Origin of the sequence: Nocardioides luteus, assembly GCF_014648595.1 — a bacterium.
Classification (GTDB): Bacteria; Actinomycetota; Actinomycetes; order Propionibacteriales; family Nocardioidaceae; genus Nocardioides; species Nocardioides luteus.
Window position 1 is genome coordinate 57116 of sequence record NZ_BMRK01000002.1, and the last position, 57311, is coordinate 114426.

49 protein-coding genes (2 of these 49 running past the window's edge) are annotated in these 57311 nt (G+C 69.8%); 17 read left to right on the forward strand and 32 right to left on the reverse strand.

The window, feature by feature from the left end; all coding sequences use genetic code 11:
* The 3 genes from IEY81_RS02745 to IEY81_RS02755 form a co-directional block, all read right to left on the reverse strand.
* On the reverse strand, positions 1-237 hold the 5' portion of the coding sequence (locus IEY81_RS02745) for an acyclic terpene utilization AtuA family protein (protein WP_189116923.1). Its footprint begins 1452 nt before the window's first position; 237 of the gene's 1689 nt are visible here — the first part of the coding sequence; its start codon is at positions 235-237; the stop codon falls past the left edge of the window.
* Complete coding sequence (locus tag IEY81_RS02750; protein ID WP_189116924.1) at positions 234-1040, reverse strand: TIGR03084 family metal-binding protein; 807 nt, start codon at positions 1038-1040, stop codon at positions 234-236. The genes IEY81_RS02745 and IEY81_RS02750 overlap by 4 nt, the downstream gene beginning before the upstream one ends.
* An 82-nt stretch (positions 1041-1122) precedes the next feature.
* On the reverse strand, positions 1123-1722 hold the full coding sequence (locus tag IEY81_RS02755) for a TetR/AcrR family transcriptional regulator (RefSeq protein WP_189116925.1): 600 nt from the start codon (positions 1720-1722) through the stop codon (positions 1123-1125).
* 114 nt (positions 1723-1836) lie between these two features.
* Between IEY81_RS02755 and IEY81_RS02760 the strand changes: the two genes are divergently transcribed.
* Entirely contained in the window at positions 1837-2196 is a 360-nt protein-coding gene (locus IEY81_RS02760; RefSeq protein ID WP_189116926.1) for a VOC family protein, read from the forward strand.
* A gap of 117 nt (positions 2197-2313) precedes the next feature.
* Here the strand turns inward: IEY81_RS02760 and IEY81_RS02765 are convergent, their stop codons facing one another.
* From IEY81_RS02765 to IEY81_RS02780, 4 genes are read right to left on the reverse strand one after another with little or no spacing between them, the layout of a single operon-like run.
* Positions 2314-4983 (reverse strand): FtsX-like permease family protein, encoded by a 2670-nt coding sequence (locus IEY81_RS02765; protein WP_189116927.1) that lies wholly within the window; start codon positions 4981-4983, stop codon positions 2314-2316.
* Positions 4980-5702 (reverse strand): ABC transporter ATP-binding protein, encoded by a 723-nt coding sequence (locus IEY81_RS02770; RefSeq protein ID WP_189116928.1) that lies wholly within the window; start codon positions 5700-5702, stop codon positions 4980-4982. Before IEY81_RS02770 ends, IEY81_RS02765 begins: the two co-directional genes overlap by 4 nt.
* Positions 5695-5844: a hypothetical protein gene (locus IEY81_RS02775; RefSeq protein WP_189116929.1), complete on the reverse strand. Its 150-nt coding sequence runs from the start codon at positions 5842-5844 to the stop codon at positions 5695-5697. The genes IEY81_RS02770 and IEY81_RS02775 overlap by 8 nt, the downstream gene beginning before the upstream one ends.
* Complete coding sequence (locus IEY81_RS02780; protein ID WP_189116930.1) at positions 5841-6398, reverse strand: PadR family transcriptional regulator; 558 nt, start codon at positions 6396-6398, stop codon at positions 5841-5843. The genes IEY81_RS02775 and IEY81_RS02780 overlap by 4 nt, the downstream gene beginning before the upstream one ends.
* 162 nt (positions 6399-6560) lie before the next feature.
* Between IEY81_RS02780 and IEY81_RS02785 the strand changes: the two genes are divergently transcribed.
* Positions 6561-9365, forward strand: a complete 2805-nt coding sequence (locus IEY81_RS02785; protein WP_189116931.1) for a M4 family metallopeptidase — start codon at positions 6561-6563, stop codon at positions 9363-9365.
* A gap of 34 nt (positions 9366-9399) precedes the next feature.
* Here IEY81_RS02785 and IEY81_RS02790 read toward each other — a convergent pair whose 3' ends face one another.
* The 5 genes from IEY81_RS02790 to IEY81_RS02810 all read right to left on the reverse strand — a co-directional run bounded on the left by IEY81_RS02790 (position 9400) and on the right by IEY81_RS02810 (position 15604).
* Positions 9400-9912 carry a hypothetical protein gene (locus tag IEY81_RS02790; protein ID WP_189116932.1) on the reverse strand — a complete coding sequence of 171 codons (513 nt, stop codon included), beginning with the start codon at positions 9910-9912 and terminating at the stop codon, positions 9400-9402.
* 88 nt (positions 9913-10000) lie between these two features.
* Entirely contained in the window at positions 10001-11398 is a 1398-nt protein-coding gene (locus IEY81_RS02795) for a DUF4232 domain-containing protein (protein ID WP_189116933.1), read from the reverse strand.
* Positions 11399-11537: 139 nt separating this feature from the next.
* A complete protein-coding gene (locus IEY81_RS02800) occupies positions 11538-13712 on the reverse strand; it encodes a 3-hydroxyacyl-CoA dehydrogenase NAD-binding domain-containing protein (protein WP_189116934.1) in 2175 nt (724 codons plus the stop codon).
* Between the two features lie 18 nt (positions 13713-13730).
* Positions 13731-14942, reverse strand: coding sequence for an acetyl-CoA C-acetyltransferase (locus IEY81_RS02805; RefSeq protein ID WP_189116935.1), 1212 nt, complete (start codon positions 14940-14942; stop codon positions 13731-13733).
* Between the two features lie 68 nt (positions 14943-15010).
* Positions 15011-15604, reverse strand: a complete 594-nt coding sequence (locus IEY81_RS02810) for a MerR family transcriptional regulator (protein WP_189116936.1) — start codon at positions 15602-15604, stop codon at positions 15011-15013.
* A 121-nt stretch (positions 15605-15725) separates the two neighbouring features.
* Between IEY81_RS02810 and IEY81_RS02815 the strand changes: the two genes are divergently transcribed.
* Positions 15726-16874 (forward strand): acyl-CoA dehydrogenase family protein, encoded by a 1149-nt coding sequence (locus IEY81_RS02815; RefSeq protein ID WP_189116937.1) that lies wholly within the window; start codon positions 15726-15728, stop codon positions 16872-16874.
* A gap of 141 nt (positions 16875-17015) precedes the next feature.
* Here the strand turns inward: IEY81_RS02815 and proC are convergent, their stop codons facing one another.
* Positions 17016-17804, reverse strand: coding sequence for a pyrroline-5-carboxylate reductase (proC, locus tag IEY81_RS02820; protein ID WP_189116938.1), 789 nt, complete (start codon positions 17802-17804; stop codon positions 17016-17018).
* Between the two features lie 116 nt (positions 17805-17920).
* On the opposite strand from proC, the gene IEY81_RS02825 reads away from it, so the two are divergent.
* Entirely contained in the window at positions 17921-19537 is a 1617-nt protein-coding gene (locus IEY81_RS02825; RefSeq protein WP_189116939.1) for an amidohydrolase family protein, read from the forward strand.
* 106 nt (positions 19538-19643) lie between these two features.
* Here the strand turns inward: IEY81_RS02825 and IEY81_RS02830 are convergent, their stop codons facing one another.
* Together IEY81_RS02830 and IEY81_RS02835 are read right to left on the reverse strand one after the other, a co-directional pair.
* Positions 19644-20048 carry a DoxX family protein gene (locus IEY81_RS02830; protein WP_189116940.1) on the reverse strand — a complete coding sequence of 135 codons (405 nt, stop codon included), beginning with the start codon at positions 20046-20048 and terminating at the stop codon, positions 19644-19646.
* Between the two features lie 165 nt (positions 20049-20213).
* Positions 20214-23630 (reverse strand): bifunctional proline dehydrogenase/L-glutamate gamma-semialdehyde dehydrogenase, encoded by a 3417-nt coding sequence (locus IEY81_RS02835; protein ID WP_189116941.1) that lies wholly within the window; start codon positions 23628-23630, stop codon positions 20214-20216.
* Between the two features lie 81 nt (positions 23631-23711).
* Between IEY81_RS02835 and IEY81_RS02840 the strand changes: the two genes are divergently transcribed.
* On the forward strand, positions 23712-24626 hold the full coding sequence (locus IEY81_RS02840) for a LysR family transcriptional regulator (RefSeq protein WP_189116942.1): 915 nt from the start codon (positions 23712-23714) through the stop codon (positions 24624-24626).
* On the opposite strand, the gene IEY81_RS02845 is transcribed toward IEY81_RS02840, so the two are convergent.
* Complete coding sequence (locus tag IEY81_RS02845) at positions 24623-25303, reverse strand: TetR/AcrR family transcriptional regulator (protein ID WP_189116943.1); 681 nt, start codon at positions 25301-25303, stop codon at positions 24623-24625. The two genes, IEY81_RS02840 and IEY81_RS02845, sit on opposite strands and share 4 nt — an antisense overlap.
* A gap of 72 nt (positions 25304-25375) precedes the next feature.
* The gene (locus IEY81_RS02850; protein ID WP_229787262.1) at positions 25376-26890 is read right to left on the reverse strand and encodes a flavin-containing monooxygenase; all 1515 of its coding nucleotides are present in this window, start codon (positions 26888-26890) and stop codon (positions 25376-25378) included.
* 273 nt (positions 26891-27163) lie between these two features.
* Here IEY81_RS02850 and IEY81_RS02855 point away from each other — a divergent pair, with 273 nt between their 5' ends.
* Complete coding sequence (locus tag IEY81_RS02855; protein WP_189116944.1) at positions 27164-27979, forward strand: hypothetical protein; 816 nt, start codon at positions 27164-27166, stop codon at positions 27977-27979.
* Positions 27980-28048: 69 nt separating this feature from the next.
* On the opposite strand, the gene IEY81_RS02860 is transcribed toward IEY81_RS02855, so the two are convergent.
* Complete coding sequence (locus IEY81_RS02860) at positions 28049-29227, reverse strand: CaiB/BaiF CoA transferase family protein (RefSeq protein WP_189116945.1); 1179 nt, start codon at positions 29225-29227, stop codon at positions 28049-28051.
* 181 nt (positions 29228-29408) lie between these two features.
* On the opposite strand from IEY81_RS02860, the gene IEY81_RS02865 reads away from it, so the two are divergent.
* Together IEY81_RS02865 and IEY81_RS02870 are read left to right on the forward strand one after the other, a co-directional pair.
* Positions 29409-31193: a serine/threonine-protein kinase gene (locus IEY81_RS02865; protein ID WP_189116946.1), complete on the forward strand. Its 1785-nt coding sequence runs from the start codon at positions 29409-29411 to the stop codon at positions 31191-31193.
* Positions 31190-32638 carry a glyceraldehyde-3-phosphate dehydrogenase gene (locus IEY81_RS02870; RefSeq protein WP_189116947.1) on the forward strand — a complete coding sequence of 483 codons (1449 nt, stop codon included), beginning with the start codon at positions 31190-31192 and terminating at the stop codon, positions 32636-32638. The genes IEY81_RS02865 and IEY81_RS02870 overlap by 4 nt, the downstream gene beginning before the upstream one ends.
* Before the next feature lie 29 nt (positions 32639-32667).
* Here IEY81_RS02870 and IEY81_RS02875 read toward each other — a convergent pair whose 3' ends face one another.
* From IEY81_RS02875 to IEY81_RS02890, 4 genes are all read right to left on the reverse strand, one after another.
* On the reverse strand, positions 32668-33444 hold the full coding sequence (locus IEY81_RS02875) for a hypothetical protein (RefSeq protein WP_189116948.1): 777 nt from the start codon (positions 33442-33444) through the stop codon (positions 32668-32670).
* Between the two features lie 197 nt (positions 33445-33641).
* A complete protein-coding gene (locus tag IEY81_RS02880) occupies positions 33642-34382 on the reverse strand; it encodes an amino acid ABC transporter ATP-binding protein (RefSeq protein ID WP_189116949.1) in 741 nt (246 codons plus the stop codon).
* Complete coding sequence (locus tag IEY81_RS02885) at positions 34379-35125, reverse strand: amino acid ABC transporter permease (protein ID WP_229787264.1); 747 nt, start codon at positions 35123-35125, stop codon at positions 34379-34381. The genes IEY81_RS02880 and IEY81_RS02885 overlap by 4 nt, the downstream gene beginning before the upstream one ends.
* A gap of 134 nt (positions 35126-35259) precedes the next feature.
* On the reverse strand, positions 35260-36114 hold the full coding sequence (locus IEY81_RS02890; protein ID WP_189116951.1) for an ABC transporter substrate-binding protein: 855 nt from the start codon (positions 36112-36114) through the stop codon (positions 35260-35262).
* A 62-nt stretch (positions 36115-36176) separates the two neighbouring features.
* On the opposite strand from IEY81_RS02890, the gene IEY81_RS02895 reads away from it, so the two are divergent.
* Positions 36177-38177, forward strand: a complete 2001-nt coding sequence (locus tag IEY81_RS02895; RefSeq protein WP_189116952.1) for an NADPH-dependent 2,4-dienoyl-CoA reductase — start codon at positions 36177-36179, stop codon at positions 38175-38177.
* A gap of 10 nt (positions 38178-38187) precedes the next feature.
* Positions 38188-38607 (forward strand): HIT family protein, encoded by a 420-nt coding sequence (locus IEY81_RS02900; protein ID WP_189116953.1) that lies wholly within the window; start codon positions 38188-38190, stop codon positions 38605-38607.
* A gap of 31 nt (positions 38608-38638) precedes the next feature.
* Here IEY81_RS02900 and IEY81_RS02905 read toward each other — a convergent pair whose 3' ends face one another.
* The gene (locus IEY81_RS02905; protein WP_229787266.1) at positions 38639-39889 is read right to left on the reverse strand and encodes a glycoside hydrolase family 1 protein; all 1251 of its coding nucleotides are present in this window, start codon (positions 39887-39889) and stop codon (positions 38639-38641) included.
* A 15-nt stretch (positions 39890-39904) separates the two neighbouring features.
* On the opposite strand from IEY81_RS02905, the gene IEY81_RS02910 reads away from it, so the two are divergent.
* The 4 genes from IEY81_RS02910 to IEY81_RS02925 all read left to right on the forward strand — a co-directional run bounded on the left by IEY81_RS02910 (position 39905) and on the right by IEY81_RS02925 (position 43731).
* Positions 39905-40588, forward strand: a complete 684-nt coding sequence (locus IEY81_RS02910) for a pirin family protein (protein ID WP_189116955.1) — start codon at positions 39905-39907, stop codon at positions 40586-40588.
* A 158-nt stretch (positions 40589-40746) separates the two neighbouring features.
* On the forward strand, positions 40747-41532 hold the full coding sequence (locus IEY81_RS02915) for a hypothetical protein (RefSeq protein ID WP_189116956.1): 786 nt from the start codon (positions 40747-40749) through the stop codon (positions 41530-41532).
* Positions 41533-41663: 131 nt separating this feature from the next.
* Complete coding sequence (locus IEY81_RS02920) at positions 41664-42194, forward strand: NfeD family protein (RefSeq protein WP_189116957.1); 531 nt, start codon at positions 41664-41666, stop codon at positions 42192-42194.
* Positions 42195-42210: 16 nt separating this feature from the next.
* The gene (locus IEY81_RS02925) at positions 42211-43731 is read left to right on the forward strand and encodes a flotillin family protein (RefSeq protein ID WP_189116958.1); all 1521 of its coding nucleotides are present in this window, start codon (positions 42211-42213) and stop codon (positions 43729-43731) included.
* 272 nt (positions 43732-44003) lie between these two features.
* Here the strand turns inward: IEY81_RS02925 and IEY81_RS02930 are convergent, their stop codons facing one another.
* The 3 genes from IEY81_RS02930 to IEY81_RS02940 form a co-directional block, all read right to left on the reverse strand.
* Positions 44004-45803 (reverse strand): penicillin-binding transpeptidase domain-containing protein, encoded by a 1800-nt coding sequence (locus IEY81_RS02930; protein ID WP_189116959.1) that lies wholly within the window; start codon positions 45801-45803, stop codon positions 44004-44006.
* A gap of 197 nt (positions 45804-46000) precedes the next feature.
* Positions 46001-47080: an SGNH/GDSL hydrolase family protein gene (locus IEY81_RS02935; RefSeq protein WP_189116960.1), complete on the reverse strand. Its 1080-nt coding sequence runs from the start codon at positions 47078-47080 to the stop codon at positions 46001-46003.
* Positions 47081-47205: 125 nt separating this feature from the next.
* Positions 47206-49296 (reverse strand): MMPL family transporter, encoded by a 2091-nt coding sequence (locus IEY81_RS02940; RefSeq protein WP_189116961.1) that lies wholly within the window; start codon positions 49294-49296, stop codon positions 47206-47208.
* 87 nt (positions 49297-49383) lie between these two features.
* Between IEY81_RS02940 and IEY81_RS02945 the strand changes: the two genes are divergently transcribed.
* Together IEY81_RS02945 and IEY81_RS02950 are read left to right on the forward strand one after the other, a co-directional pair.
* Positions 49384-49704, forward strand: coding sequence for a PadR family transcriptional regulator (locus tag IEY81_RS02945; RefSeq protein WP_189116962.1), 321 nt, complete (start codon positions 49384-49386; stop codon positions 49702-49704).
* An 85-nt stretch (positions 49705-49789) separates the two neighbouring features.
* On the forward strand, positions 49790-50428 hold the full coding sequence (locus IEY81_RS02950) for a permease prefix domain 1-containing protein (protein ID WP_189116963.1): 639 nt from the start codon (positions 49790-49792) through the stop codon (positions 50426-50428).
* Positions 50429-50679: 251 nt separating this feature from the next.
* Here IEY81_RS02950 and IEY81_RS02955 read toward each other — a convergent pair whose 3' ends face one another.
* The 6 genes from IEY81_RS02955 to IEY81_RS02980 form a co-directional block, all read right to left on the reverse strand.
* The gene (locus IEY81_RS02955; protein ID WP_189116964.1) at positions 50680-52455 is read right to left on the reverse strand and encodes a DEAD/DEAH box helicase; all 1776 of its coding nucleotides are present in this window, start codon (positions 52453-52455) and stop codon (positions 50680-50682) included.
* Positions 52456-52570: 115 nt separating this feature from the next.
* Positions 52571-53047, reverse strand: coding sequence for a GNAT family N-acetyltransferase (locus IEY81_RS02960; RefSeq protein ID WP_229787268.1), 477 nt, complete (start codon positions 53045-53047; stop codon positions 52571-52573).
* Positions 53041-53721, reverse strand: coding sequence for an SDR family NAD(P)-dependent oxidoreductase (locus IEY81_RS02965; protein WP_189116966.1), 681 nt, complete (start codon positions 53719-53721; stop codon positions 53041-53043). Before IEY81_RS02965 ends, IEY81_RS02960 begins: the two co-directional genes overlap by 7 nt.
* A 278-nt stretch (positions 53722-53999) precedes the next feature.
* Positions 54000-54812 (reverse strand): MOSC domain-containing protein, encoded by an 813-nt coding sequence (locus IEY81_RS02970; protein ID WP_189116967.1) that lies wholly within the window; start codon positions 54810-54812, stop codon positions 54000-54002.
* 23 nt (positions 54813-54835) lie between these two features.
* The gene (gene glmS / locus IEY81_RS02975; protein WP_189116968.1) at positions 54836-56659 is read right to left on the reverse strand and encodes a glutamine--fructose-6-phosphate transaminase (isomerizing); all 1824 of its coding nucleotides are present in this window, start codon (positions 56657-56659) and stop codon (positions 54836-54838) included.
* A gap of 15 nt (positions 56660-56674) precedes the next feature.
* Positions 56675-56938, reverse strand: a complete 264-nt coding sequence (locus IEY81_RS02980; RefSeq protein WP_189116969.1) for a hypothetical protein — start codon at positions 56936-56938, stop codon at positions 56675-56677.
* 240 nt (positions 56939-57178) lie between these two features.
* Here IEY81_RS02980 and IEY81_RS02985 point away from each other — a divergent pair, with 240 nt between their 5' ends.
* Positions 57179-57311 carry the start of a YceI family protein gene (locus IEY81_RS02985; protein ID WP_189116970.1) on the forward strand. The gene runs 473 nt beyond the window's last position, so the window shows 133 of its 606 coding nt (coding positions 1-133); its start codon is at positions 57179-57181; its stop codon lies off the right edge, out of view.

Consider the following 57311-nt stretch of genomic DNA (forward strand, 5'->3'; position numbering starts at 1 on the left):
GGAGACGATCTTGACGTCGCGCTGCAGCGCGAGGTCGAGGCAGTCGGTGAGCTGGCGCAGGAAGGTCTTGGCGTATCCGGTCGTCGGGTCCTTGAGGCTGTCCTTGCCGAGGATGAGCATGGTGAGCTCGGCGAGGTAGTCGCCGGTGAGCACGTCGAGCCGGCCGCCCTCGAGCATGTCGCGCATCGCCGAGAAGCGGTCACCGTAGAAGCCGGAGCAGTTGCCGATCGTGATCATCGCTCGGCCCCCTCGGCAGCGCGGCCGGAGCCGGCCGGTCCGGCGAACGCCTGGGCGATCGTCAGCCACTTCTCGGCGTCGGCACCGGTGGTCTCCAGCGCGGTGTCGTCGCGGTGGATGCGCTGGGTGACGAGCCGGGCGAAGTCGTACGCCGGGCCGCGGACGCTCTGCGCGGCGTCCTCCGGACCCCACGTCCACTGCTCGCCGGAGGGGGCGGTGAGCTCGACCCGGAACGGCTCGGCCGGCGGGGTCAGCTCGTGGACCCCGAAGGAGTAGTCGCGGGTGCGGTTGCCGAGGTGACAGACGTGCTTGATGCGGTCGGTCGGCTCGTAGGCGAGACCGAGACCCTCACGCACGTCCAGGCCGTGGGCCCAGGTCTCCATGAAGCGCGCGGTCGCCATCGACGCCGGCGACATCGGCGGCCCGAACCAGGGCAGCTTCTGGCCGTGGGGGACGTTGGCGAGCGCCTCGGCGAGCTGGCCGCGTACGCCGTCCCAGTGCTGCAGCAGCTCCGTGGCCGGCATCATGGCCATCGCCAGCGCGGACTCGTCGACGTAGCCCTCGGGGTTCTTGATCGCCTCGGTGACCAGCTCGTCCCAGGCGGTCGCGTCACCCGCGACCCACTCGGTCGCGGCGAGCGCGGCCTCGTCGGTCCACGCCAGGTGGGCGATCTGGGCGGCGACGTCCCACCCCTCGGCCGGCGTCGACTGACGCCAGCCCGCCTCGTCCAGGCCCGCCACCACCTGGCGCAGCTCGAACCCCTCTCCGGAGAGGTCCTCGAGAAGTTCATCCAACAGGCTCATCGTCGGACCACCTCCGTAGCGCGGGCGCCAGGATACGGACGCGGCCCGACGGAAGATTCGACGTTCGCTCGCTTGCGCTCTCTCATTGCAGCTCTCTTTCCATGACCTCGGCCCAGTGATCGAGGATCCGTTCGCGACGGGCGGCGTCGTCGGTGATCGTGTCCGCCAGAGCCAGTCCACGGACGAGGTCGAGGGTGGCCTGCACGAGCTCGCGCACGCCCGGCCTGCTCTCGTCCACACCCAGCAGGTCGACCGTGGCTCGGTGGAGCTCGCGTCCGACCCGCTGCTCGAGCGGCCCCACCGCTGCGGCCAGCTGCTCGTCGGTGCGTGCAGCGACCCACAGCTCCAGGGCCGCGGCGAAGACCGGCGAGGTGACCTGCTCGGCGAGCATGCCGAGCACCGCCCGGGTCCGACGGTCACCCTCCGGCAGCGCCTGCGCGGCCTCCTTCAGGGCGGCACCGCGCGCCTCGGTGATGTGCTCGACCGCCGCCACGACCAGGTCGTTCTTGGCCGGGAAGTGGTGCAGCTGCGCACCGCGGGAGACCCCGGCGCGCTGGGAGACGAGCGTGGTCGAGGTGCCCGCGAAGCCACGCTCGGCCAGCAGCTCGACGGTGGCATCCAGGAGGCGGGCCCGCATGGCGCGGGTGCGCTCCTCCTGGGGTACGCGGGTGGCCTGGCTCATGACGCGAACTCTGCCGCCCCAGAAACAAACAGTCAACCCTGACTTTATTTTCCTGAGACGAAGTTTCCCCCAGCCGGAAGCCGAACGTCCGGAACCGCTCCTACCGTCGGAGACATGGCTATCGCACGCACACCGCACTGGGTCATCGACTGCCCTGACCCGGCAGCCCTGGCCGACTTCTACGCCCAGCTCCTCGGCTGGGAGACCAAGGTCGACGACGACGGCACCTGGGCCGAGGCCTGGGGCGAGGGCGGCGCCCTCAACTTCCAGGGGGTGGAGGACTACCGCGCCCCCAAGTGGCCGTCGCAGGAGATCCCCCAGCAGACCCACATCGACGTCGACGTCGACGACCTCGACGCCGCCGAGAAGGCCACCCTCGCCATCGGCGCGACCAAGCACGAGGTCCAGCCCGGCAAGACCTTCCGGGTCTTCCTCGACCCGGCCGGCCACCCCTTCTGTCTCTGCCAGGCCTGACCCGAGGCGTCACCGGCGCAGGCCGAGACGTCACGTACGCGAATCGAGTGGGCAGCAAACTGCCCACTCGATTCGCGGGGGTGACGTCTCGGCCGACGGTGTCGACGCCTCGGCGGGCTACTCGACGCGGGCGACCATGGGGAGCCGGCTGCGGGTGGTGACCGCCACGATCAGCGCGATCAGCAGCGGCAGCCCGACGACCACGATGCCGATGATGCCCCACGGGATCTCGAGGTAGTGGGGGTCGACGTCCGTACGCTGCGGCCAGCCCTCCGTGGTGATCGGGTAGCTGATCGCGATGCCCGGCACGAAGCCGACCAGCGCGCCCGGGACCGCCCCGAGCACTGCCACCACCAGGGCGTACGCAGCAGCGACCGCCCGCCGCGTACGCGTCCTGGCGCCGACCGCCGACAGGGTCGCCAGGTCGGGGCGGGCGTCGTTGAGCGCGAGATGCGTCGCGGTCAGCGCCCCACCGATCATCAGCACCGCCCCCAGGGTGACCAGGAGCAGCCAGGCGATCAGAGTCGCGTCGGGCTGCTCGTAGCCGCGCTCCACCTGCATCGTCGTGGAGAACTGCCCGGCCGCCAGCGCCTCGTCGAGGTCGGTCTGCGCCTCGGCACTGATGTCGGCGTCCTCCACGTAGAGGCCCCGGATCTGCGGCTCGACACCGAGCTTCTCGACCACGGCCGGCGTCACCACTGCGTGCGCAGGCGCCACCCGGTCGCTGATCTCGATGTAGCTCGCGGGCACGTCGACGGTGACGACGTCGCGGTCCTCTTCGGACTCCTCGGAGAACTCCCGGACGATCAGGTGCACGGACTTCGTCGAGACCAGGTCGGCGTCGGAGGTGAACACCACCGCACCCGAAGAGCGCAGGGTCTCCTCGGCGACCGCCACCTCACGCTCGGACAGGGCTCGGGACGCCGACGGCGGCAGGCTGCCGTCGGGGTCGGCGACGATCAGGTCGCCGAACTCGCCGAGCGCCGTGTCGAGGGGGACCTCCTCGCCGTCATCGGTCTCGACGCCGAGATAGCGGTTCTCCTCCACGATGGACGCGCCGGTCGTGGGTGTGGCCGTCGATCCGGGGATCGCCTTCTCGACCTGGGCCGCGACGTTCTGCCACCTGGTGGCGAGCTGATCGGGATCGGTGTCGCCCCAGTCGCTGTGACGCTGGTGGACGACGCCGTCGCCGATCCGGAAGGACTGCAGATAGCTGGCCTGGTTCTGCGCCTCGTCGCTGGTGAACGCGATCCCGAGCGTGACCACGCCGACGACCGTCACCGCGATCGCACCGGCCGCAGGAACGGTCCGGGTGCGGTGCCGGTCGGCGTCGCGGGTAGCGAACCGGATCGCCAGCGGCAGCCCGGCGCTCAGCCGGGCGGCCAGCGACACCAGGGCCGGGAGGATGAACAGCAGCCCGGCGACACAGAGCAGGACGCCGAGAGCGATCGGGATCCCGTTGAACGCGTTCTGCGAGCCGAAGGCCGCCGACGCGATCCCGGTGACGATCAGCAGGAGGCCGATGACCGGCGAGCGGCGCGAGGGCAGGCTCTCCGAGCGTCGCCCGGCCAGCACGCCCACGACGTTCTGGCGGGACGCGATCCAGGCCGGCACGACCGCCGCACAGATCGCTGCCGCGAAGCCGATGACGGCGACCAGCAGGACCTGCAGCCACGGCACCTCGAACGGGCCGAACCAGTCCGATACCTGCCGCTGGGCGAGCGGCTGGAGCAGCTTCGCCAGCACGACGCCGAGGACGGCGCCGATGACGGCGGCCACGGCACCGATCACGATCGCCATGCCGAGCAGCACCCGCCGCGATTGCCGAGCCGTCCCTCCCGAGGCCGCGATCAGCGCGAGGTCGCGAGCCTGTCGCCTAGCCGCGACCGCGAAGGCCGGGCCGGCCAGCAGGACCACCTCGAGGACCACCATGACCACGATGAGGACGACGATCACCAGCTCGGAGGCCTGCGGGGCGCTCGAGGGCGGACGGATGTCCTTGTCGTTCGCGAGTGCCTCCGCGGACGGGTGCTGGACCACCGAGCGCGAGAGCACGAAGGCACCCTCGGCGTTGAGGTCCACGATGTCGGGCCAGGTCACCGGCCCTCCACCGACGAGCCACGTCGAGCCCTCGTCGGGGTAGTCGGTCGGCAGCGCCGGGCCGGCCACGAACGGGTCGTCGCGGACGGTCGTCGACTCGACGATCCCGACGACCTCGAGGACCTCGTCGGTCTCACCCCGGGGGATCAGCAGCTCCTCGCCGATCCCCGGCCCGCGCAGGGCGAGCGCGGAGTTCACCACGACCTCGTCGTCGCCCTTCGGGAGACGCCCGTCGGTCAGCCGGGCCAGCCCGGCGGCCAGCGGGTCGCTCAGGTCGGTCTGCAGGCCGCGGACCCAGGAGACGCCCTTGTCGGTGCGTACGTCGAAGGTGCGGTCGGTCATGGAGAGCATCGGCCGGTCGCCGATGATCGAGCGCACCCCGGCCGCGTCGAGCAGGTCGCCCTCGGGGTCGTCGATCCACTCGGAGGCGTTGTCCGGGTCGATCCCCTGCCGCACCGCCCCGCCGCTCTGGACGTCGACGATGGCCGCGGCCTCGGTGCCGATCCGGCGGTCGAGTCCCTCGGCGGTGTCGAGATCGTAGGTCTGGTAGGTCACCGCGACCGTGGTCACTCCCGCGACCGGCAGCGCGATCATCAAGATGACCAGGAGGCTGCGCCACTTCGCCCGCCGGGCCTCGCGCTGCCCGAGACGGAGCGCGAGCCGCCAGCCGGCGAGACGGCCACTCATGCCTCGACCTCTTCCGCGAGAGCGGCGTCAGGCGTCTCGCCGGCCTCGTCGACGACGAGTCCGTCGCGCACGTAGATCACCCGGTCGGCCCAGCTGGCGTAGCGCGGCTCGTGGGTGACGAGCACCCCGGCCGCGCCGGCGTCGCAGCGCGCGCGGATCAGCCTGAGGATGTCCTCCCCGGTCTCGGTGTCGAGGGCGCCGGTCGGCTCGTCGGCCAGGATCAGGCGGCGGTCGCCGACGATCGCGCGGGCGATCGCGATCCGCTGCCGCTGGCCGCCGGACATCTCGTCGGGGAACCGGTCGGCGAAGCCGTCCAGACCGACCTCGTCCAGGGCGGCCCGCGCGGCCTTCTGCGCGGCGCGACGGCCGGCTCCGTCGAGCTCCAGCGGGAGCGCGACGTTCTCCGCCGCGGTCAGCGCGGGGATCAGGTTGAAGTCCTGGAAGACATAGCCGACCGAGGTGCGCCGCAGCTTGGCGCGCCCGCTGATCCCGGCCTCGTCGAGATCCTGACCGGCGACCTCGACGGACCCCGAGGTCGGCGAGTCGAGGCCGCCGGCGATGGTCAGCAGCGACGACTTGCCGGAGCCGCTCGGCCCCATGATGGCGACCAGCTCACCGGCGTACGCAGCGAGGCTGACGCCACGCAGGGCGTGCACCTCGGCGGCGCCGGTGCCGTGGACGCGGCTCACGTCGGTGAGCCGGAGGACGGGTTCACTCATCAGAGGACTCCTTGGTCGTGGTGGTGCCCGGCTTGGCGGGCGTGGCGTGGGTGCGGCGGCTGAGCCGCTCGCGGGCGTCGGCGAGCCACCGGTTCTGGTCGTGGCTCAGACGCCTCAGGTCGTGGGCGAGGGCGGCGTTCATCGCGACTCCCCCTCGGGCTGCACGGGCTCCGGCGCGGTGCTCGACGCGGCCGCGCGGCGGAGCCGCGACTCACAGTGGTCGAGCCAACGGATCTCCGCCTCGGCCGCGAAGACGAGCCGATCGAGAACCAGCCCTCCGGGCAGATCGTCGCCGGCGCCGGAGCGCGCCTGACGGCGATATCCCTGGAGAGCCTGCATCGTCGCGTTGCGCTGCTGCTGGACGACCTTGCCGACGTCCACGCTCGGCACCGCGACCGCCACCGCGAGCTTGATGGCGAGCTCGTCGCGCTGCGGCTGCGTACGCTCCACGGGGGTGTCGAACCACCCCTTGACCTCGGCCTGCCCGGCCTCGGTCAGCTGATAGAGGGACCGTCCCTCCGCGTCGGTCCCTCCGGCCTCGACGAGTCCGTCGCGCTCGAGTCGCGACAGGGTCGTGTAGACCTGCCCGACGTTCAGCGGCCAGCTCGCTCCGGTGCGCTGCTCGAACTCGGCGCGCAGCTCGTAGCCGTAGCGCGGCTTCTCCAGCAGCGCCAGCAGTGCGTGTTTCACGGACACTCGATCACCTCCCTTGATTACTTACTGAGTATGTATATACCGAGTATGTACACCCTCGCAAGCCGCCACTCACACCGAACTTGCGACTCATCCCGCTCTGACGTGGGAGAATCCATCCGCCGGGCCGGGTCGGCACCCATCAGCCTGAACAAGGGACAAGCAGTGACACGTCACGCTCGTGTCGTCGCGATCGCCGCGGCGTCACTGATCCTCGGCGCGCTGAGCGTCGTCCCGGCGACCTCTCACGCCGCCGAGCCCGACCCCGTCGCCACCTACGAGGACCGCGTCGGCGTGCCGCTGACCATCCACCGCACCCCCGACGGTGATGCCGACTTCATCGCCGCCGAGGACGACGCCGCCCAACCGTTGGGTGCCTCCGTCGCGACGGACAGGGCCGCTCACACCCATCTCGACCGGGCCGGCGAAGCCCTCGGCACCGACGACCTCGACCTCCGCGAGCAGGAGACGTCCTCGGCGGTGGGTGGCGGGTCGGTGACCCGCTTCGAGCAGTACGTCGACGGCCTGCCGGTCCTCGGCGGCGAGGTCGTGGTCGGGCTCGACGAGGAGCGCGGACTGACCTCCGCGGCCACCAGCCTCTCCGACGCCACCTCGGCGGAGGACGCGAGCATCAGCCGGACCCGGGCCGCAGCCGCGGCGAAGGCGGTCGTCGTCAAGGCCCATCAGGACGCCTCGGTCGACGCCGCCGATCTCGACGTCGAGGACCAGGGCGTCTGGCTCTACGACGACCAGCTCGTCCGCGGCCCGCAGGTCGGCACCGCCAGCGTCCGGCGGCTCTCGGTCACCGACGGCGCCGCGATCCGCGAGACCGTCCTGGTCGACGCGACCACCGGCCGCGTACTCCTCCGGGTCGACGAGATCGCCCACGCCGACCGCCGGATCTGCGACTGGAACAACACCAAGGCATCGGGAACCCAGGAGTGTGGCGCCACGAGCGGCAAGGTCGTCCGCCGCGAGGGTGATCCGCCCAGCGGCCTCGATGAGGCCGACGCCGCGTACGACATCATCGGCGCAACCTCGGAGATGTACGACGAGCTCGGCGTCGACCTCACCGAGCTGCTCGGCTGGACCTCGGGCGGCGAGAAGGCGATCACGGCCAACATGCGCTACTGCGACCCGGACGTCACCTGCAGCGCGGCCTCCCCCTACGCCAACGCCTACTGGAACGGCCAGGAGTTCTTCGCCGGCGGCCGGATGGGCAGCGACGACGTGATCGCCCACGAGCTCACCCACGGGGTCGTGGAGCGCAGCTCCGACCTCTTCTACTGGTTCGAGTCCGGCGCGATCAACGAGTCGATGGCCGACGTCATGGGCGAGATCCTCGACCACCGCTACGCGACCGCCGGCGACCGGCCGAACGACTGGCGCATCGGCGAGGACACCCGCCTCGGCGCGCTGCGAGACCTGGCCGACCCCACCCGCCACGGCCAGCCCGACCGGATGACGAGCCCGCTGTGGGAGGCCGATGAGAACAGCCTCTACGCCGACAACGGCGGCGTCCACACCAACAGCGGGGTCGGCAACAAGGCTGCGTACCTGATCTCCCAGGGCGGCTCCTTCAACGGTCGCACCCTCACCGGCATCGACGGTGACGACCCGACGCTGCAGAAGACCGCGACGCTCTACCTCCACGCGATCCAGCACCTCGTCTCCGGCAGCCAGTACGCCGACCTCAGCCGCACGCTCGCCAGCAGCTGCACCACGCTCGCGATTACCGGCACCGCCGGGTTCACGACCGCGGACTGCGCTCAGGTCCGGCTCGCCACCGAGGCGGCCGAGATGGCCACGTCGCCCACCAAGGCCGGCGCCTCCCGCCCCGCCGACGCGCCGAGCACCTGCCCGGCGGGAAGCGTGGACAAGGCAGCGATGACCACGCCGGCGCTCAGCGGCGGGAGCCTGTGGACCAAGGCACCGTCGGCCAACATCCCGGCCAACGACCGCGATGGCAACGGCTCCGACTTCGGCTGGAACCCCGATCCCAGCCTCGGCGAGCCGTCCTCCAGCGGCCTGACGACCCGCGCGTTCACGGTCCCGCCCGGGAAGAGGACCTACGTCCGCTTCTCCCACTGGTATCTGTTCGAGTGGGAACCGGCGGGTGCCGGCGTCCCGGCGCGGTACTACGACGGTGGCGAGGTGCGGCTGGTCATCGACGGGAAGGCGACCGCGATCCCGGCCTCGGCCTGGGTCAACGGCCCCAAGCAGAAGCTCCGGCTCGACGATCCGGCAAAACCGCTGACCGGCTTCGGTGGTGACTCCAACGGCTGGACCGCGTCCCGGGTGGACCTCTCCGCCTTCGCCGGGAAGACCGTCCAGTTCCAGTGGGTGGTGCGCGGCGACGCGTACGGGTCGTTCTACGGCTGGTTCGTCGACGAGCTGGAGCTCTACAGCTGCACCCCGAGAACCATCGCCGGCACGGCGGCACCGAAGATCACCGGCACCAAGCGCGTGGGCCACACCCTGACCGCGTCGAAGGGCTCGTGGAGCCCGGCCGCAACCTCGGTGCGCTACCAGTGGCTGCGCAACGGCACGGCGATCACGGGCGCCACCGGCTCGACCTACAAGCTGACCGGTGCCGACCACGCCCGGAGGATCCAGGTGCGGGTCACCGCCACCGTCTCCTCCTGGCCGGCCGCCACCCCCGGAGTCAGGACGAGCGCCGCGACCGGTGCGGTCAGCGCCGGCACCCTGACCTCGGCGGCACCGAAGATCACCGGCACCCGCAAGGTCGGCCGGCTGCTCACCGCGACCAGGGGCACCTGGAAACCGTCCGGCATCGCCTTCTCCTACCAGTGGCTGCGCAACGGCAAGGTCATCAAGGGGGCCACCGGCAAGACGTACCGACTCGTGAAGGCGGACCGTGGCGACCGGATCCGGGTGCGGGTGACCGGCCGCAAGGCCGGCTACCAGACCAAGGTGCGCACCTCGGTCGCGACCGGCGCGATCCGCTGACTCCTGCCGGTCGCCCGGTCAGGAGGCAGTCCGGTCAGAAGCTCTCGTGGTCCGGGCGGCCGGGGTGGAGCAGCAGGTCGACCTCGTCGATCACGACGTCGGCCACGACACCCCGGACGAGGCCGTCGACCCGGACCCCCACGAGGGCCGACCGCAGACCGGCCTGGTCGTCGGTGAGCCACTCCGCCGGGCGGGCGCGGACCGCTTCGGCGATCCGGCGCTCCAGCGCCGAGTAGAGGACGGCGTGCGGGTCGACGTACGCGTCACCGATCCGCGGCGGGTCGATCTCGACCGCGGCGGTGGCCAGGACGCGTACGTCCTGCTCGTCGAGGGTCCGGGAACGGACGACGACGGCGACCTCGAGCTGTCCCGTCGGCCACTCCAGGACCTCGTGGAAGCCCGGGACCGCCACGGTCGTCGAGCCGGACGCGGTGCGCAGGATCCGCCGGTGCCTGGTCACCACCAGGCACTCTTCCCGGCCGGCCCGTCGGATCAGCGAGGCCACCACGAGGGCGGCCGCGATCGCCGCGATCATCAGAATGGTCATCGTCTCCCCCATGCTTCGAGTCTTCTCGATCCGGGTCCGGATCCCCATGGGGTCTGCCACCCATCCTCGCCCGTGAGCGGCGGGTACGTCAGCGCACAGCGCTCTGGGCCCAGGGACTGATCCGCACCTCGGCGCCGTCGAGGACGTCGAGATCGGTCGGCTGGCTGGGACCGCCCACCGGGATCGTGACCGGCTCGGCGCCCGGCACGGCGATCACCCGGAGATCGGTCGTGACACCGGGATCGTCGGCCGTCGACATCGCCCGCCAGTCGATCAGCGCCGTCACCGACTCACCGACCGGGACGACGAGGCGCTCGGGGACCATCGAGGGCTGGTAGGGGTCGACCGTCACATCGGCCTGCGGAACGCCCTCGGCGTCGAGGAACTCGACCGTCGGCACCGCCTCGACCACGCACGGCCGGTCGCCGAGGTTCACGGCGTGGAGCGAGGCCTGCCGTGATCCCAGCGCTGCGTCCTGGCTGCCGAAGGTGACCTCGAGGAAGCGCGGGCCGCAGGGCAGGGCAGCGGGGTCGTCGGGCCAGGGCCTGGCGTCGCCGAACGGCGGCATCGTCGTCCGGGGCGGCATCTTCCCGCCGACCCAGCCCGCCACCTCGCCGCCGCGGGTCCCCTCGACGGTGAACTCCAGCGGCTGCGCTTCTCCTCCGGGGTAGCGGTCATAGGCGGCGACCCACTGCCTGACCTCCTCGATCGCGTCGTCCCCTTCGGCGGCGTCGACCAGGACGACCAGCGGCGAGTCGGACGCGAGCTGAGCGGAGGTCACCTGCGGTCGCTGGGACACGTCGAGGGTCAGCCTCGCCGCAGCGGGATCGGGGATCCCGTGCGTGCGATACCAGGCATCACCGGCCTTGACGTCCACCGGACGCTCCTGGTCGCGGGCTGCGGTGATGACGGCGATCAGCCGGCCCTCCGGGGCCCGCGCGTGCGCCTGGTCCGAGATGCCGACCGGCGGTGACGACAGGGGCAGCGTCACCTCGCTCGCCCCCGCATCACGCAGCGCGACGGCGTCGCCGAGCCCATCGCCCACCGCTTCGGCCGTGCCCAGCCCGCTCCCGCTGGCCCGGATGTCGACCGAGTCCGTCGTGAACAACGCGCTCGTCCGCTCGCCGGCCTCCGGCGCCAGGCGAGCGATCTCCGGGGCCAGCACGTCGACCACCTTCCCGGCCCCGGCCGCCTCGGCCATGGTCAGGTCGTCCTCGAGCGTCACCTCGACCTCGACCGCGTGCTCCCAGCGGTCCGCCTCGCCGAAGTCCTCCCCCGGGATGCGTCGCGACCGCTCGATGGCCACCACGTCGCGTACGCCGGGGACGGAGCGCCACTCGTCGGAGAGCTCGAGCGTCGTCCGGTCGTCCTTCGGCTCGCGCCGGTCCTTCAGCAGCACGACCCCTGCCGCGACCACCAGCACGGCCACCGCGACCGCGATCCCCACCAGCAGCCTGCGCCTGGACGTGTTGCCCGACCCTGCCACGTACGTCCTCCTCGACCGCTGCGGAAGGCAAAGAGTCGCACAGGCCTACGGGCTCGGCCCCCGGAATGGAGAACCGGCACGGTTCCTTCACAGGATCCGTGCCGGTTCACCACATGTGCAGCGGGTCAGGCGTGACTCATCAGGCCGGGAAACCCTCGCCCTTCGCGGCGAGGTCGCGGAGGTACTGCGTCGGGCGGAACCGCTCGCCGTAGGTGTCGGCGAGCTCGTCGGCACGCGTCAGGAACGCGTCGATGCCGATCGAGCCGTCAGCGGCCTCGTAGCCCGTGATGAACTGGGCCGCGCCACCGGTCTGCGGCGGGAAGCCGATGCCGAAGATCGAGCCGATGTTGGCGTGGGCCGCCGAGGTGACGACGCCCTCCTCGAAGCACTTGGCCGTCTCGAGAGCCTCCGCGAAGAGCATGCGGTCGCGGATGTCCTCGATCGCCGGCTGCTTCTCGGCCACCGGGAAGAGGTCGGCGAGACCGGCCCAGATCGAGCCGCGCTTGCCGTCGGTGTAGTCGTAGAAACCGGCGCCGCGGAGCTTGCCCGGACGCCCGGCCTCGAGCATCTTCGTCACCACGGCCTCACCCGGGTGCGGCGTGTAGGTGCCGCCCTCGGCCTCGGTCGCCTCGCGGGTGGCGAGGGCGATCTTGCCCATGAGCTCCATGTTGAGCTCGTCGGAGAGCTGCAGCACCGGGGACGGGTAGCCGGCCTGGGTGGTGGCCCGCTCGACGGAGTAGGGCGCCACACCCTCGGCGACCATCGCCAGACCCTCGTTGACCATGGTGCCGATGACGCGCGAGGTGTAGAAGCCACGCGAGTCGTTGGCGATCATCGGGGTCTTCCGGATGGCGAGGGTGACGTCGTACGCCTCGGCCAGCGTCTTGTCGGACGTCTCCGCACCCTTGATGATCTCGACCAGCGGCATCTTGTCGACGGGCGAGAAGAAGTGCAGGCCGATGAAGCGCGAGGCGTCACCGTCGATGCCCTTGGCCAGCTCGGTGATCGGCAGCGTCGAGGTGTTGGAGCAGAGCAGCGCACCCTCGGCGAGGTGCGGGATGACCTCGTTGAAGACCTTCTGCTTGAGCTCGACGTTCTCGAAGACCGCCTCGATGACCATGTCGGCGCCGGCCGCGTCGGCGGCGTCGATCGTCGGCTTGATGCGGGCGAGGAGCTCGTCCGACTTCTCGGTGGTGAGCTTGCCGCGCGAGATGGCCTTCTCGTTGATGGTCGCCGAGTAGGCCTTGCCCTTCTCGGCGGCCTCGATCGTGACGTCCTTGAGGACGACCTCGACGCCGGCGCGCGCCAGGACGTAGGCGATGCCCGCGCCCATCATGCCCGCGCCCAGGACGACGGCCTTCTTGGACTGGAACTTCTCGATCCCGGCCGGACGCTCCTTGCCGGCGTTGATCGAGCCCAGGTCGAAGAAGAACGCCTGGATCATGTTCTTCGACTGCTGGCCGGTGACCAGCGAGACGAAGTAGCGCGACTCGATCCGGGTGGCGGTGTCGAAGTCGACCATCGCACCCTCGACCGCGGCCGAGAGGATCGCCTTCGGCGCGCGCATGTCCGACTGCTTCAGCTGCTTGCGCAGGATGGGCGGGAACGCGGGCAGGAAGCCCGCCAGCGCCGGCGAGGTCGGCTCGCCGCCGGGCATCTTGTAGCCGGGCTTGTCCCACGGCTGCGCGATCTCGTCGGGGTTGGCCTTGATCCACGCCTTCGCGGCGGGCACGAGCTCGTCGGGGGAGGAGACGAGCTCGTCGATCAGACCCTTCTCCAGGGCCGCGGCCGGCTTGAACTTGGTGCCCTGGCCGAGGACGTCCATCAGCCCGGTCATGACACCCAGGAGGCGTACGACGCGGGTGACGCCGCCACCGCCGGGCAGCAGGCCGAGGGAGACCTCGGGAAGGCCGATGTCGTAGCGGGCGTCCAGCGCGATGCGGTGCTGGGTCGCCAGCGCGATCTCCAGGCCCCCACCGAGGGCGGCACCGTTGATCGCTGCGACGACCGGCTTCGGGAAGGTCTCCAGCTTGCGGAGGGTCGCCTTGATCGACTCGACCTCCTCGAAGACCTGGGCGCCGTTCTCCGGGCGCACCTGGATCATGTTCTTGAGGTCACCGCCGGCGAAGAAGGTCTTCTTCGCGGAGGCGATCACGACGCCGGTGATGTCGTCCTGCTCGGCGTAGAGCCGCTCCACGGCCTCCGCCATCGAGCTCTTGTAGAGCTCGTTCATGGTGTTGGCCGACTGGTTCGGGTCGTCCAGGGTCAGCGTGACGATGCCGTCGGCATCCTTGTCGTACTTGACTGCGCTCATTGCTCTTCAGATTCCCTTTCAGACCAGCTCGACGATCGTCGCGATACCCATGCCGCCACCGACGCACAGCGTGGCGAGGCCGCGCTGCTTGCCCTGACGCTCGAGCTCGTCGACCAGGGTGCCGAGGATGATGGCACCGGTCGCGCCCAGCGGGTGGCCCATGGCGATCGCGCCACCGTTGACGTTGGTGATCGACTCGTCGATGCCCATGTCCTTCATGAAGCGCATGGCGACCGCGGCGAAGGCCTCGTTGATCTCGAACAGGTCGATGTCGTCGACGGTGAGACCGGCCTTGGCCAGCGCCTTGCGCGAGGCCGGCGCCGGGCCGGTGAGCATGATCGTCGGATCGGCGCCGGAGACGGCGGCCGAGACGATGCGGGCGCGCGGGGTGAGGCCGTTGGCCTTGCCGGCCTCCTCGGAGCCGATCAGCATCAGCGCGGAGCCGTCCACGATGCCGGAGGAGTTGCCGGCGTGGTGGACGTGGTCGATCTTCTCGACCCAGTGGTACTTGGCCAGCGCGACGTCGTCGAAGCCGGCCTCCTCGCCCTGCTGGGCGAAGGACGGCTTGAGGCCGGCCAGCGTCTCGGCGGTGGTGCCGGGGCGGATCAGCTCGTCGTGGTCGAGCACGGTCAGGCCGGTCTGGTCGACGACCGGGATGACGGCGTCCTTGAAGTAGCCGTTCTCCCACGCGGCGGCCGCCCGGGCGTGGGACTGCGCGGCGTAACGGTCGACGTCCGCGCGGCTGAAGCCCTCGATGGTCGCGATCAGGTCGGCGCCGATGCCCTGCGGGACGAAGCCGGTCTTGAGCGCGGTGTCGGGGTCCTGCGCCCAGGCGCCGCCGTCGCTGCCCATCGGAGCCTTGCTCATCGACTCCACGCCGCCGGCGAGGATGAGGTCCTCGAAGCCGCCGCGTACGCGGGAGGCGGCCTGGTTGACGGCCTCGAGGCCGGAGGCGCAGAAGCGGTTGAGCTGCACACCGGCGGTGGTCTCGGGGAGACCGGCCTTGATGGCGGCGGTCTTGGCGATGTCACCGCCCTGCTCACCGACAGGGGTGACGACGCCGAGGACGACGTCGTCGATCAGCGCGGGGTCGAGGTTGGGGTTGCGCTTGCGCGCCTCGTCGATCAGGCCGACCACCAGGTCGATCGGCTTGACCTCGTGGAGCGCTCCGGTCTTCTTACCCTTCCCGCGCGGCGTGCGCAGGTGGTCATAGATGAATGCTTCAGCCATGCGCCGATTGTGACACTAAAACTGTCACAGTCAACCCCCTTCGCCGTCTCGGTCGTCCGAGAACCGGCTCAGGAGAGGTTGTTGGAGATGGTGCGGTTCACCGCGTCCTGGAAGCTCACCACGATCGCCTCGGTGGTCAGCTGACGCAGCCGCGGGAGCACCTCCTCGAGGTGCTCGGCCTCCTCGGCGCTGTGATGGGTGCGCCGGAACGGGTCGACCACCTGGTCGCGGAGGATGACGTTGAGCTCGGCGGCGAGGTCGGCCATGTGGCGTGAGGTCGCTGCGTACGCCGCGGCCAGGGCGTCGCGCGGCAGCCCGAGCGCGATCAGCTCGCGCCCGATCCTGGCCTGGATGTCCTCGGTCGGCTCGGTGGCCCAGGAGGTGATCATCGCCCGCTGCATCGCGAGGTCCTCGCGGGTGATGTCGTCGGGGAGCCGGCCGAGGTAGCGCTCGATGGCCTGCAGGGTGAAGCCGTGCTCCTGCAGCGCGGTGACCAGGTCCAGCCGCGCGCGATGCTCCGGGCCGTAGTAGGCGACCCGGCCACGACGGATCGGCGCCGGGATCAGCCCCAGGCTCGCGTAGTAGCGCGTCGTCCGCACCGACAACCCCGTGGCGGTCGACAGCTCATCGATCGTCATCAGTTCCTCGGTCGTCTCGGTCATGTCACGGACCGTAGACCAAACTGTTGCGACTTCGCCAGTGTTACTGTCACAGTTGCGTCGTCGGTGGCCCGCGTCACAGCCGTGAGGCACCATGACCATCGACTGTCTACGAAGGAGTGTCATGCCCGAGAAGCCCACCATCTACGAAGCTGAGCACGAGGACTTCCGTGCCACGGCCAAGGCCTTCTTCGAGAAGGAGGTCGTGCCCTTCCACGATCAGTGGGAGAAGGACGGCATCGTCCCCCGCGAGCTGTGGAAGAAGGCCGGCGACACCGGGCTGCTCTGCTTCGACGTCGAGGAGGAGTACGGCGGCCCCGGCATCAAGGACTTCCGGTTCAACTCGGTGCTCCACGAGGAGATGGCGAAGATCGGCGCCAGCGGCCCCGGCTTCTTCGTCCACACCGACATCATCGTCCCCTACATCTCCCACCTCGGCACCCCCGAGCAGAAGGCGCGCTGGCTGCCGGGCTGCGTCTCGGGCGACATCATCACCGCCGTCGCGATGACCGAGCCGGGCGCGGGCTCCGACCTCCAGGGCGTACGCACCACCGCGGTCGACAAGGGCGACCACTACCTCCTCAACGGCTCGAAGACGTTCATCTCCAACGGCATCAACGCCGACCTGGTGATCGTCGTCGCCAAGACCAACCCCGAGGCGGGCGCCCACGGCATCTCGCTGCTCGTCGTCGAGCGCGGCATGGAGGGCTTCGAGCGCGGCCGCAACCTCGACAAGGTCGGCATGAAGGCCCAGGACACCGCCGAGCTCTCCTTCACCGACGTCGTCGTGCCGAAGGAGAACCTGCTGGGCGAGGAGGGCTCCGGCTTCGTCTCGCTGATGACGCTGCTCCCGCAGGAGCGCATCTCCGTCGCCTCGATCGCGGTCGCCGCGGTCGAGCAGGTCCTCGAGCTGTCGTTGGACTACGCCCGCACGCGCGAAGCCTTCGGCCGCCCGATCGGCCGCTTCCAGAACACCGCGTTCACGCTCGCCGAGATGGCCACCGAGGCCTACCTCGCCCGCCTGTTCCTCAACGACGCCATCACCCAGCTCAACGCCGGCACCGCCGACACGGTGCTCGCCTCGATGGCGAAGTGGTGGACCACCGAGCTGCAGAAGAAGTTCGTCGACCAGGGCGTCCAGATCCACGGCGGCTACGGCTACATGATGGAATACCCGATCGCCAAGGCGTTCATCGACAGCCGCATCCAGACCATCTACGGAGGCACCACCGAGGTGCAGAAGCTGATCATCAGCCGCCACCTGGGCCTGTAGCCCTCACCCGCGGTCGAGCACGTCGAGACCGACACAGTCCCCCGTCCCGCTCGACGGAGCTGTGTTGGTCTCGACACGCCTCCGCCCAGCGGCTCCGGCGGCTCGACCAGCGGTGGCGGCTCCGGCGGCTCAACCGACGGATCAAGACAGTTCTTGGCTGCGTACGTAAGCCGCGCGGGTGGCCTCGAGGAAGGCCGCCCGCAGGCCGTTCCTCTCCAGCGCGCCCAGGGCGGCCGCGGTCGTGCCGCCGGGTGAGGTGACCTGCTCGCGCAGGAGGGCGGGATGGGTGCCGCTGCGGAGGAGCTCGGCGGAGCCGGTCAGGGTCTCGATGACCAGGGTGGTCGCGTCGTCCCTGGTCAGACCGAGGTGGACGCCCGCCTCGATCCAGGCCTCGGCGATCATGAAGACGTACGCCGGGCCGGAGCCGCTGATCGCGGTGACCGCGTCGATCTGCGACTCGGGGACGGTGATCACGGTGCCGACCGCGTTCATCAGGTCGGCGGCGGTCTCGACGGCCTCCGGGGTCGCGTTGGCCCCGCCGGCGACCGCGGACATCCCTGCGCCGACGAGCGCCGGGGTGTTGGGCATGACCCGGACGACCGAGACACCGTCCGGCACGGCCGGCTCCATCGCCGAGGTCGGGACGCCGGCGGCGAGCGAGACCACCGTGGTGCCCTCGCGCAGCGACGACGCGATCGACTCGAGCACCGGCACAACGCCGTAGGGCTTGACGCCCAGCACGACCACGTCGGACTGGGCCACCGCCTCCTCGGCCGAGAGCGTGCGGATCCCATGCTTGTCGCGGAGCGCGGCGGCCTGCTCCTCCCGCGCCTCGACGACGATGACGCTCTGCGGGTCCCGGCCCGCCTCGAGCAGCCCGGCCAGCACGGCCCCGCCCATGTTGCCTGCACCGATGATCGCGATGGTCATGCTCGCCAGTCTGTCAGAGCCGATGACCTGCAGGAATATGCCCCCGAGCGACCCAAGCAACTGCTAGGTTCCAATACCCACACTCGGACAATGCCGCTGGTCACCCGGGAGGCCGCATGCGCTTCAGACGTACGTCCCTGCTCGCTGTGGTCGCCCTCGCGGCGACCGTCGTGATGGTCTCTCCGCCGGCCTCGGCCGACCCCGAGCCACAGCTCCCGTCTCCGGAGTCGGAGATCAACGTGACCGGTGAGCCGTTCACCGGCACCACGCCCGACGGCTCTGTCCAGGGGGTGATCGACGCGCACAGCCACATGTTCATGCAGGACGGCATCGGTGGCGCCGCGGTCTGCGGCAAGGCCTGGTCGGACGACGGCATCGCCGAGGCGCTCAAGGACTGCCCGGCCCACGGCATCGCCGGCGAGACCGCCCTGCTGGAGAACCTCACCCGCACCGGCAGCCCGCTCGGCTTCCACGACACGACCGGCTGGCCGTCGTTCGCCGACTGGCCGGCGTACGACTCCTTGACCCACCAGCAGATGTACTACCGCTGGGTCGAGCGGTCCTGGCGGGCCGGGCAGCGGCTGCTGGTGGTGCAGCTGACCAGCAACAAGGCGCTGTGCGCGATCAACCCCGGCACCAACCAGTCCTGTGACGAGATGACCGCGGTGCGGAGGCAGTCGCGGGACGCGTACGACATGCAGGCGTTCATCGACGAGCAGCACGGCGGCGAGGGCCGCGGCTGGTACCGGATCGTCACCGACGCCGACCAGGCGCGCGAGGTCATCGAGGACGGCAAGCTCGCGGTCGTGCTCGGGATGGAGACCTCCGAGCCGTTCGGCTGCTCGCAGAAGCTGCGGCTGCCCTCCTGCACCCGCGCCAACATCGACGCCGGGCTCGACGAGCTGAAGTCGCTCGGCGTCTCCTCGATGTTCCTGTGTCACAAGTTCGACAACGCGCTGTGCGGGGTCCGCTACGACAAGGGCACCACCGGGCTGCTGATCAACGCCGGGCAGTTCCTCACCACCGGCACCTTCTGGACCCCGAGGGCCTGCGACCCCGACCAGCCCCACGACAACAACCCACGCCTGGTCGAGCGTCCCGCCGAGCTCGACTGGCTGCCGCAGCCGCCGATCTACCCCTCGGGCACGGTCTGCAACCCGCACGGCCTCTCCGCCCTGGGTGAGTACGCCCTGCGCGGCCTGATCGAGCGCGGGATGATGGTCGAGGTCGATCACATGAGCGCCAAGGCCGCCGGCCGCGCCCTCGACATCCTCGAGGAGGAGAACTACCCCGGCGCGATCGCCAGCCACTCCTGGATGGACGAGCGCTACCTCGACCGTCTCTACGGCCTCGGCGGCTTCTCCACGATCTACGGCCACGACACCGAGGAGTTCCTCGCCGAGTACGAGCGCACCGCTCCGGTCCGCGACCGCCACGACGCCGGCATCGGGTTCGGCTTCGACATGAACGGCTTCGGTGGCACCCCTGGTCCGGCGAAGACCCGGGTCACCTACCCGTTCCGCAGCTTCGACGGCGGCTCCCTGGTCGACCGCCAGGTCACCGGCCAGCGGATCTGGGACTACAACACCGACGGCGTCGCCCACTACGGCATGATCCCCGACTACCTCGAAGACCTCCGCCTCACCGGCGGCCAAGGCGTCATCGACGACCTCGCCCGCGGCACGGAGTCCTACCTGCGTACGTGGGAAGGGGCTCAGTCAGCAGCACGCTGACCCGGAGGCCTGCCGAGTCGGCGCATCTGCCCCCGTGCCTCGCGAAGCGAAGCGAGCGAGAGGGGGCTGATGCGCCGACTCGGCAGTCATGTCATGACGAGGCGTCTCAGTCGTTCTGCCGCGACCGTTGCAACCAACCCCCGCCGAACAGAGCCACCAGTATGAGCACAGGCTGGAAGAACAACCGCACCAGCCGCTTCGTGTCCGTGTCGAGCCCGAAGGCGTCGACGCCTTCCACGTACTGCCCGATGTTGCCAGGAAAGACCGCCACGAAGAACGCAGCGAGCAGCCCTCCGACGAGCCGCTTCTTGCCCGGCAGCGCGACGAACGCCGCTCCGAGCCCGATCTCGACCACGCCCGAGCCGAGCACCGTGAGGTCCTCGTCGATCGGAAACCACTCCGGCACCTGCGCCTGGAACTCCTGGCGCTGGGTGGTCAGGTGGCCCACGCCGGCGCCCACCATCGCCACGCCCAGCGTGATCCGCGCGATGGTTCGCGCAATCGATGTCATCGCACCACTGTACGGGGGTCGGACCCGCATCCAGGGATACCCGGTCGACCGGGTATCCCTGGACTTGTTGGGTGTTTCAGTGCCCGTCAAGTCCAAGTTTTCCCGGTCAACCGGGTATTCATGGGGCTGATGTGACTCAAGTGGTCTCGACCTCGCGGCCGTACCTCAGAAGAGGTTCTTCACCAGCGGCGTCGGCGACCCGAAGCGGTGAGCGGTGACCGAGACGGCCTGCTCACGCAGGAAGGTGAGCATCTCGACGCGACCGGCCTCGACGACGGGCTGCGCGTAGAGGGCGATGTCGACCCGGCCGCCGCTGGCCTCGGCGAAGGCTTCGCGCGTCCCACCCAGGAGACGTACGCGGCCAGGTGCGTCGTGACCGGACAGCGTGGCCGACCACGCGGCGGCGTCCTCGACGACGTAGCGCGCACAGTGCGCCCGGACCAGCGAGGCCGTGGCCTCGTCGAGCGTCGAGGCGACAGAGACCGTCACCGGTGCCCCGGCGGTGAGGCCGGCGGCGAGGACGCGGAGGAGGTGAGCGATCGGGCCGCCCTCGTAGCGGATGGTGACCGGCACCTGCGAGTAGCGCAGCACGTTGATCTCGGCGGTGAGGTCGGAGACGTCGCGGGCGAGGCCGAACTCGCGCGCCCAGACAGACGCGTCCGAGCCCGCACCGCGCTCGAGCACGTCGAGCTCCTCGATGCCCAGACGCCGCGCGTCGTCGATCAGCTTCTGGACCGCGACCGACGGCTTCGCGAGCGTCGTCGCCGGAGCCGGGACCCAGTCGCTGAGACCGACGAGGTAGTTGGGGCCACCGGCCTTCGTCCCGGCACCGACCGCGGACTTCTTCCAGCCGCCGAACGGCTGGCGACGCACGATCGCGCCGGTGATGCCGCGGTTGACGTAGGCGTTGCCGGCCTCGACGGTGTCGAGCCACTGCGAGATCTCGGCCCGGTCGAGGCTGTGGATGCCGGCGGTGAGGCCGTAGTCGACCTCGTTCTGGATCTCGATCGCCTCGTCGAGGGTGGAGGCCTCGATCAGGCCGAGGACAGGCCCGAAGTACTCGGTCAGGTGGAACTCCGAGCCGCGCTTCACACCGGTCTTCACGCCCGGCGACCAGAGCCGGCCGGTGTCGTCGAGCTGACGCGGACGCACCAGCCACTCCTCACCGGGGGCGAGCGTGGTCAGCGCCCGGAGCAGCTTGCCGGAGGCGGGCTCGATGATCGGCCCGACCTGGACGGTCGGGTCGGTCGGGTAGCCGACCTTCAGCGAGGTCACCGCGTCGACGAGCTGGTCGCGGAAGCGACGCGACGAAGCGACCGAGCCGACCAGGATGCCCAGCGAGGCCGCGGAGCACTTCTGCCCGGCGTGGCCGAAGGCGGAGTAGACGAGGTCCTTGACCGCGAGGTCGAGGTCGGCGTCGGGGGTCACGACCAGGGCGTTCTTGCCGGAGGTCTCGGCCAGCAGCGGCAGGTCCGACCGGAAGGAGCGGAACAGCTCGGCGGTGTCGAAGGCGCCGGTCAGGATCAGCCGGTCGACCAGCGGCGAGGCGATCAGCGCGCCGCCGACCTCGTTCTCGGGGACGTGCACTAGACGGAGCACCTCCTTCGGCACGCCGGCAGCCCACAGCGTCTCGACGAGCACGGAGCCACAGCGCTTGGCCTGCGGTGCCGGCTTGATCACCACGGCCGAACCGGCCGCGAGGGCCGCGGCGACGCCACCGGTCGGGATGGCGAGCGGGAAGTTCCACGGCGGCGTGACCAGGGTGAGGCGTACGGGAACCTGGTGGGCGCCGTCGACGGTGTCGAGCTCCTCGGCCAGGCTGGCGTAGTAGTTGAGGAAGTCGATCGCCTCGGACACCTCGGGGTCGCCCTGGTCGAGCGTCTTGCCACACTCGGAGGCGGCGACCTCGAGCCACTCGGCACGGTGGCGCTCGACCTCGACCGCAGCGGCGCGCAGGATGGCGGCGCGCTCGGCGCCGGTCTTGCGGCCCCAGTCGGACTGCGCGCCGACGGCGCCCTCGAGCACCGACTCCACGCCCTCGACCGAGGCGACCGTGTGGTCGGCGACCAGCTGGTCACCCAGCGTCGAGGAGCCGACCCGGGCGATGATCGCCTTGCCCCACTCCCGGTTGCCCGGCAGGTGCGGGTCGGTGTCGGCGGTGTTCTCGAAACCGCCGGTCAGCGGCGCATCGGCCACCGGCTCGCGCCGGTCCTGGGTACGGTTTGGGGAGGGGACGGTCTCGTCGACGGCGGCGAGGGAGCGTACGAAGCGCTCCTTCTCGCGCGCGAAGAGCTCCTCGGAGGAGTTCAGGTCGAAGACGGCCGACATGAAGTTCTCGGTGCTCGCGCCCTCCTCGAGGCGACGCACCAGGTAGGCGATCGCGACGTCGAAGTCCTTGGGGTGCACGACCGGCACGTAGAGCAGCAGCCCACCGACGGTCTCACGCACCGCCTCGGCCTGGCCCTCGGCCATACCGAGCAGCATCTCGAACTCGACGGAGTCACGGACCTGGCGCTCGCCGGCCAGCAGCCAGGCGTACGCCACGTCGAACAGGTTGTGGCCGGCGACACCGATCCGCACGTTGGCCATCCGCTCCGGGGTCAGCGCCCAGGACAGCACCCGCTTGTAGTTGGTGTCGGAGTCCTGCTTGGTCGACCAGGTCGCGACCGGCCAGCCGTGCAGCGACGCCTCGACGTGCTCCATCGGCAGGTTGGCGCCCTTGACCAGACGCACCTTGATCGGCGCACCACCGCGCGCACGACGCGCGGCCGACCACTCCTGGAGCCGCATCATCGCCGACATCGCGTCGGGCAGGTAGGCCTGCAGGACGATGCCCGCCTCCAGGTCGGCCAGCTCGGGGCGGTCGAGCAGCCGGGTGAAGACGTCGATGGTCATGTCGAGGTCGCGGTACTCCTCCATGTCCAGGTTGATGAACTTCTTCGTCCCGGCGGCGGACGCCTTCGCGGCGTAGGTGTAGAGCGGGAGGAGCCGCTCGACGACGTGCTCGACGGCCTCGTCGTACGCCCAGACGGCGTGCGGCGCGACCGGCGAGGAGACCTTCACCGAGACGTAGTCGACGTCGTCGCGCTCGAGGAGCTTGCGGATGCCGGCCAGGCGGCGGTCGGCCTCCTTCTGCCCCAGGACGGCCTCGCCGAGGAGGTTGATGTTGAGGTCGACCCCACGGGCGCGGAGCTTCCCGACGGCCTTGCCGAGCTTGCGGTCGGTCGCGTCGATGAGCAGGTGACCGACCATCTCGCGCAGCGCGCGGCGGACGATCGGGATCACGAAGCCGGGTGCGACGACCGAGACCAGCGCGCCCAGCTTGAGCCCGAGGCGGAGGTGCCACGGCAGGAAGGCCGGGGTGTTGCGGGCGAGGTCCTGGAGCGCGGCCGCAGCGGCACGAGGGTCCTCGGGACGGATCACCCGGTCGACGAAGCCGACGGTGAAGCCGAGCCCGGCAGGGTCCTTGAGCACGTCGGCGAGGCGCTGAGCGGCGGGATCGGCCGGCTTGGTCGAAGCCGTCTCCAGCCAGCTGCGGACGAGGTGGTCTACCTCGGCGATGAGCGCGTCATTGGTGGTCATAGACCGAGTATGCGACCGGGATCACGTAAGATAAAGCGATGTTTCCTGGAGATTATTCGTAAGCAGACCTGAAGGTTCCAGATGCTCGACGTACGCCGCCTCCGCCTGCTCGCCGAGCTCGCCGCCCGCGGCACCCTGGCCGAGGTCGCCGAGGCGCTCCACCAGAGCCCGTCCTCGGTCTCCCAGCAGCTCGGTCAGCTCGAGCGCGAGGTCGGCGTGCCACTGCTGCGGAAGGCCGGCCGGCGGGTCCAGCTCACCGCCGCGGCCGAGGTGCTCGTCGAGCACACCGTCGAGATCCTGGCCCGGCTCGAGGCGGCGGAGGCGGCCGTCACCGCGCTCGGGGACGACACCGCCGGCACCGTCCGGGTCGCCGTCTTCCAGTCCGTGGCGCTCGCCTACATGCCGCAGGCCCTCGCCGACCTCACCCAGCGCCACCCACGGCTGCGGGTGATGCTCTCCCAGCGTGCCCCCGAGCAGGCGCTCCACGACCTCGCCCTGCGCGAGCTCGACCTCGTGGTCGCCGAGCACTACCCCGACCACGGTGCCCCGCACTTCGACGGGCTCGACCGCCAGCCGCTCACCACCGACCGGCTCCGGCTTGCCGTCCCGCCCCGCAGCTCCGGAGAGCCCTGGGACTCGATCACCTCGCTCGCCGATGCCGGCCGGGTGCCATGGGCGATGGAGCCGCCGGGCACGGCGTCACGCCACTGGATCGAGGAGCAGTGCCGACGGGCCGGGTTCGAGCCCGAGGTCCGCTACGAGACCGACGACGTCGAGGCCCACGTCGCGCTGGTGGAGACCGGCAACGCGGTGGCCCTCCTCTCCGACCTGATGCGCGTGCGCCACCGCACCGCGGTGCGGCTCATCGAGCTGCCGGGGGCGCCGCGGCGTACGGTCTTCACGGCGACCCGCACCGCCATCGCCGACTCGCCGGGGATCCTCGCCTGCCGCTCGGCACTGGCCCGCGTGGTGCCGTCCGACCTGGAGCTGCCCTAGGCAGGATCGCCGCTGAGGAACTCCTCGAGGGGCTGGTCGTGGTCGATCACCAGGCCGTACGCAGTGGTCCGGGTGTCGATCATGGCGAGCACCGCCTCGGTGACGACCGAGGTCAGGTGCTCGGCGTCCGGGATGCGCTCGCCCAGGTGCACCCAGCGGCGTACGGCTCCGAAGACCATCCCGATCAGGCCGTAGATCAGGGGGTCGACGGCCTTCTTGTCGACCTCGGAGACCTCCACGCCGCTCAGCTCGAACGCGGTCAGGATCAGCTCCTTGATCCGCTCGGCGATCCGGTCGAGGCCCTGCTGCAGCGGACCGCTGCCGTTGGGCGCGGTGTCGACGTCGGCGACCTGATGGAGGAGCGGGTGCTCGAGCGCCCAGTTGACGTAGGCGCCGACGGTGCGGGAGATGATCTGCCGGATCGATCCGGTCAGCTCCATCGCCGGGAAGAGCTTGGCCCACAGACCGTCCAGGATGTCGGCCTGGATGGCGAGGTCGAGCTCGCGCCGGTCGGCGAAATGGCGGTAGACCACCGACCGGGAGAGCCCGGCGGCCTGACCGATCGCCTGCAGACTGACGTTGACGCCCTCGGTCTCGATCAGACCGATGGCGGCGTCGACGATGCGCTTACGGCGGTCATCGTTGTGTCGCTTCCAGCGAACTGCCCGGCCATCCATGGTGGGACCATCGTAGTCCCACGTACTTCACGCTGGGTCGGGAACGGGCGTCGCAGTAACCTCGAACGGCTCTCAGGCGAAGCGGATCACACCGTCGGCGACCGGTGCGCCGAGCGCGCGCATGTCGACGAGATAGTTCTGCTTCGCCGACCACGGCGCCCGGTCGCCGGCCTTCGGCATCAGGTCCAGCGACCGCTGGATGTAGCCGGAGGCCAGATCCATGAACGGCCGCTCCTCGACACTCGGGTCGCGGCTGATCGAGGCGACGTCGTAGCCGTTCTCGCCCATGAAGTCGAGCAGCCGGATCACGTAGTCGGTGACCAGGTCGGCCTTGAGCGTCCAGGAGGCGTTGGTGTAGCCGATGGTGTAGGCGAAGTTGGGCATCCCGGTGAGCATCAGACCCTTGTAGGCCATCTGCTCGGGGATCCTGATGGGCTCTCCGTCGACCGTGAATTCGAGACCGCCGAAGAGGCGCAGGTTGAGCCCGGTGGCCGAGATGACGATGTCGGCCTCGAGCGTCTCACCCGACTCCAGCTCGATGCCCTTCGGCACGAACGTCTTGATCCGGTCGGTCACGACCGCGGCGTACCCCTCGCGGATCGACTTGATCATGTCGCCGTCGGGGACGAAGCAGATGCGCTGGTCCCAGGGGTCGTAGGGCGGGGTGAAGTGCTTGTCGACGTACGCGACCGCCTCCTCCGGGCTCATGCCGGGCCGGTTCTCGTTGCCGGTGAGGCCGTTGATCCACTGGTCGCGGATCGCCTTCTTGATGACCCCGGGCGCGCGGCGGGCGAGCTGATAGGAGCCCACGGTGAGCAGGACGTTCTCCCAGCGCACCGCCTCGTGGCCGATCTTCTCGCGCAGCCGCCTGAACGGCAGCCGGCCGAGCAGCCGGAACGGCGCGGTCTTCAGCAGCGACGCGATCGCGTCCTGCCCCGGTCGGGACAGGATGTACGTCGGGGTGCGCTGCAGCATCGTCACCTTCTCGGCCTTGTCGCTGCCGGCACCGGCGAGGTTGGGCAGCAGGGTGACCGCGGTCGCGCCCGAGCCGATGATGACGACCTTCTTGCCGGCGTAGTCGAGGTCCTCGGGCCAGTGCTGCGGGTGCACGAAGGTCCCCTCGAAGTCGTCGAGGCCGGCGAACTCCGGCTGGTAGCCGTTGTCGTAGTCGTAGTAGCCCGAGCAGTTCCACAGGAAGCCGGCGGTGATCTCGCTCGGGCCGTCAGCGGTCTCGACGGAGACGGTCCACTGCTTGTCCTCGGAGCTCCAGGCGGCGCCGGTGACCTTGTGGCCGTAGTGGATCAGCTTGTCGACGCCGTAGTCCTTCGCTGTCTGGCGCAGGTAGTCGCGGATCTGGTGGCCGTCGGCGAGCGCCTGCGCGCTCTCCCACGGGCGCCAGCGGAAGGCGAAGGTGAACATGTCGGAGTCGGATCGGATGCCCGGGTAGCGGAACAGGTCCCAGGTGCCGCCGCTGGCCTCGCGCTGCTCGAGGATCGCGAGCGACTTTCCGGGGAGGCGCTCGCGGAGCTGTGCGGCCGCTCCGATGCCGGACACACCGGCCCCGATGATCAGTACGTCGACATGCATGCCGGCCAGGTTACCCGGAAGTATGTGATTGCGACACCCTGTCTCGCAAACATTTGCAAGCATGCCGATCTCCACCGTTGATCAACGGCACGGCAAAACAAGGGCAGCCCACCTTCCACCCCTGTGAACGCAGTCACTACGCTGCGGTTCGCAGCTGTGGGGGCGGCATGCATCCACAGCGGTCTTCGGGTCTCTTCACCCGTCGCTTTCGATGGCTGAGCTGCGCGCGGACCGCACCGTGCGGTCACCAGGTCTTCGAAAGGTTTTCGAGTGTTGAACTTCGTACGCGCCGGCGCGGTTGTCGCGGGCGTCGCCCTTGCCGGGCTGGCGGCCACCCCGGCCTTCGCCACCGGTGACCACGGCGACCCGGCCGGCAACAACGGCACCGTCAAGGTCATCCAGCACGGCAACATCGACGACGTCCCGGACAACCAGCCGCACACGGGCTGCTCCCTCGACGTCGAGTGGTACGGCTTCGACGAGGGCGTGGACATCGTCTCCAAGATCGCCTTCGAGCTGCACGCCCCGACCCTCGGCGGCGAGCTCACCGTCGACGGCCCTAGCGAGGTGCACGTCGGTGGCGACGCGGCCAGCGGCGCCGGCACCGAGACCGGCCTCGACGCGCGCCAGACCTACACGCTCTCCGCGACCGGTCTGGCCCACCCGAAGCAGGGCTTCCACGCCAAGGTCACCATCCACACGCCGGGCAGCATCGGCAACGACACCAAGACCAAGGTCTTCTGGTTCCAGAACTGCGCCGCCGAGGAGGAGCCGACCCCGTCGCCGGTCCCGTCCGAGGAGCCTTCGGAGCCGGCCGCTTCCGAGGAGCCGTCGGACGTGCCGTCCGAGGGCACCGCCGAGCCGACCCCGGTCGCTGACGAGCCCGAGCCCGCCGAGGAGTCCTCCGAGGCTCCGGTCGCCGACAGCGAGGTGCCGACCAACATCGACGCCGGTCTCGCCGGCGAGAGCGACTCCCCCGTGCCCGCGATGTGGCCGCTGCTGGCCATGCTCGCCGGCGCTGCCGCCGCCGGCACCGCGCTCGTCGTGGTCCTGCGTCGCCGGGCCGCCGCTCTGGTCCACAAGGACTGAGCCCACCGCGTAACGAGAACGGCGCGGCGTACGACCTCCTGGGTCGTACGCCGCGCCGTTTCTGTCGGGTCAGTCCTGGAAGGCCGCGCCCTTCTCGATCAACGCGTCGGCGTCGGTGATGCCCCAGGCCGCCAGGGCCTCGCGGGTGTGCTGGCCGGCGCTGGCGGCCGGTCCGGCACCCAGGGTGGAAGCGGTCCGGCTGAACCGCGGGGCCGGGGCGGGCTGAGTGACGCCCTCGTGGGTGACGTACGTCTGCCGTGCCTGCAGGTGCGGGTGGGAGGCGGCCTCGGAGGGGGTGAGCACGGGCGCGACGCAGGCGTCGGTGCCCTCGAAGAGCTCGGCCCACTCGGCCATCGTCTTCGACGCGAAGGTCTTGGCGAAGAGGTCGCGCATCTCGTCGTAGCGCTCCATCTCGTACTGCCCCGGGCACACCCCGTCGAGCCCGAGCCTGGTCACCATCTCGGCGAAGAACTTGCCCTCCAGCGCCCCGACCGCGACCTGGCGGCCGTCGGCGGTGTCGTAGAGCCCGTAGAACGGCATCGCGCCGTCGAGCAGGTTGCTCATCCGCTGCTCGTGCCAGCTGCCGGAGGCGAGCATGCCGGAGATCATCGTGGCGAGGTGTGCGGTGCCGTCCACGATCGCGGCGTCGACGACCTGTCCCTGCCCGGTCGTCTTCGACTCGACGAGCGCGGCGAGGATGCCCATCACCAGATAGGTCGATCCGCCACCGAAGTCGCCGAGCAGGTTGAGCGGGAAGTGCGGGCGGTCGCGGTCCTGGCCGAGCCCGTTGAGCACGCCGGTGGTGGCGATGTAGGTGAGGTCGTGCCCGGCCGACTGGGCCAGCGGGCCGTCCTGACCCCATCCGGTCATCCGGCCATAGACGAGGCGCGGGTTTCGCTCCAGGCAGGTGTCGGGCCCCAGGCCGAGCCGGTCGGTGACGCCCGGGCGCAGCCCCTCGATCAGCACGTCGGCGGTCTCGACCAGTCGCAGCACCGTCTCGACGGCGTCCGGGTTCTTGAGGTCCAGCGCGATGCTCGGACGGCCGCGGGTGAGCAGGTCGCCCGCACCGCCGCCGAGCACGTTGCCGCCCGGGCGGTCGACCCTGATCACGTCCGCGCCCATGTCGGCGAGGATGGTGCAGGCGTGCGGTCCCGGACCGATCCCCGCCAGCTCCACCACCTTGACCCCGCGGAGGGGGCCGGTGCCCTGGCCCAGTGTCACTGTGGATTTCTCCGTCGACTCAGTCATGCCCGAGATCCTCGCAGAGTCGCGTCCTCCCCGCCCGGCGTGACTGGATACCGGAGCCGATTCCGATACGCTCCGAGACACACTCGCCGGTGCCACAGGAGCAGAGAAGTTGTCTCGGGAAATCCCCACGTCCCCCCAGTCCGCACAGTCCAGCCCACTGACCGCGAACGATCCCCGGGAGATGGGTCCCTACACGCTCGTCGGCCGCATCGGTCACGGTGGCATGGGCGTCGTCTACCTGGGTGAGGACGCCGACGGCACCAAGGTGGCGGTGAAGGCGATCCTCCCCGAGCTCACCTCCGACCCGGGCTTCCGGGCGCGGTTCGAGCGGGAGATCGAGGCCGCCAAGAAGGTGGAGAGCCGGTTCACCGCGCGCGTCCTCGACGCCGACCCGGCCGCCGACCAGCCTTGGATGGCGAGCGAGTACGTCGCCGACCCGCCGCTCAGCAAGCTGGTCAGCTCCGGGCAGCGGCTCTCCGAGATCGACGTACGCCAGCTGGTCGCCGGGACCGTCGAGGCGCTCGCCGCGGTGCATGCTGCCGGGCTCGTCCACCGCGACATCAAGCCGGGGAACATTCTCTACGGCACTGATCACGGCTCCGGTGATCCGTGCGTCATCGACATGGGCATCGCCCGCTCCGTCGACGGCACCGCGCTCACCCAGACCGGCAAGGCAGTCGGCACCTACGGCTACCAGGCACCGGAGCAGGTCCAGACCGGCACGTTCTCGAGCGCCGTCGACATCTGGGCGCTCGGCCTGGTCGCCTTCGTCGCCGCCACCGGACGCTGGCCGTTCAGCGGTGAGATCGGCTCGATGGGTCACCTCCTCAAGGGCGAGTCGCCCAATCTGAGCCTCTGCCCGGACTACCTGCGCCCGCTGGTCGCCGCATGCCTGGCCGATGAGCCGACCGCGCGCCCTTCCGCCGCGGACATCCTGGCCACCAACGGCGACTGGGCCCTGCTGCCCGCCCCGGCCACCTCCGAGGAGGAGACGGCCGTCGGCGTACTGCCGCCGGAGCTCACCGGCGGGATCGCTCGCGCCCCGCTCCCCGCCGCGGCGGTCTCCGGCAACACCGCCGATCTGCCCACCCAGGCGCCCACGCTCGCGGATCCCGCACCCTCCGGTCGGCGCCGCTGGAAGGCCGCTGTGCTGGCTGCGGCGGCCGTGGTCCTGATCTCCGCAGGCGTCGCGGTCGCCGCCAACCCGGGCCTCCTGCCCGGTGGCGAGGAGGCACCGAAGGTCGGCGAGGTCTCGCCGTCGACCGAGCCGTCCACCGGCGAGAGCAGCACCGCGCCGACCGCACCGGCCGGCGGGACGGTCCAGGATCCTGGCTGGGACCCGGGCGTCGAGGAGAAGCCGGAGGACGACGGCTCGGAGGACGAGGTCGAGACGCCGCCCAGCAGCGGCACCGCCACCGACGAGGCCACTCCCTCGGAGTCGCCGGAGGAGACCGCCACTGCGCCCAGCGAGCCGACCAGCGAGCCGGCGACCTCTGCTCCGACGGAGGAGCCGACCGGGTCGGTGACCATCCAGCCGACCGGGGGCCGGAGGAGGAGCCGGAGGGGACTGCTTCTCCCTGAGGGTGTTTGTGCGTGGGGGGGTCTCGACAGGCTCGACCAGCGGGGCGCGTGGGGTCTCGACAGGCTCGACCAGCGGGGCGGGAGGGGTTTCGACAAGCTCGACCAGCGGGGCGCGAGGGGTCTCGACAGGCTCGACCTCCGGGGCGCGTGGGGTCTCGACAAGCTCGACCAGCGGGGCGCGAGGGGTCTCGACAGGCTCGACCTCCGGGGCGCGTGGGGTCTCGACAAGCTCGACCTCCGGTGGCCTCCGGGGCGTTTGAGAGCCGGATCACACCTGGTCTTGGGTTGGATCGATCAAGGTGGCCGGGCGTCGGCGGGTGCCGATAATCAAGCCTGGCGAGGTGTGCCGCCCGCCCTTCCCGAGCAACCGAAAGTTGAGCTGTGAGCGACACCGACGAGACCTTCAACGACTGGCAGCACCGCGAGGAGCTCGCGGAGACGATGATCCCGATCATCGGCAAGCTCTACCGCGAGAAGGATGTCACCATCCTGCTCCACAGCCGGTCGCTGGTGAGCAAGTCCGACATCTCGATCCTGAAGGCGCACCGCTTCGCGCGCCAGATCGAGGGCGAGGAGCTCTCGGTCACCGACACGTTCCCGCTGCTCCAGGCGGTCGCCAAGCTCGACCTCGGCCCCTCGAAGGTCGACCTCGGCCAGCTGGCGATCCAGTACGCCGCCGACGACCGCGGCCTCTCCCACGACGAGTTCGTCGCGGAGAAGCTCTCCGGCGCGACCGGTGACAACAAGATCGCGCGCAACGGCGGCCAGGACGTGGTGCTCTACGGTTTCGGCCGTATCGGCCGCCTCGTGGCCCGCCTGCTCGTCGAGAAGGCCGGCTCGCGCCACGGGCTGCGGCTCAAGGCCGTCGTCGTCCGCAAGGGCGGCGAGGACGACCTGGTCAAGCGCGCCTCGCTGCTGCGCCGCGACTCGATCCACGGCCAGTTCGCCGGCACGATCACGGTCGACGAGAAGAACGGCGTGATCATCGCCAACGGCAACCCGATCCAGTTCATCTACTCCAACGACCCGACCACGGTCGACTACACGGCGTACGGCATCAAGGACGCCATCCTCATCGACAACACCGGCAAGTGGCGTGACCGCGAGGGCCTCTCGCAGCACCTGCGACCGGGCATCAAGAAGGTCCTGCTGACCGCGCCGGGCAAGGGCGACGTCCCCAACATCGTCCACGGCGTCAACCACCAGACGCTGTCCGGCGACGAGAAGGTCATCTCCTGCGCGTCCTGCACGACCAACGCGATCGTGCCGCCGCTGAAGCTGATGGAGGACCGCTTCGGCATCGTCCGCGGGCACGTCGAGACGGTGCACTCGTTCACCAACGACCAGAACCTGCTCGACAACTACCACAAGGCCGACCGCCGCGGCCGCTCCGCGCCGCTCAACCTGGTGCTCACCGAGACCGGCGCCGCCTCCGCGGTCGCCAAGGCCCTCCCGGACCTCAAGGCGAAGATCACCGGCAACTCGATCCGCATCCCCACCCCGGACGTCTCGATCGCGATCCTGTCGCTCTCGCTGAAGGGTGAGACCTCGAAGGAGGAGGTCGTCGAATACCTCCGTGAGGCCTCGCTCGTCGGCGAGCTCCGTCGCCAGGTGGACTTCACCACCGCCCGCGACGCGGTCTCCTCGGACTTCATCGGCTCCCGCGCGGCCTCGATCATCGACGGCAACGCGACCATCGTCGACGGCGACTCCGCGATCCTCTACGTCTGGTACGACAACGAGTTCGGCTACTCCTGCCAGGTCGTCCGCACCGTGCAGTCGATCTCCGGCGTCGAGTACCCGACCTTCCCGACCCCGGCCGCCGTCTGACCGGACCGATCAGCTGGAGGCGACAGCCTCTACGCCCCGTCTCGCCCCACCCGTGGGAGAGGCGGGGCGAACTCTTCCCAGACCCGCAGGATCGCCTCGGCGTCCGTCATCCCGACCTGCGCGACGTCCCGCAGCGCTGGCGCCGACCGCAACCACATCTCGTACTCGACCTGCTTCTTCTGCTCCTCGGCGTCCGACCGCGACCAGTCCACCGCGCTCAGCGGGCCGATGGTCGGCGCACCCCAGATCGTCACCGTCGGCCCGTGCTCGAGCGGCAGCCAGGTCTCCTTCATCGCCTCGAACCAGTCACCCGGCGGCTCGACCTCGAACGTACGCGGCGGCGTAGCCCGGTTGGCCGCCCGCCTTGTGGCGCGGTCGAAGGTGTGGCCGGTGACCTCCGCACCGAAGACCACCCAGCTGGCCAGGGTCGCGACCAGCGGGAACCTGCGGCCGTCCGATCCGCGCCCGTTCAAACCACCCCACAGGTCGAGGATCGGGCCGAGCACGTACGGGATGTACCAGCCGTGCCGCACCACCTCGGCCTGTTCCTGCCAGGTTCGGAAGAGGTCGATCCTCCGGTCACGACCGAGCCTGACGATGACAGGTCGCACCTCGTCCAGCGTCTGCTCTGCGCATCGCGGTCTGGCCAGCAGATCGGCCAGGCTGCGTTCGTCGTAGAGGATCGCGCTGCCGGCCTTCGTCCCGGGCCCGGCCAGACCGGCCGCGAGGACGCGGTTCGCCTCGACCTTCCCGATCAGGTGCAGCTCGCAGATCCGGCGTATCGCCTCGCGTGTGGTGATCCTCATGCCTCGGAACCTAGGCAGCAACGCGCTCAGCAGCGATGGCAATCAAGATCCTGTGGATAACTCTGTGGATAACGGCGGGCACCGTCAGCCAGGAGGCTTGATCTCATCACTGTAGTAGCCGATGACGGCTTGTGAATTGTTCACAAAGCGTCATCGGCTACTACAGCGCTCGATAGAGGGCGTTACGCCGGAGGCGGTCACGAACGGACCCGAGCCAGGAAGGCCCGGGTGCGCTCCTCGACCGGGTCGCCGAAGAGCTGCTCCGGCGGGCCTTGCTCCAGCACTCGGCCACCGTCCAGGAAGCAGACCTTGGTCGCGACCTCGCGTGCGAAGGACATCTCGTGGGTGGCGAGCACCAGGGTCGTGCCCGCCTCTGCCTCGGCCCGGACGATCTCCAGCACCTCACCGACGAGCTCGGGGTCGAGCGCAGCGGTGATCTCGTCCAGCAGCAGCAGTCGCGGACGGGTGCACATCGCACGCACCAGCGCGACCCGCTGCTGCTGACCGCCGGAGAGGGCGTCGGGGTGCGCGTCGGCTTTGTCGGCGAGACCGAACCGGACGAGCAGCTCCATGGCGCGCTGGACGGCCTCGTCCGGACGCACCCGGTGGACACGCACCTGCGCGAGCGTGCAGTTGTCGAGCACCGAGAGATGCGGGAAGAGGTTGTAGGCCTGGAAGACCATCCCGACCTCCCGGCGGACCGAGCGGGGGTCCACCAACGGGTCGGAGATCTCCCGGCCGTCGAAGGTGATGACGCCGTCGTCGATGGTCTCCAGCAGGTTGAGGCAGCGCAGCAGCGTCGACTTCCCCGACCCGGACGCACCGATCAGGCAGACCACGTCGTGCTCGTCGACCGTCAGGTCCAGGTCGTCGAGCACGACCTTCTCCCGATAAGCCTTCCGCACGCCGGTCGCCGCCATCAGCGCCGATGTCCTCATCTCCCCTGCTCCTTCTCGATCTGACGCCGCATCAGCCAGTCGGTGAGCCGGGTGAGCGGCACCGCGACGACCAGGAAGTACGCCGCGGCCACGAGCAGCGGGGTGCCGTTGAAGTTGTAGCCCTGGTAGTCCTGAGCCGCCCGGAGCGCCTCGAAGACACCCACCGCCGAGATCAGCGCGGTGTCCTTCTGCAAGGAGACCAGGTCGTTCATCAGGGGAGGCACGACGCGGCGTACCGCTTGCGGGAGGACCACGAACCGCATCGTCTGCGCACGGGTCAGCGCCAGCGCCTCGGCGGAGGCGACCTGGGTGGGATGGATCGCCAGGATGCCGGCGCGGAAGACCTCGGCGACGTAGGCCCCGTAGCAGAGCACCAGCGCGAACGTGGTCAGCCAGAACAGCGAGCTGGTGACGCCCGAGAGGCCCAGCGCCGGGATCCCGATGCCGCAGATGACCACGACCATGATCGACGGGATCCCGCGGAACAGGTCGGTGTAGCCGATGGCCAGCAGCCGCAGCGGCGCCAACCACGGCGAGGTCGTCTGCCGGGCGATGGCGACGAGCGCACCGAGGACGAGTACGCAGGGCTCGGCGACCAGGAAGATCCGGATGTTGATCCAGAACCCCTCCCCGATCGCCGCGAACGAGTCGCGCGCGTGCGACCAGCTCAGGAAGTAGTCACGCACCCGGTCCCACCCGGGCGAGGAGACGATCAGCGCCACCAGCCCGACCACGACCACCACGGTCACCACCGTGGCGATGGCCCCCTGCTGGACCCTCAGCCGCCGCCGTACCGCCCGCCTCTCAACCTCCCGCCCACTAGGCTTCCGGTGCTCGAGCTTGTCGAGACCACCAGAGGACGACCGACCGACCCTCATCACTGCAGCACAGGCACAGCGACGACGTCCGAGAGCCACTCCTTCTCCAGCGCAGCGAGCGTGCCGTCCTCCTCGAGCGCGGTCAGCGCCTCGTCGAGGCACGGCGCCAGACCGCTGTCCTTCTCGGTCAGCAGGCCGAACTCCTCGGGCTTCTCGCTGCTCTCGAACTGTCCGGTGATGGTGCTGCCCTCGATCTCGGCCGCGGTGACGTAGAAGGCGGTCGGCAGGTCGAAGACGAGCGCGTCGACCTGGCCGTTGAGCAGCGCCTGCTTGGCCTGGTCGCTGGTGTCGAAGACCAGTGGGTCGACGTCCGGCTGCACGTCCTCGCGGATCGCGGTGAGCGAGGTGGTCGCGGTCTGCGCACCCAGCTTCAGCCCCTTCAGATCGTCCAGCGACGCCGCCTTCTTCGCGTTCTTCTCCATCGTGACCACCGCCTGCGAGGCCGTGTAGTAACCCTGCGAGAAGTCCACGACCCCCGCCCGCTCGGGGGTGATCGAGATCTGGTTGATGTCGAAGTCGAACTTCTTCGCGCCCGGCGTGTAGGAGGTGTTGAACGCCTGCTTGACCCAGACGACGTCGTCCTTCGCGAACCCGAGCTGCTCGGCGACCGCATAGGCCACCGCCGACTCGAAGCCCTTGCCGTTGCTGGGGTCGTTCTCAGAGAACCACGGCTCGTACGCCGGGGAGTCGGTGCCGACGGTCAGCTTGCCGTCCTGCTTCAGCGGGAGGTCGGCGGCCTCGCAGGAGTCGGGGGCGCCGCCGTCGGCGCTCTCATCACCGTCGCTCCCGCAGGCGGTCAGCGCGGCGGCGAGCGCGAGCGGAGCGGCGAGAAGGGCGGCGAGACGCGTGCGCATGTGCGGAATCGTAATGCTCTCAGCACTGGCCGCTTCTTATTACTCATGAGTAGCATACGCGCATGGCGTACGAATCCATGCTCTCCCCGCTCACCATCGGGTCGCTCACCCTGCGCAACCGCGTGGTGATGGGGTCGATGCACACCGGCCTCGAGGACCATGCCTGGGACATCCCCAAGCTGGCCGCCTACTTCGCCGAGCGTGCGCGCGGTGGGACCGGGCTGATCATCACCGGCGGGTACGCCCCGAACAAGCGCGGCTGGCTGAAGCCGTTCGCGAGCGAGATGAGCTCGCGGCTGCACGCCGCGCAGCACCGCCGGGTCACCGCGGCAGTGCACGAGGAGGGTGGCGCGATCGCGATGCAGGTGCTGCACGCGGGCCGCTATGCGTACACCCCGTTCTCCGTCAGCGCCTCGGCCGTGCAGGCGCCGATCAACCCGTTCAAGCCGGCCGCCCTCTCCGACAAGGCCGTCGACGCGACCGTGAGCGACTTCGCCAAGAGCGTGGCCCTGGCCAAGCGGGCCGGCTACGACGCGGTCGAGATCATGGGGTCCGAGGGCTACCTCATCAACCAGTTCCTGACCGAGCGGACCAACCAGCGCGAGGACAGATGGGGCGGCACCGTGACCAACCGGATGCGCTTCCCGGTGGAGATCGTCCGCCGCGCGCGCGAGCTCGTCGGCGACGACTTCCCGATCATCTTCCGGCTCTCGATCCTCGACCTCGTCGAGGACGGCCAGACCTGGGAGGAGACGGTCGAGCTCGCGTACGCGCTGCAGGACGCCGGCGTCTCGGTCTTCAACACTGGCATCGGCTGGCACGAGGCACGGGTGCCGACCATCATCACCCAGGTCCCGCGCGGCGCCTGGCTGGACATGACCGCCCGCCTCAAGGCCGAGGTCTCGATCCCGGTCTGCGCCTCCAACCGGATCAACACCCCCGAGCTCGCCGAGGCGGCGATCGCCGAGGGCAAGGCCGACCTGGTCTCGATGGCACGGCCGCTGCTGGCCGACCCGGAGTTCGCCAAGAAGACCGCCGAGGGCCGCACCGACGAGATCAACACCTGCATCGCCTGCAACCAGGCCTGCCTGGACCACGCCTTCTCCAACAAGGCCGCCTCCTGCCTGGTCAACCCGCGCGCCGCGCGCGAGACGACGCTGGTGCTCTCCCCGACCAAGCGCAAGCAGTCCGTGGCCGTCGTCGGCGCCGGGCCGGCCGGCCTCGCCGCCGCCACCTCCGCCGCGGAGCGCGGCTTCGCGGTGACCCTCTTCGAGAAGTCCTCGCAGGTCGGCGGCCAGTTCCGCCTCGCCATGGCGGTGCCGGGCAAGGAGGACTTCAAGGACACGCTGCGCTACTTCACCCGGCGCCTGGAGGTGCTCGGCGTCGACGTGCGCCTCGACACCGAGGCCACCACCGCCGATCTGGAGCCCTTCGACCACGTCATCGTCTCCACCGGCGTCACCCCGCGCGTGCCGCAGATCGCGGGCTCCGAGGACGACCGGGTCGTGACGTACGCCGATGTGCTGGCCGGCCGGGTCGTCCCCGGCCGCCGCGTCGCGGTGATCGGTGCGGGCGGCATCGGCGTCGACGTCTCCGCCTGGCTGACCCACCAGCCCGAGACGCTCGAGGAGTGGAAGGCTCGCTGGGGCGTCGGCGACCCGGCGATGTACCGCGGCGGCCTCGCGACTCCGACCGTCGCGGCCCCGGCCCGCCAGGTGACCCTGCTTCAGCGCAAGGCGACTCCGATCGGGATCGGCCTCGGCAAGACCTCCGGCTGGGCCCACCGTGCCCACCTGAAGCAGGACGGCGTCACGCAGGTCCGAGGTGCGACGTACGACAAGATCGAGGCGGGCGAGGAGTCGGTCACCCTGCACTACGCCGTCGACGGCGAGCCGCACACGCTCGAGGTCGACCACGTCGTCCTCTGCGCCGGCCAGGAGTCCGTGAGGGATCTGTGGACCGAGCGGGAGAACTGGTTCTTGATCGGCGGCGCCGACGTCGCCGCCGAGCTCGACGCCAAGCGCGCGATCAAGCAGGGCACCGAGGTCGCCGCGGCCCTGTAACCTTCGCGGCATGAGCGAGAACGACTGCCTGTTCTGCAACATCGTCGCCGGCAACCTCCCGTCGACGAAGGTCTACGAGGACGACGAGACGTACGCCTTCATGGACATCGCGCCCGCGGCCGTCGGGCACACCGTGGTGGTGCCGAAGACGCACACGAAAGACGTCCTGGAGGCCGACCCTGCCGTCTTCGCCGCCACCGCAAAGACCGCCCAGACGGTCGCGAAGCGCGCGGTCGAGGTGCTCGAGGCCGACGGGGTCAACGTGCTCAACAACTGCGGGTCGACCGCCTGGCAGACCGTCTTCCACCTGCACTTCCACGTGATCCCGCGTTACACGGACAAGTCGAAGGACTCGCTCACGCTGCCGTGGGTGCCTCAGCAGGGCGACCTCGACGCGATCAAGACGGTCGGCGAGAAGCTGGCCTTCTGAGCCACCTCCGGAGGCCGAGCCTGTCGAGACCTCACCCCGTCGGCGCACCCTCCGCGTGCGCAGCCACCATCGCTGCGTACCACGCGAACGACTTCTTCGGCGTCCGCACGCCGGAGCCGTCGACGTGCACCAGTCCGTACTTCCCGCCCACGCCGTCCTCCCAGTCCTTGCCGGTGAACGGCGCCTCCCAGCCGTCGCGGTCGAGCAGGGTGTAGGCGTAGAAGCCGCGGATGTCGACGCCGCGATCTATCGCGGCCGAGACCGCCTCCAGGTGGGCCTCGAGGTAGTCGATCCGGGACTGGTCGTCGACCTCGCCGTCCACCACCGGAGCGTCGTACGCAGCACCGCACTCGGTCAGCACGATCGGCGGCATCGCGGCCCGGTATCGGGATCGGGTGATGATCAGCCACTCCCGCAGCGCGGTCGGCACCACGCCCCAGCCGGTGTCGGTGGCGGGGTAGCCGACGAGCGGCACCATCCGGAACGGGATGTCGTCGCCCTCGGCCGAGGCGCCGATGCGCTGCGGCGCGAAGAAGTTGACGCCGTAGAAGTCCAGCGGTGAGCGGATCGCGGCCATGTCGCCCGGCATCACCACCTCGTCGGCGAGACCGGCGAGGTCGCGCGGGTAGCGACCCAGCAGCATCGCCTCGAGCGGCACCGCGTTCCAGGCGAGGTCGATGAGCTTGGCCGCGCCGACGTCGGCCGGGTCCTCGGAGAGCGGCCAGATCGGCTCGTGGTGGGTGGCGCAGCCGACCGTCTCCACACCGGCCGCGCGCAGCACCTGCACGCCGCGACCGTGGGCAAGCAGAAGGTGGTGCATCGCGGCGACGACGCCCCAGCCGGTGCGCCGCCCGGGGGCGATCGTGCCGAGGCCGTAACCGAGGTAGGCGCCCACGTTGGGGTCCTGGACCGGCACCCACTCCGGGATCCGGTCGCCGATCAGGTCGGCGACGGCCTGGGCGTAGTCGCCGAAGGCCTCGACCGTGGCGCGGTTGAGCCAGCCGCCGTCGGCGGCCAGCGGCTCGGGGAGCTCTCCGGCGTAGAGCGTGGCGGACGGCCGCAGACCGGCCTCGAGGAGCTCGTCGGCCAGCCGGTCATAGCGGCTGCGGGCATCCTGGTCGAAGGCACCGCGCCCACCCGGCTGGAGCTCACGCCAGGAGACCGTGAATCGGTATCCCGGCGCACCGAGACGTTCGAGCAGCGCAATGTCCTGCTCGCCCCCCGGCCGGGTGGCGTCTGCAGTGCCGAACAGGAAGCCAGTCGGGAACTTGGGGAACGCCACGGCACAATCATGACTGTGACTGCCCAGATCCGCCGAGGAAACGCCCGATTCACCGAACGGCCACCCGGCCTCCGGCCAGGGAGAATCACCTGGCACACCTACTCCTTCGGCCCCCACTACGACCCCGACCGCGTGGGCTTCGGCCCCATCGTGACCTACGACGAGCACCTGCTGCGCAACGGTGAGGGGTTCGAGACCCACCACCACTCCGGGGTCACGATCGTCACCTGGCCGCTGTCGGGTGAGGTGACTCACACCGACTCGACCGGCGCCACCGGCACCGTCGCTCCCGGGCAGGTCGGCGTCTTCACCACCGGCGACGGTGTCGACCACTCCGAGTTCGCCACCGCCCCCGGCACCCGGTTCGTCCAGATGTGGGTCGCCGGCAGCACCGGTGCGCCGGCGTACGAGGTCCACGACGTCGCCGCCCGAGAGGGCGAGTGGGTCGAGGCGGTCCGCCTGGACCAGGGCTCGTTCCTGATCGGCCGCGTGGGCACCGCCGGGCCGGCCGAGATCACCTTGCCCGAGGCGAGGCTGCGCCATCTCCACGTCGCCTCGGGTGCGCTGCTGCGCAGCGGCATGGCCGAGCCGCTCACCGCCGGGGACGCCTTCGAGGTGACCGCCGGGGACGACCTCCCGCCGGACTTCACGGTCGCTGCCGGCGTACCCACTGAACTTCTGCTCTGGATCTTCGATTAGATCGTGATTGCCTCCGTTTGAGGGCACCTCATTACCCAAAATGAGGGATGGATTCAGAAGGTCGAGATTCCCTCTCCTGAGTTGAAGCAGGTTGACCGCAGGCCGGCTCGTTCCGAGCCCGGCACGCACGCCCAACCACGGGTTTCACAAGGGGAGACATGTTCACCAAGCTCATGGGCCAGGTCCCGACCGTCGTCATCGCTGCAGCCACGGCATCGATCTTCGGCGGCGGCGCCGCCTACGCCGCCGCCCGGATCACCTCGGCCGACATCGCCGACCAGACCATCCAGTCCCGCGACATCGCCGCTCAGGGCGTCGGCACCTCGGAGGTACGCAACCAGTCCATCGTCTCCGGCGACATCGCCGAGGGCGGCGTCGGCGCTTCGGAGATCCGCAACGGCTCCATCACGGGCGCTGACATCAACGACACCACCGAGAAGAACCTCAAGGGCGCGAAGGGCGCGAAGGGCGACAAGGGCGACAAGGGCGACCCCGGCGCCGACGGCAAGGACGGCGTCGTGTCGCCGGCCTACTCGGCCAGTGACTCCTCGATCGTCCAGGCCATCGGTGGTTCCTTCGGCAAGTTCACCGACGGGGTCCGCGCGACCAGGGTCGACACCATCGAGCTCCCCGCCGGTGAGTACGTCCTGACCGCGGAGGGCTTCTTCGTCAACAGCCAGGCCACGACCGGCAAGACCCGGATGCAGCTCGCGGTCCGCGTGGACGACGGCAGCGATTGGGGCAAGGACTTCGGCACCTGCTTCACCGGTGCGACCAGCCCGCTGGCCAACCGTGAGTCGCACTGCTCGTCCACCCGTGTGGTGACGGTCGACGCCGACGACGTCGTCGACGTCTACGCCTTCGGCTACGCCGACGACCAGGGCAGCGCCGACAGCGGCAAGGTCAGCGTGAAGTCCTTCGTGACGGCGCTCCCGGTCCAGTGACCTGATCTCCGCACGCCTGTCGCCCCCGGCTCTCCGGCCGGGGGCGATAAAGCGCGGACAGCAGCAGGGTCGGAGTATAAAGTCCGCCTTAGACTGCTGCTCAGTGTGAGACTTTGCTCGAAAGGCTTGGCGTGACGACGTTCCTTCTCATCGGAGCCGTCGGGCTGGGCCTCCTGCTGGTGTCGCTGGTGATCGGCGACCTCCTCGACGGTTTCCTCGGCGGCCTGACCGACTGGCTCGAGAGCGACTGGTTCTCGACCGCCGCGATCGGCGGCTTCGTGTCGGCGTTCGGGTTCGGTGGCGCCATCGCCCACGGACCGCTGAGCCTGGGCCTGCTGCCGTCCGTCGTGATCGGCTCCGGCTTCGGGGCAATCTTCGCCTGGTTCGCGCTGTGGCTCACTCGCCTGCTGAAGGACGACCACACCGATGCGGCACCCTCGGGGGACGACGCGATCGGGATGGACGCTGCCGTGATCACCGAGATCCCGGCAGGCGGGTTCGGCGTGGTGCGAGTGGTCCTCGGGGGTCACACGGTGACCTACAACGCCAAGGCACCCGATGCGGGCGAGGCGATCACTCCCGGCACCGCTGTCCACGTGACCGGTGTCCTCTCACCGACGGCAGTCACCGTCGCGCCGACGTGGCGCGAGATCACCTCCTGACCTGAAGGGGTCCCCAATGGAACTGCTGGTGCCGATCGCCGGCCTCGTCGTACTTCTCATCCTGCTCCTGCTGCTGGTCACCAGCCGCTACAAGGTCGCGGGTCCCAACCAGGCGTTCATCGTCACCGGCCGCAAGGGCAAGGCCGTCCTCAACCCGGAGACCGGCCAGCTCACCACCGACCTGTCGGGGCAGAAGGTCGTCCTCGGTGGCGGCGTCTTCGTGATCCCGTTCGTCCAGAAGCTCGCCACGATGGACCTCTCCTCGCGCCGGATCTCGGTGCAGATCCGTGGGGCGGTCTCCGGCCAGGGCATCAAGCTCAACCTCGACGGCGTCGCGATCGTGAAGGTGGGCGGCAACGCCGACCAGATCCGGCTCGCCGCGCAGCGCTTCCTCTCCCAGCAGGAGGAGATCGAGCCGTTCACGCAGGAGGTGCTCGCCGGCGCGCTGCGTTCGATCGTCGGTGGGCTCACCGTCGAGCAGATCATCCGTGACCGGGCCGCGTTCGCGCAGCGGGTCGCCGACGAGTCGGAGTCCTCGCTCACCGGCCAGGGCCTGATCCTGGACACGTTCCAGATCCAGGACGTCACCGACGACGGCTCCTACCTCGCCAACCTGGGTCGTCCCGAGGCCGCCCGCATCACCCAGGCCGCCTCGATCGCCGAGGCCGAGGCCCGCCGGGCCGCCGAGCAGGCCCGGATCAAGGCCGAGGAGGAGATCGCGATCTCCCAGCGTGCGCTCGCCCTCAAGCAGGCCGAGATCAAGGCCGAGACCGACGCCGCCTCCGCCAACGCCGCGGCTTCCGGCCCGCTGGCCCAGGCCGACCGCGACCAGGCCATCCTCACCGAGCAGGAGAAGGTCGCCGTACGCCAGGCCGCCCTGACCGAGCGACAGCTCGAGACGCAGGTCCGCAAGCCCGCCGACGCCGAGCGTTACCGCGTCGAGCAGGAGGCCGAGGCTCGCCGTAACTCCGAGATCGCGGCCGCCGAGGCCCGTAAGGCCGCCACCATCGCCGCGGCCGAGGCCGACGCAGAGCAGGCCCGTCTCTCCGGTGAGGCCGAGAAGGCTCGTCGTGCCGCCCTGGCCGAGGCCGAGGCGATCGAGGGTGCCAAGCGCGGTGACGCGCAGAAGGCGCTGCGTCTGGCCGGTGCCGAGGCGACCCGCGCCGAGGGTGAGGCCAGCGCGGCCGCCACGCTCGCCGTCGGTCAGGCCGAGGCCGAGGCCATGGACAAGCGCGCTGCGGCGTTCGAGTCCTACAACGACGCTGCCGTGCTGCAGATGCTCATCGAGGTCCTGCCCCGGGTCGCCAAGGAGGTCGCCGCGCCGATCAGCGCGATCGACAACCTCACCGTCCTCTCCACCGAGGGCGCCGGCGCCATCCCGAAGCAGGTCAACGACAACGTCGTCCAGACCCTCAACATGCTCCAGACCACGACCGGCGTCGACCTCGGCTCGATGCTCCGCAAGGCGACCGCCTCGGCAACCGCCTCGGCGACCGAGAACGGCTCGGTGGAGATCCCCGCCGGTCAGAACGACTGACCGATCCACACATTTTCAACACTCGGTCACCAATTCTGTGGAAAAGGGGCATAGACGTGACAGCCAGAATCAAGTCTGGTTATGTATCCACGTCGACGTAGGGAGGGAGCACTCCAAGCCTCGACCGGGCCTCGCGGCCGCAAGGCCGCCAGGCTCGCCCCTCGACTCTCTCTACTGTTCCCCCCGTCGGTAGAGAGACGACCGAGGGAAAGTTGAATGTGGCCCGGCCTCACGGCCGGGCCACATCTCATTTCAAGTCCTCTCGCCGGATCTCAGCGCTCGCGGGCCATCCGCAGGAACGCCTCGACGAGCGGCCCCGAGGTCGCGGCACCGTTCTCGCCCTCGTCGACATAGACCGCGACGGCGAGATCGCCCTGCGCCGCGATCATCCAGGTGTGGGTGAGGCGCTTGCCCTTGCGGTCGAACTCGGCGGTGCCGGTCTTGGCGATCACCGGCTTGCCGGGCACGTCGGCGAGACCGTGGCCGGTGCCGTCGGTGACCACCTTGCGGAAGATCGTCTTCAGCTGCTTCGCCTCGTCGGCGGCGAGCGGCTCCACGCCCGACGGCTTGGCCACCTGACCCTCGACGAGGTTTGGAACCACGGTCTTGCCTGCCTGGATGGAGGCGATGACGGTGGCCATCACGAGCGGTGAGGCGAGCACCTTGCCCTGTCCGATCAGGTCGGCGGCGTGCTCGGTCTTGCCTGCCGGCTCCGGGATCTGACCGAAGTAGGAGGTGAAGCCGGCGTCGCGGTCGATCCCGAAGCCCAGGGACGCGGCGGCCGAGGCGATCTCGGCGTGGCCGATCTCGTCGGCCGTACCGACCATCGCGGTGTTGCAGGACTCGGCCACGGCGTGGGCGAGGGTGATCTTGCCCAGGGCCAACTTGGGGTACCACGAGTCGTTCTTGAACGTCTTGCCGTCGACCTTCGCCTTGGCGGGGCACTTGACCTGGCTGGTGGGGTTGAGCCCCTTGCGGAGGAGCGCGAGCGTGGTCGCGGTCTTGAAGGTCGATCCGGGGGCGGCCTGGCCGTAGGTGGCCAGGTTCATCTTGTTGTCCTTGCCGTTGGCGGCGACCAGCACGGCGCCGTCGCTGGGGCGGATCGCGACCAGGGCGCTCTCCGGCTCGACCCGCTTCAGGATCTTCTCGGCGTTCTTCTGCAGGCGGCCGTCGATGGTGACGGTGAGGGGCTTCCCGTCGATGGGGTCGCTGTTGTAGAGCCGCTTGAGCACCTCGCCCTCGTCACCGAGGACGGAGACCTGCAGGCCGGGCTTGCCACGGAGCTGGTCGTCGTAGCGGGCCTGGAGCCCGGAGAGCCCGACCATGTCGCCCGGGAGATAGGTGCCGGGCTTCTTCTTCATCCTCTCGGCGGTCACCTCGCCGACGATCCCGATGACGGGTGAGGCGAACTCCTTGGTCGGGCCCAGCGGGAGGGTGCGGTCGAGCATCGCCGCACCCTTGATCCGGGAGATCTTCTTCCGCTTCGCCTTCGTCATCATCGGCTTCCGGATCGAGAGCGCCTCGACGAACGCCTTGTCGCCGGCGGCCTTGACCCGCTTGGCGTAGCGCTTGGGGTCGATGCCGACGATCTTGGCGACGTCGCGGGCGGCCGCGGGCGCGGCCACCGGGTCGAGCAGGGTCTTGTCGATGCCTACGGTGACGACCGGCCGGTCGGCGACCAGCGTGGTGCCCGCGGTGTTGACGATCTCGCCGCGCTGCTGCGGGACGGTCTCGACGTGCAGGCTGCGACCCTCGGCGAGCAACGGCGCGACGACGGTCGGCTCCCAGACGAACTCCCACGTGTCGCCGGTCTTCTGCAGCTCGACCTCGGACTCGTAGGTCCATCGGCCGCCCGGAAGCCCCCACGCCCAGGTGAGCGTCGACTTCGCGTTGTCGGTGCCCTCGCCGGTGAAGGTGGGCTTGGTCGCCGAGACGGCGGGCGCACCGAGCTTGCCGAACAGGTTGCCGGTGAGGTCGCGGTATTCGTCGGCGACCGTGGCCGGGTCGGTCTCGTCGACGAAGTCGACCTTGGTGAAGGTCGCGGTCTTCAGCGCGGTGGTCAGGCTGGACATGCTCGGTCCGGGATCCTTGGCGCCACCGCAGGCAGCAAGCAGCGGTAAGGCAACGGCAAGGGCGGCCATGCCCCGGAAGACTCGCATGGAACGGTTCTATCAGCCCCGCCCCCAAGATTGAGTTACACCTGTCCAACGTGGGAGTTGTGAAGCTGAGCGTGACCCACCGGTCACGCTCAGCTTCACAACCGGATGGATCAGTGCTTCGCGAGCCAGGCGTCCAGGTTCACGCCCCGCTGGTCGGCGAGCTTCTGGAGGCGCTCACGGGTCGGCGGCTGGAACACCTTCGGTTCGATGTGGCGGTCGAGGGCGGCGTACTCCCTCTGCTTGGCGGCCTGGGCGGGACCGGCCGCCTTCGCGGCTGCGACCACGCTCGGGTCGGCGGTGACGGCGGCGCCGGTGAGGGGCGAGCTCACCAGCGGTGTGTAGCCGTCGCGGTGGCCGGCGGCGTTGGCGTGGTAGGACTCCTCGATGGGGTTGGAGAGCCCGTTGACCCACTCCGGGTCGTCACAGACCGCGTGGCCGGTGAAGCGGCTGATCGGGTTGACGTAGGTGAAGCCGGCGGCGCTCGCCCGTGCTGCCGTGGTGTTGTTGATGAGCACAGCGGTGTCGTTGAGCGCGGCCTCGTCCTCGGGGCTGAACCAGGTGAGGGCGTTGCAGTCCTCGCCCATGAACAGCTTCGGATAGCCGACGACCACCACCTTGGCGTTGGGCGCTGCCGACCGGATCCGTGAGTAGAGCGTCCCGAGGCGGCCCGGGAGCGTGTTGCGGATGTAGTTCTGTGCACCTGCGACGGCTCCCGCGCAGTCGCTCGCCCAGGCTGGGAGAGCACACTCGGTGATCACGTCGACGAAGCCGGCGTCGTTGCCGCCGATGGAGATGGTCACGTAGCGGGTCGAGGTGGACAGGGCGCTGAGCTGGCTGTTGGTGACGTCGGCGACGACCGCGCCGGAGCAGGCGCGGAAGTTGAGGCTGTATCCCTTCGCTGCGGCGACCAGGCTGGCGTACGCCACGGGCGATCGCATGCAGTTGCTGCCGTCATCGATGTAGCTGCGGGTTCCTACGCCTGAGGAGTAGGAGTCCCCTAGAGCGACGTAAGGCTCCCCAGCTGCTGAAGCGAAGCCCGAAGCGATCGGACCTGCTGAAGCGAAGCCCGAAGCGATCGGACCCGCGGTGGCTGGGGAGCCGGGGGCGGCGGCTAGACCGCCTCCGAGAAGGGCGATGGAGGTGAGGGAGACCGCGAGGCGGACTTTGGACAGGCGGAAGATCATTTTCATGGCAACTCCCGGAAGTCGGGGCCGCTGGAGACGGCCCTTCCCTTCGGTTGTACGCTTACTTCCTTTTCCCTGCAGGAAATTTGTTTCACGCCAAAGTAACTGTCCGGAACCCGCTTACCTGGCGGTCACTCCACGTGCTGCAGCCGGGGCAGGAGCCGGTCGAGCCACGTCGGCAGCCACCAGGCGCTCGCGCCGAGGAGCCGCATCACCGCCGGCACCACGAGACAGCGCACCACGACCGCGTCCAGCAGCACCGCGACCGCCATCACGAAGCCCATCTCCTGCAGCATCCGGTCCGGGCTGAACCAGAACGCGCCGAAGACGACGACCATGATCGCGGCGGCCGCGGTGATGACGCCGCCGGTGTGCGCCAGGCCCTCGCGGACCGCCTCCTGCGCGTCGCCGCGGCGCAGCCACTCCTCGCGCATCCGCGAGATCAGGAAGACCTCGTAGTCCATCGAGAGACCGAAGACGATCGCGAACGTCATCACCGGCAGGAACGCCTCGATCGGGCCGGGCTCGACGCCCAGCAGCCCCTCCTGGAAGACGTACGTCATCGCACCCATCGAGGCGCCGATCGAGATGACGTTGAGGACGGCCGCCTTGATCGCCACCGCGACCGACCGGAAGACGCACATCAGCAGCAGCGCGGAGAGCCCGACGACGAGCCCGATGAAGAGCGGCAGCTTCTCCCCGACCGCGTCGGAGTAGTCGATCAGCGCCGCGGTCGAGCCGCCGACGAGGACGTCGTCGCCGAGATCGTCGCGGAGATCTTTCACCAGCTCGGTGGTCTTCGGATCCTGTGGACCGGTCGCCGGGAAGGCGATGGAGGTGAACACCGCACCGTCCTCCGACGGCTGCGGCGGGGTCACGGCGGCCACGCCTGCGTACCCGTCCAGCGCCTCGTACGCGGCGGTCGCCTGCTCCTGCGAGCCGTCGGTCATGACCACGAGCGGGCCGTTGGCGCCGGGTCCGAACTTGTCGCTGACCAGGTCGTAGGCCTTGCGCGTGGTCGAGGAGGCGTCGTCGTTGCCGGCGTCGGCGAAGCCGAGCTGGAGGCTCAGGACAGGTGTGGCGAGGGCGCCGAGGGCGACCACCGAGACGATCAGCGCCGCCCACGGGTGCCGCTGGACACCTCCGGCCCAGGCGCGCCAGCGCTGGCCGGGCTCGCGCCGCGACCGGGCCGCGTGGCGGCGTACGGACTTCTCCAGGCGCTTGCCGAACAGCGTCAGCAGCGACGGGAGCAGTGTGACCGCGGCGATCATGGTCATCAGCACGGTGAGCGCGACGCCGAGCACGACGCCCTGGATCGAGGTCAGCTGCAGCACGTAGAGGCCGCAGAGCGCGAGGATCACGCTGACACCGGCGAAGAGGACCGAGCGGCCGGCGGTGTCGATGGCGGTCGAGGTCGCATCCTCGCGAGTGGCGCCGCGGAGCAGCTCGCTGCGGTAGCGCGAGAAGACCAGCAGGGCGTAGTCGATGCCCACGCCGAGGCCGACGATCATCAGCATCGGTGCGGTGTAGTCGGGGATCGTGGTCAGGTGGCTCAGCAGCGTGACCACGCCGAACGTCGTGCCGACCGCGAAGATCGCAGTGATCAGCGGCAGGCTCGCGGCCAGGAACGAGCCGAACATGAACAGCATGATCACCAGCGCGGCGAGCATGCCGATCCCCTCGGAGCCGCCGCCCTCGCTCTCGTTGACCTCGCGCATCGAGTCACCGGCCATCTCGACCTGGAGGTCGTCGGTGGTCGCATCGTTCGCCAGATCGAGGAACGGCTCGTAGGCGGTGATCGGGAGGGCGCCAGGCTCGGCGTCCATCACGACGGTGACCAGCGCGGTCGTACCGTCCTCGCTCACCGACCCGCGCTGCGGATCGGCCGGCACGACCGCCTCCACGTGAGGGAGGTCGCCAAGGTTCGCGATGAGCGCGTCCACCGCCGCCCGGTCGGTGTCCCAGCCGCGCTCGTCATGGATGACGGCGCGCACCTCGTCACCGGCCGAGCCGCCGTGCTTCGCCTGCAGGTCGGCCATCTCCTGCGACTGGGTGCCCGGGATGTCGAAGGAGTTGCGGTAGTCGTCGCCGACGACCTGGCTCGTCGCGGTCACACCGACGATCACCACCACCCACAGCAGCAACGCGGTCCAGTGGTGACGTTGGGAGAAGGAGGCCAGCCGTCGCAGCGGACTTGGTCTCGAGATCGTCTGGGTGGTCATCAGGTCTCCTATTGTTTTCGGTCTGGCTACCTGTAGTCAGACAACATGTACGAAGACAATGTACGACGACCTGTGTAGGCTGTCTACATGAAAGCCGACGCCCTCCGCGGCCACCTCGACTCGCTGATCCTGGCCGTGGTCGAGAAACAGCCCCTTCACGGCTACGCGATCATCGAAGCCCTCAGCGCCCGCAGCGGTGGTGAGCTCGACCTCCCCACCGGCACCATCTACCCCGCGCTGCGCCGCCTGGAGAAGGCGGGCTACCTCGACAGCTCCTGGTCCGAGGTCGGTGGCCGCAAGCGCCGCACCTACGAGCTCTCCTCCGCCGGCCGCAGAGCCCTCGCCACCCACCGCCAGGAATGGAAGACCTTCTCCCAAGTCGTCTCCGGCGTACTCGGCGAAGCCTGACCCTCCCGCCGAGACGGCAGCTCTGGCGAGCATTCAGGGGGTTCCCTGATGTGCCCGATCCCGCCGGGAGCCGAAGATGGAGCCCATGAGCGCCGTCGACGTCTACCTCGCGGACCTGCGTGCCGCGATCCCCGGTCCGAGCCACACCCGGCGCACTCTCCTGCGCGAGGCCGGCGACCACCTCGAAGACGCGACCGACGCCTACACCGCGGCCGGCTACACCGCTGACGAGGCCGAAGCGCTCGCGCTGCGCGACTTCGGGTCGGTCGACGACATCGCGCCCGGCTTCCGTGACACGGTCGCGATCGGTGCCGCCCGGCGTACCGCCCTTCTGCTCGTCCTCGTCATGCTCCCCCAGGCCTTCCTGTGGGACGGCGGCATCGAGCTCGGCGCGAGCGCCCACTCGGCCGCTCCGGACAGCGGTCTGTTCCACACGCTCGACATCGTCATCGGGTACGCCGGGACAGCAGGCGCCCTCGGCGCCATCATCGCCCTCGCCGTGACCGCCATCGGTCAACGCTGGCTGCAGATCGGCCGACGAACGGCGCAGCTCACCGCCGCCTGGTCCCTCGCCATCGCCGTGACGATCCCGATCATCGGCTTCACCATGCTCGTCCTCACCGGCGGCATCACCCTGCTCCTCGCCCTGAGCGCACTCGCCTTCATGGTGACCCCGTTCACCCTGGTCGCCCTCTCAGCCCAGCGCACCCTCGCCGCCTGCTAGCCGAGACGTCACCCCGGTCGGCCGAGACGGCAGATACGTCGTCCGAGTTGTCACTCGTGACGTCTCGGCCGACGTATCTGCCGTCGCGACCGACACAACTGCCATCTCGACCGACACAACCGCCGTCTCGACCGACACAACCGCCGTCTCGACCGACGTATCTGCCGTCTCGACCGAGACGACTACGGTCTCGGCCGGGGCTGGGTGTGGTGCGAGGGGTGGTCTCGACAGGCTCGACCACCGAAGATGGGTCAGTCGAACTTGCGCTTCTGGCGCGGCTTGCGGGGGCGGTCGCCGGAGTCGGACTTGCCGTGGCCGTGACCGTGGCGCGGGCCCTTGTCGAAGCGGCCGCCGCCGCGGCGGACGGGGGCGCCGCCGGCGTCCTCGGAGAGCTCGATGAGCTTGCCGGAGATACGAGTCGACTCGAGCGCCTTCCAGGTCTCGGGGGCGAGGTCGGCGGGGAGCTCGACGAGGGAGAAGTCGTTGCGGATGGAGATGTTGCCGAAGTCGGCGCGGCGCAGGCCGCCCTCGTTGGCGATGGCACCGACGATCTGGCGCGGCTCGACGCGGTGGCGCTTGCCGACCTGGATCTTGTAGGTGGCCAGCGGCTGACCGTTGCCGCGCGAGCGGGAGGTCTCACGGCGCTCACCGCGATCGTTGTCGCGGCGGCCGCGACGCTCCTCGTAGGCAGGCTTCTCGGGCTCCGGCTCGAGCAGCAGCGGCTCCTCGCCGTGGAGCACCGCGGCGAGCGCAGCGGCCACGTCGACCTCGGGGACGTCGTGCTCGTCGACGTAGTGGCGCACCACGTCGCGGAAGAACTCGATCTTCTCCCCCTCCTGCAGCGCGGCGGTGATGCCGTCGTCGAAGCGGGAGAGGCGGGTGGCGTTGACCTCGTCGACGGAGGGCAGCTGCATCTGCTTGGGCGACGCCTTGGTGTGCTTCTCGATCGCGCGCAGCAGCCAGCGCTCACGCGGGGTGACGAACGAGATCGCGTCACCGGTGCGGCCGGCCCGGCCCGTACGGCCGATGCGGTGGACGTAGGCCTCCACGTCGGTCGGCAGGTCGTAGTTGACGACGTGGGAGATCCGCTCGACGTCGAGACCGCGGGCCGCGACGTCGGTGGCGACCAGGATGTCGAGCGAGCCGTCCTTGAGCTGGTTGACGGTCTTCTCGCGCTGGGCCTGGGCGATGTCGCCGTTGATCGCGGTCGCGGCGAAACCCCGCGCTCGCAGCTTCTCGGCCAGCGACTCGGTCTCGGACTTGGTGCGCGTGAAGACGATCATGCCCTCGAAGTTCTCGACCTCGAGGATGCGGGTGAGCGCGTCGACCTTCTGGGGGTAGGACACCATGAGGTAGCGCTGGGTGATGTTGCTGGCGGTCTGGGTCTTGGCCTTGACCGAGATCTCCTTCGCGTCGCGAAGGTACTTCTTCGAGAGGCGGCGGATCTGGGACGGCATGGTCGCGGAGAAGAGCGCGACCTGCTTGTCCTCGGGGGTGTCGGCGAGGATCGTCTCGACGTCCTCGGCGAAGCCCATGTTGAGCATCTCGTCGGCCTCGTCGAGCACCAGGAAGCGCAGCTGCGACAGGTCGAGCGTGCCCTTCTCGAGGTGGTCCATGATCCGGCCCGGGGTGCCGACGACGACGTGCACGCCACGACGGAGCGCGGTCAGCTGCGGACCGTAGCCCTGACCGCCGTAGACCGGCAGGATGCGTACGCCGTCGAGGTTGGTCGCGTAGCGCTCGAACGCCTCGCACACCTGCAGCGCGAGCTCACGCGTCGGCGCGAGCACGAGCGCCTGCGGCGCGTTCTGGTAGACGTCGAGGTTGGAGAGCACGGGCAGCGCGAAGGCCGCGGTCTTGCCGGTGCCGGTCTGCGCGAGACCGACCACGTCGTGACCGTCCAGCAGCGAGGGGATCGTCGCGGCCTGGATCGCCGACGGCGTCTCGTAACCGAGCGCCTTCACGGCGTCGAGGACACCGGCGGAGAGACCGAGTGAGTCGAAGGTCGGACCCTGCTCTGCCTCCACGTTCGGCTCCGAGGGCGCGGAAGTAGTGGATACGGCAGACTCAGGCTCGGTGCTCACCATCCAACGGTAGGCCCATATAGCACGTTCTGAGCATTCCTCGGCGCGGTGGCCCCCGTCACGTGCTGACAGTCAAGATCCGTTCGAGCCGCCTCTCGATGCGGCGGGAGTCGACCTGCGACTTCAGATCAGGAGTCGTACGCCATCCCGACCGCTCGTAGAACGCGATCGCCCGGGCGTTGACCTGAAGCACCCAGAGCTCGAGCACGGTGACGTCTGATGCGCGCGCTCGATCGACGAGCGCCGCCATCAGCTCGCTCGCGACGCCGGTGCCCCACGCCTCTGACGCGACGGCGAAATAGCGGAGCTCGAGCACGCCACGACCCGGCACGAGCAGCGCGAACCCGATCGGCTGGTCACCGTCGTACGCCATCTGGATCGTCCCGCCGGCGTCCAGTGCCCGCCGGATCCCCGGAAGCTTCGCCTCCGCGGGCGCCGTCGTCGCGAAACCGTCCCGCTTCGCCGTCGCCTCCGCCCAGATCCCGGCGGCGACCAGCGCGATCTCCTCGCCGGCTCCCTTCACCACATTCACCACGGCAGTTCACCATTCTCGAGATCAAGAAAAAGCGGGCTCCGCTTCTCAGGCCCTCGGACGAGATCCAGCAACCGTTGTGCGGCTACGGCCGGATCAGTTGCGGCATCCGCCCGCCCCATCCCGGTGGCCAACCGACCGGGATGGACCGCCCACACGCGTACGTCGGGAGCGAGCTCCTCGGCAAGACAGGTCGTCGCCATGTTCTGGGCGGCCTTGGCGATGCGGTAGGCGTAGCTGGTCCCGAAGCCGCGATAACGCCCGGCCGCCTGGTCGTGGATCGACCCCAACCTGGAGCTCACGTTGATGACGATCGGTTGCTTCGTACGCCTGAGGTTCGGCAGCACTGCCCGCGTCGCCCGGATAACGCCGCCGACGTTGACGTCGCACACGTCGAGCAGGGTCGAAACGACGACACCGTCGAGCGGCGTGCCCGGTGTTCCGGTCCCGGCGTTGTTGATCAGCAGATCGAGCGGCTCGTCGCCGAGCGAACCTGTCAGCGGGGAGACATCGTCATCGGTCACATCCCAGTGCACCCACCGTCCCCGCTCGCGACCGACGACCTCCCGCGAGACCCCGACGACATCCCATCCCGCACGATCGAAGACCTTTACGATCGTCGCCCCGAACCCACGATTGGCGCCAGTGACGAGAACACGTCTAACCGTTGATGACATGCGGCCATTCTCCTGATCGACCCAGGCATCGCCTCCCTGGTCACCCAGCGTCCGACCCCGATCGAGTGGGCGAACGTGGCAGGTGATGGGCTGTCTGGCTGGCCACTTTCGCCCACTCGTGCTCCAACTCGGCGTCGTCTGGCGGGCCCAGTGGATCGTTGTGGTCGGCGGCCCCACGCTGACCGAGGTACCTCGGTGGCGATGCACTCCCTTCGTGGAACTCCCTGAAGGAAGCAACCCTCGACCGAGTTACCTCGGTGAGCATCCAACCCGCACCGTCAGGAGACGATGACCCCGTCGCCGACGGCGATCTCTCCGGGATGGACGACGGCGAGGTGCACCGCCGCCCACACCTTGCCGTCCCAGCGGCGGTGCCGGGCGAGCGTACGCAGCGGGTCCTTGCCCGACTCCAGGGTCTTGGCGTCGATGGTGGTCATCACGCAGCGGTCGATCCGCGCGGCGACACGGAACCTGGCGCCGCCGATCGCCACCTCCTGCCAGCCGTCCTCGGCGAACGGCTCGGAGACGCCGTCGACGAGCAGATTGGCGCGAAACCGTCCGGCCGGGACGTCGTCGTCGGCCCAGGCATCGACCTGCCCGACCGACGCGTCGGAGATGAGCGACACAGGCGAGGAGTCGTGGAAGGCGGCGTACTCCCCGGGTCGGAAGTTGTCCGGGTTCATCGCCCGCCTCGTCGGCTCGGCGCACCACATCAGTCGCAGGTCGTCGCGGCCGAGCACCTTCCGCAGCCAGCTGTCGGCCGTCTCGCCGACAGCCCGCGCGGTGAGCTGCTTCCGGAAGAAACGTACGCCGACGGTCGGCGCGTCCTCGTCGGGCGCCGTCACCTCCAGCGGGTCCGCCCCCGGGCCGCTCAGCGTCAGGTCCACGCCCGTCCGGCCACCGGTCGCCGGTGTCTCCGCCACGATCTCGAACAGCGACCGCAGCTCTCGAGCCGTGACCAGCTTGTCGGCGCCGTCGACCACCATCCACTCGCGGTCGCCCACGATCCCGGTCCGTCCGACGTACGCCGCCTCGACCGGCCTGATCGCCGTCGACTTCACCGGATGGACGTTGATCCCTGCCAGGCGCATGCGGCCCATTGAATCGGGCCCGGCTACTCGACCGTGACCGATTTTGCGAGGTTGCGCGGCTTGTCGACGTCGTGGCCGAGCGCCTTGGCGGCGTGGAAGGCGATCAGCTGCAGCGGGATCGTCATCAGGATCGGGTCGAGCTCGACCTCGTTCTTCGGTACGTCGACGCGCAGCGCGTCGAGCTCGCCGAGGTCGACGTCGGGGTGGGTGACGACGACCAGCGGGCCGCGGCGGGCGCTGATCTCGTGGAGCGCTGCGACGTTGCGGTCGGTCAGCTCGTCCTGCGGCACGATCGCCACCGTCGGCACCGACTCCGAGATCAGCGCGAGCGGACCGTGCTTGAGCTCGGAGGTCTGATACGCCTCGGCGTGCCGGTAGGAGATCTCCTTCAGCTTCTGGGCGCCCTCGCGCGCGACCGGGTAGCCGCGTACGCGCCCGACGAAGAACATCGACTCCGCCTGCGCGAGCCTGGTCGCGACCTCCTCGATGTGCGCCTCTCCCTTCACGATCTCCTCGATCTGCGCAGGCAGCGCCTGCAGACCGGCGATGAGCCGCTTCCCGTCCGCGATCGACAGGTCGCGTACGCGGCCGAGCTGGAGTGCCAGCAGCGAGAACGCGACGTACATGTTGGTGAGCGCCTTGGTCGAGGCGACCGCGATCTCCGGGCCGGCGTGCAGGTAGATGCCGCCGTCGACGGCCCGCGCGATCGCCGAGCCGACCACGTTGACGACGCCGAGCACCCGGCCGCCCTTGCGCTTGATCTCCTGGACGGCGAGCAGGGTGTCGATGGTCTCGCCGGACTGGGAGACCGCGACGTAGAGCGTGTCGGGCTCGATGATCGGGTTGCGGTAGCGGAACTCCGAGGCGGCCTCCGCGTCGGCGGGGATCCGGGCGAGCTCCTCGATCAGCCCGGCGCCCATCTGACCGACGTAGTAGGCCGAGCCGCAGCCGAGGATCTTCACCCGGCGGATCGCCCGGAGCTCGCGCGGGTCGAGGTTGAGACCGCCGAGATGGGCGGTGCCGAACCGCTCGTCGAGCCGGCCCCGCAGCGCACGCTCCACCGAAGACGGCTGCTCGAGGATCTCGGTGAACATCCGCGGCTCGTCGGCGAGCTCGCCGTACTCGTACGCCGACGGGTCCACGTCGACCTCCCGAGCCGTCGTGGTGGTCGTGGTGAGGTCCTGGCGGAAGGTGGTGAAGCCGGTCGCGGTGACGGTGGCCAGCTCGCCGTCGTCGAGGTGGGCGACGGTGGTGGTGTGGCGGACGACCGCGGCCAGGTCGGAGGCGACGTACATCTCCCCGTCGCCGACACCGACGATCAGCGGCGAGCCGTTGCGGGCCACGACCATCCGGTCGGGGAAGTCGGCGTGCACGACGGCCAGGCCCCAGGTGCCCTCGACCTGGGCGAGCGCGTCGACGACCTTGGCCTCGAGGCTCTCCGCGGTCGACGCCTCGATGAGGTGGGCGAAGACCTCGGTGTCGGTGTCGCTGACCAGCTCGACCCCGGCCTCGGTGAGCCTTTCCCGCAGCGAGGCGGCATTGTCGACGATGCCGTTGTGCACGACCGCGACCCGGCCGCCGGCGGAGAGGTGCGGGTGGGCGTTGGTGTCGTTGGCCGGGCCGTGGGTGGCCCAGCGGGTGTGACCGATGCCGACCTTGCCGGCGAACCGCTTCGGCAAAGCGTCGACCAGGTCACGTACGCGTCCGGCCTTCTTCACCACCTGCAGCCTGCTGCCCAGCACCGCGACGCCGGCCGAGTCGTAGCCGCGGTGCTCCAGCCGGGCGAGCCCCTCGGTCAGCAGGCCCGCGGCCTGCTGCGGGCCGATGTATCCGACGATTCCGCACATGTTCTCTGTCCCGTCCTATCCGTAGACGATCCGGCGCAGCTGCCGCTCGGTCAGCCTCGGCGCGGCGACGACCCGCCCCGGGAGCTCCTCGGCGAGCCGCGCGAAGATCGCATCGTTCTTCGCGCCGTAGGTCTTCAGCTGTGCGTGCCGGCGGCGTACGTAGGTCTCGACCGGTTCGTCGAAGTACGCCGCCACGTCCTCGATCACGCGCGCCGCCTCCGCGGGCGGAAGCCCGGTGGTGGCGACCACGTGGTCGATCAGCGCTTGCTCGGCATTCACGGGACCAACTGTGAGCCACTCTCCGCGCGACCTTCAAGTTCCTGCCCGAATTCGGGCAGATCCAGACCATTCGACTCGCGCGACGGGGGCAGCGAAACGACTGCGTTTAGGGATAGCGTTGTCATCTCAACCAATCTCCCGCCGTCGTCAGCAAAGCCTCACGCCAGCGGGAACATTGGGCGTGATTCCCCCGTTATGATGCTTGCAGTTTCAACCACTTCTTCCAGGAGCACACCCGCCATGGGCATTTTCAGCAAGAAGGACTCGACCCCCGCCGAGCCCGTCTTCGACACCCCCACCGCCGCCATCGAGGACATCTCGGGCGACTACACCCTCGACGTGGCCCACACCCGCCTGGGCTTCTCGGCCCGCC

What these genes read in the sequence shown, in the direction of transcription:
- IEY81_RS02750 (WP_189116924.1), bottom strand. Translation starts at nt 1,040, where the DNA reads ATGAGCCTGTTGGATGAACTTCTCGAGGACCTCTCCGGAGAGGGGTTC.
- IEY81_RS02755 (WP_189116925.1), bottom strand. Translation starts at nt 1,722, where the DNA reads ATGAGCCAGGCCACCCGCGTACCCCAGGAGGAGCGCACCCGCGCCATG.
- IEY81_RS02760 (WP_189116926.1), top strand. Translation starts at nt 1,837, where the DNA reads ATGGCTATCGCACGCACACCGCACTGGGTCATCGACTGCCCTGACCCG.
- IEY81_RS02765 (WP_189116927.1), bottom strand. Translation starts at nt 4,983, where the DNA reads ATGAGTGGCCGTCTCGCCGGCTGGCGGCTCGCGCTCCGTCTCGGGCAG.
- IEY81_RS02770 (WP_189116928.1), bottom strand. Translation starts at nt 5,702, where the DNA reads ATGAGTGAACCCGTCCTCCGGCTCACCGACGTGAGCCGCGTCCACGGC.
- IEY81_RS02775 (WP_189116929.1), bottom strand. Translation starts at nt 5,844, where the DNA reads ATGAACGCCGCCCTCGCCCACGACCTGAGGCGTCTGAGCCACGACCAG.
- IEY81_RS02790 (WP_189116932.1), bottom strand. Translation starts at nt 9,912, where the DNA reads ATGACCATTCTGATGATCGCGGCGATCGCGGCCGCCCTCGTGGTGGCC.
- IEY81_RS02800 (WP_189116934.1), bottom strand. Translation starts at nt 13,712, where the DNA reads ATGAGCGCAGTCAAGTACGACAAGGATGCCGACGGCATCGTCACGCTG.
- IEY81_RS02805 (WP_189116935.1), bottom strand. Translation starts at nt 14,942, where the DNA reads ATGGCTGAAGCATTCATCTATGACCACCTGCGCACGCCGCGCGGGAAG.
- IEY81_RS02810 (WP_189116936.1), bottom strand. Translation starts at nt 15,604, where the DNA reads ATGACCGAGACGACCGAGGAACTGATGACGATCGATGAGCTGTCGACC.
- IEY81_RS02815 (WP_189116937.1), top strand. Translation starts at nt 15,726, where the DNA reads ATGCCCGAGAAGCCCACCATCTACGAAGCTGAGCACGAGGACTTCCGT.
- proC (WP_189116938.1), bottom strand. Translation starts at nt 17,804, where the DNA reads ATGACCATCGCGATCATCGGTGCAGGCAACATGGGCGGGGCCGTGCTG.
- IEY81_RS02825 (WP_189116939.1), top strand. Translation starts at nt 17,921, where the DNA reads ATGCGCTTCAGACGTACGTCCCTGCTCGCTGTGGTCGCCCTCGCGGCG.
- IEY81_RS02830 (WP_189116940.1), bottom strand. Translation starts at nt 20,048, where the DNA reads ATGACATCGATTGCGCGAACCATCGCGCGGATCACGCTGGGCGTGGCG.
- IEY81_RS02835 (WP_189116941.1), bottom strand. Translation starts at nt 23,630, where the DNA reads ATGACCACCAATGACGCGCTCATCGCCGAGGTAGACCACCTCGTCCGC.
- IEY81_RS02840 (WP_189116942.1), top strand. Translation starts at nt 23,712, where the DNA reads ATGCTCGACGTACGCCGCCTCCGCCTGCTCGCCGAGCTCGCCGCCCGC.
- IEY81_RS02845 (WP_189116943.1), bottom strand. Translation starts at nt 25,303, where the DNA reads ATGGATGGCCGGGCAGTTCGCTGGAAGCGACACAACGATGACCGCCGT.
- IEY81_RS02850 (WP_229787262.1), bottom strand. Translation starts at nt 26,890, where the DNA reads ATGCATGTCGACGTACTGATCATCGGGGCCGGTGTGTCCGGCATCGGA.
- IEY81_RS02860 (WP_189116945.1), bottom strand. Translation starts at nt 29,227, where the DNA reads ATGACTGAGTCGACGGAGAAATCCACAGTGACACTGGGCCAGGGCACC.
- IEY81_RS02865 (WP_189116946.1), top strand. Translation starts at nt 29,409, where the DNA reads ATGGGTCCCTACACGCTCGTCGGCCGCATCGGTCACGGTGGCATGGGC.
- IEY81_RS02875 (WP_189116948.1), bottom strand. Translation starts at nt 33,444, where the DNA reads ATGAGGATCACCACACGCGAGGCGATACGCCGGATCTGCGAGCTGCAC.
- IEY81_RS02880 (WP_189116949.1), bottom strand. Translation starts at nt 34,382, where the DNA reads ATGAGGACATCGGCGCTGATGGCGGCGACCGGCGTGCGGAAGGCTTAT.
- IEY81_RS02890 (WP_189116951.1), bottom strand. Translation starts at nt 36,114, where the DNA reads ATGCGCACGCGTCTCGCCGCCCTTCTCGCCGCTCCGCTCGCGCTCGCC.
- IEY81_RS02895 (WP_189116952.1), top strand. Translation starts at nt 36,177, where the DNA reads ATGGCGTACGAATCCATGCTCTCCCCGCTCACCATCGGGTCGCTCACC.
- IEY81_RS02900 (WP_189116953.1), top strand. Translation starts at nt 38,188, where the DNA reads ATGAGCGAGAACGACTGCCTGTTCTGCAACATCGTCGCCGGCAACCTC.
- IEY81_RS02915 (WP_189116956.1), top strand. Translation starts at nt 40,747, where the DNA reads ATGTTCACCAAGCTCATGGGCCAGGTCCCGACCGTCGTCATCGCTGCA.
- IEY81_RS02925 (WP_189116958.1), top strand. Translation starts at nt 42,211, where the DNA reads ATGGAACTGCTGGTGCCGATCGCCGGCCTCGTCGTACTTCTCATCCTG.
- IEY81_RS02930 (WP_189116959.1), bottom strand. Translation starts at nt 45,803, where the DNA reads ATGTCCAGCCTGACCACCGCGCTGAAGACCGCGACCTTCACCAAGGTC.
- IEY81_RS02935 (WP_189116960.1), bottom strand. Translation starts at nt 47,080, where the DNA reads ATGAAAATGATCTTCCGCCTGTCCAAAGTCCGCCTCGCGGTCTCCCTC.
- IEY81_RS02940 (WP_189116961.1), bottom strand. Translation starts at nt 49,296, where the DNA reads ATGACCACCCAGACGATCTCGAGACCAAGTCCGCTGCGACGGCTGGCC.
- IEY81_RS02945 (WP_189116962.1), top strand. Translation starts at nt 49,384, where the DNA reads ATGAAAGCCGACGCCCTCCGCGGCCACCTCGACTCGCTGATCCTGGCC.
- IEY81_RS02950 (WP_189116963.1), top strand. Translation starts at nt 49,790, where the DNA reads ATGAGCGCCGTCGACGTCTACCTCGCGGACCTGCGTGCCGCGATCCCC.
- IEY81_RS02965 (WP_189116966.1), bottom strand. Translation starts at nt 53,721, where the DNA reads ATGTCATCAACGGTTAGACGTGTTCTCGTCACTGGCGCCAATCGTGGG.
- IEY81_RS02970 (WP_189116967.1), bottom strand. Translation starts at nt 54,812, where the DNA reads ATGCGCCTGGCAGGGATCAACGTCCATCCGGTGAAGTCGACGGCGATC.
- glmS (WP_189116968.1), bottom strand. Translation starts at nt 56,659, where the DNA reads ATGTGCGGAATCGTCGGATACATCGGCCCGCAGCAGGCCGCGGGCCTG.